Origin of the sequence: Burkholderia humptydooensis (genome assembly GCF_001513745.1) — a bacterium.
Classification (GTDB): domain Bacteria; phylum Pseudomonadota; class Gammaproteobacteria; order Burkholderiales; family Burkholderiaceae; genus Burkholderia; species Burkholderia humptydooensis.
Genome location: NZ_CP013382.1, coordinates 1713600 through 1770516 on the forward strand (window position 1 = coordinate 1713600; position 56917 = coordinate 1770516).

50 protein-coding genes and 3 pseudogenes (1 of these 53 running past the window's edge) are annotated in these 56917 nt (G+C 68.5%); 17 read left to right on the forward strand and 36 right to left on the reverse strand.

The genetic code is table 11. From position 1 onward, the window contains the following. The 3 genes and pseudogenes from AQ610_RS26630 to AQ610_RS26635 all read right to left on the reverse strand — a co-directional run. Positions 1 to 54, reverse strand: the beginning of a protein-coding gene (locus AQ610_RS26630; RefSeq protein WP_231748995.1) for a hypothetical protein. It extends 246 nt beyond the left edge of the window; the window shows 54 of its 300 coding nt (coding positions 1–54); the start codon lies at positions 52 to 54; its stop codon lies off the left edge, out of view. 62 nt (positions 55 to 116) lie between these two features. Then, positions 117 to 398, reverse strand: a pseudogene (locus tag AQ610_RS38545) (response regulator); the annotation flags it as partial. Further along, a complete protein-coding gene (locus AQ610_RS26635; protein ID WP_508601804.1) occupies positions 281 to 1303 on the reverse strand; it encodes a PAS domain-containing protein in 1023 nt (340 codons plus the stop codon). The pseudogene AQ610_RS38545 and the gene AQ610_RS26635, both read right to left, overlap by 118 nt. 58 nt (positions 1304 to 1361) lie before the next feature. On the opposite strand from AQ610_RS26635, the gene AQ610_RS26640 reads away from it, so the two are divergent. Genes AQ610_RS26640 through AQ610_RS26660 form a run of 5 tightly spaced genes read left to right on the forward strand, consistent with a single transcriptional unit; the run spans position 1362 to position 6625 of the window. Continuing rightward, on the forward strand, positions 1362 to 2057 hold the full coding sequence (locus AQ610_RS26640) for a TetR/AcrR family transcriptional regulator (protein WP_043282787.1): 696 nt from the start codon (positions 1362 to 1364) through the stop codon (positions 2055 to 2057). A 10-nt stretch (positions 2058 to 2067) separates the two neighbouring features. Beyond that, the gene (locus tag AQ610_RS26645) at positions 2068 to 3063 is read left to right on the forward strand and encodes an HlyD family secretion protein (RefSeq protein WP_006027514.1); all 996 of its coding nucleotides are present in this window, start codon (positions 2068 to 2070) and stop codon (positions 3061 to 3063) included. Next, a complete protein-coding gene (locus tag AQ610_RS26650; protein WP_006027515.1) occupies positions 3060 to 4004 on the forward strand; it encodes an ABC transporter ATP-binding protein in 945 nt (314 codons plus the stop codon). The genes AQ610_RS26645 and AQ610_RS26650 overlap by 4 nt, the downstream gene beginning before the upstream one ends. Next, entirely contained in the window at positions 4001 to 5137 is a 1137-nt protein-coding gene (locus tag AQ610_RS26655) for an ABC transporter permease (protein WP_009914724.1), read from the forward strand. Before AQ610_RS26650 ends, AQ610_RS26655 begins: the two co-directional genes overlap by 4 nt. Before the next feature lie 27 nt (positions 5138 to 5164). Continuing rightward, on the forward strand, positions 5165 to 6625 hold the full coding sequence (locus AQ610_RS26660) for an efflux transporter outer membrane subunit (protein ID WP_006027517.1): 1461 nt from the start codon (positions 5165 to 5167) through the stop codon (positions 6623 to 6625). A gap of 118 nt (positions 6626 to 6743) precedes the next feature. Here the strand turns inward: AQ610_RS26660 and AQ610_RS32040 are convergent. The 5 genes and pseudogenes from AQ610_RS32040 to AQ610_RS26690 form a co-directional block, all read right to left on the reverse strand. Next, positions 6744 to 7365: pseudogene (locus AQ610_RS32040) on the reverse strand (GNAT family N-acetyltransferase). After that, positions 7320 to 7919, reverse strand: coding sequence for an SDR family NAD(P)-dependent oxidoreductase (locus AQ610_RS37675; protein ID WP_006027520.1), 600 nt, complete (start codon positions 7917 to 7919; stop codon positions 7320 to 7322). The pseudogene AQ610_RS32040 and the gene AQ610_RS37675 overlap by 46 nt, the downstream one beginning before the upstream one ends. A 40-nt stretch (positions 7920 to 7959) precedes the next feature. After that, positions 7960 to 8349 (reverse strand): DUF488 domain-containing protein, encoded by a 390-nt coding sequence (locus AQ610_RS26680; protein ID WP_006027521.1) that lies wholly within the window; start codon positions 8347 to 8349, stop codon positions 7960 to 7962. A gap of 260 nt (positions 8350 to 8609) precedes the next feature. Then, complete coding sequence (locus tag AQ610_RS26685) at positions 8610 to 9812, reverse strand: amino acid aminotransferase (RefSeq protein WP_006027522.1); 1203 nt, start codon at positions 9810 to 9812, stop codon at positions 8610 to 8612. Between the two features lie 31 nt (positions 9813 to 9843). Next, the gene (locus tag AQ610_RS26690; RefSeq protein ID WP_009914722.1) at positions 9844 to 11229 is read right to left on the reverse strand and encodes an amino acid permease; all 1386 of its coding nucleotides are present in this window, start codon (positions 11227 to 11229) and stop codon (positions 9844 to 9846) included. 330 nt (positions 11230 to 11559) lie between these two features. Between AQ610_RS26690 and AQ610_RS26695 the strand changes: the two genes are divergently transcribed. After that, positions 11560 to 12027 (forward strand): Lrp/AsnC family transcriptional regulator, encoded by a 468-nt coding sequence (locus tag AQ610_RS26695; RefSeq protein WP_006027524.1) that lies wholly within the window; start codon positions 11560 to 11562, stop codon positions 12025 to 12027. Between the two features lie 37 nt (positions 12028 to 12064). Here AQ610_RS26695 and trhA read toward each other — a convergent pair whose 3' ends face one another. From trhA to AQ610_RS26755, 13 genes and pseudogenes are all read right to left on the reverse strand, one after another. After that, positions 12065 to 12685, reverse strand: coding sequence for a PAQR family membrane homeostasis protein TrhA (gene trhA, locus AQ610_RS26700; RefSeq protein WP_009914721.1), 621 nt, complete (start codon positions 12683 to 12685; stop codon positions 12065 to 12067). A 261-nt stretch (positions 12686 to 12946) separates the two neighbouring features. Beyond that, positions 12947 to 14044 (reverse strand): branched-chain amino acid ABC transporter substrate-binding protein, encoded by a 1098-nt coding sequence (locus AQ610_RS26705; RefSeq protein WP_045554795.1) that lies wholly within the window; start codon positions 14042 to 14044, stop codon positions 12947 to 12949. Between the two features lie 141 nt (positions 14045 to 14185). Continuing rightward, positions 14186 to 14266 (reverse strand): annotated as a pseudogene (locus AQ610_RS35000) (DUF4442 domain-containing protein); the annotation flags it as partial. A gap of 51 nt (positions 14267 to 14317) precedes the next feature. Next, entirely contained in the window at positions 14318 to 14656 is a 339-nt protein-coding gene (locus AQ610_RS26710; protein WP_009914716.1) for an L-rhamnose mutarotase, read from the reverse strand. A gap of 35 nt (positions 14657 to 14691) precedes the next feature. Beyond that, positions 14692 to 15468: an SDR family oxidoreductase gene (locus tag AQ610_RS26715; protein WP_006027528.1), complete on the reverse strand. Its 777-nt coding sequence runs from the start codon at positions 15466 to 15468 to the stop codon at positions 14692 to 14694. A 104-nt stretch (positions 15469 to 15572) separates the two neighbouring features. Next, complete coding sequence (locus AQ610_RS26720) at positions 15573 to 16415, reverse strand: ureidoglycolate lyase (protein ID WP_006027529.1); 843 nt, start codon at positions 16413 to 16415, stop codon at positions 15573 to 15575. Between the two features lie 70 nt (positions 16416 to 16485). Beyond that, positions 16486 to 17229, reverse strand: coding sequence for an SDR family oxidoreductase (locus tag AQ610_RS26725; protein ID WP_006027530.1), 744 nt, complete (start codon positions 17227 to 17229; stop codon positions 16486 to 16488). A 158-nt stretch (positions 17230 to 17387) separates the two neighbouring features. Beyond that, positions 17388 to 18227: an amidohydrolase family protein gene (locus tag AQ610_RS26730; RefSeq protein WP_006027531.1), complete on the reverse strand. Its 840-nt coding sequence runs from the start codon at positions 18225 to 18227 to the stop codon at positions 17388 to 17390. Between the two features lie 136 nt (positions 18228 to 18363). Continuing rightward, entirely contained in the window at positions 18364 to 19710 is a 1347-nt protein-coding gene (locus AQ610_RS26735) for a UxaA family hydrolase (protein ID WP_009914711.1), read from the reverse strand. 34 nt (positions 19711 to 19744) lie between these two features. Beyond that, positions 19745 to 20065, reverse strand: a complete 321-nt coding sequence (locus AQ610_RS26740; RefSeq protein WP_006027533.1) for a UxaA family hydrolase — start codon at positions 20063 to 20065, stop codon at positions 19745 to 19747. Next, positions 20062 to 21087: an ABC transporter permease gene (locus AQ610_RS26745; protein ID WP_009914709.1), complete on the reverse strand. Its 1026-nt coding sequence runs from the start codon at positions 21085 to 21087 to the stop codon at positions 20062 to 20064. The genes AQ610_RS26740 and AQ610_RS26745 overlap by 4 nt, the downstream gene beginning before the upstream one ends. Continuing rightward, positions 21077 to 22642, reverse strand: coding sequence for a sugar ABC transporter ATP-binding protein (locus AQ610_RS26750; protein ID WP_006027535.1), 1566 nt, complete (start codon positions 22640 to 22642; stop codon positions 21077 to 21079). The genes AQ610_RS26745 and AQ610_RS26750 overlap by 11 nt, the downstream gene beginning before the upstream one ends. After that, positions 22639 to 23652 carry a sugar ABC transporter substrate-binding protein gene (locus AQ610_RS26755; RefSeq protein ID WP_006027536.1) on the reverse strand — a complete coding sequence of 338 codons (1014 nt, stop codon included), beginning with the start codon at positions 23650 to 23652 and terminating at the stop codon, positions 22639 to 22641. The genes AQ610_RS26750 and AQ610_RS26755 overlap by 4 nt, the downstream gene beginning before the upstream one ends. A gap of 178 nt (positions 23653 to 23830) precedes the next feature. Between AQ610_RS26755 and AQ610_RS26760 the strand changes: the two genes are divergently transcribed. Further along, positions 23831 to 24655 carry an IclR family transcriptional regulator gene (locus AQ610_RS26760; RefSeq protein ID WP_006027537.1) on the forward strand — a complete coding sequence of 275 codons (825 nt, stop codon included), beginning with the start codon at positions 23831 to 23833 and terminating at the stop codon, positions 24653 to 24655. Between the two features lie 91 nt (positions 24656 to 24746). On the opposite strand, the gene AQ610_RS37025 is transcribed toward AQ610_RS26760, so the two are convergent. From AQ610_RS37025 to AQ610_RS36505, 3 genes are all read right to left on the reverse strand, one after another. Next, a complete protein-coding gene (locus AQ610_RS37025) occupies positions 24747 to 24908 on the reverse strand; it encodes a hypothetical protein (RefSeq protein ID WP_006027538.1) in 162 nt (53 codons plus the stop codon). Positions 24909 to 25025: 117 nt separating this feature from the next. Next, a complete protein-coding gene (locus AQ610_RS26765) occupies positions 25026 to 28601 on the reverse strand; it encodes a YadA-like family protein (protein WP_009914705.1) in 3576 nt (1191 codons plus the stop codon). A gap of 795 nt (positions 28602 to 29396) precedes the next feature. Next, positions 29397 to 29570 carry a hypothetical protein gene (locus tag AQ610_RS36505; RefSeq protein WP_009914703.1) on the reverse strand — a complete coding sequence of 58 codons (174 nt, stop codon included), beginning with the start codon at positions 29568 to 29570 and terminating at the stop codon, positions 29397 to 29399. Between the two features lie 397 nt (positions 29571 to 29967). Between AQ610_RS36505 and AQ610_RS26770 the strand changes: the two genes are divergently transcribed. Beyond that, entirely contained in the window at positions 29968 to 30801 is an 834-nt protein-coding gene (locus AQ610_RS26770; RefSeq protein ID WP_015604074.1) for a response regulator transcription factor, read from the forward strand. Continuing rightward, positions 30794 to 33187, forward strand: coding sequence for a sensor histidine kinase (locus AQ610_RS26775; protein ID WP_045554794.1), 2394 nt, complete (start codon positions 30794 to 30796; stop codon positions 33185 to 33187). The genes AQ610_RS26770 and AQ610_RS26775 overlap by 8 nt, the downstream gene beginning before the upstream one ends. A gap of 57 nt (positions 33188 to 33244) precedes the next feature. On the opposite strand, the gene AQ610_RS26780 is transcribed toward AQ610_RS26775, so the two are convergent. Next, positions 33245 to 35194, reverse strand: coding sequence for a TonB-dependent siderophore receptor (locus AQ610_RS26780; RefSeq protein ID WP_231748996.1), 1950 nt, complete (start codon positions 35192 to 35194; stop codon positions 33245 to 33247). Between AQ610_RS26780 and AQ610_RS37680 the strand changes: the two genes are divergently transcribed. Further along, positions 35169 to 35609 (forward strand): hypothetical protein, encoded by a 441-nt coding sequence (locus tag AQ610_RS37680; RefSeq protein WP_231748997.1) that lies wholly within the window; start codon positions 35169 to 35171, stop codon positions 35607 to 35609. The genes AQ610_RS26780 and AQ610_RS37680 overlap by 26 nt on opposite strands. Positions 35610 to 36001: 392 nt before the next feature. Continuing rightward, positions 36002 to 36442: a DUF1801 domain-containing protein gene (locus tag AQ610_RS26785; RefSeq protein ID WP_009914701.1), complete on the forward strand. Its 441-nt coding sequence runs from the start codon at positions 36002 to 36004 to the stop codon at positions 36440 to 36442. A 67-nt stretch (positions 36443 to 36509) separates the two neighbouring features. Here the strand turns inward: AQ610_RS26785 and AQ610_RS26790 are convergent, their stop codons facing one another. After that, positions 36510 to 36926: a cupin domain-containing protein gene (locus AQ610_RS26790; protein ID WP_043282789.1), complete on the reverse strand. Its 417-nt coding sequence runs from the start codon at positions 36924 to 36926 to the stop codon at positions 36510 to 36512. Between AQ610_RS26790 and AQ610_RS36510 the strand changes: the two genes are divergently transcribed. Next, positions 36925 to 37068 carry a hypothetical protein gene (locus AQ610_RS36510; protein ID WP_155246052.1) on the forward strand — a complete coding sequence of 48 codons (144 nt, stop codon included), beginning with the start codon at positions 36925 to 36927 and terminating at the stop codon, positions 37066 to 37068. The two genes, AQ610_RS26790 and AQ610_RS36510, sit on opposite strands and share 2 nt — an antisense overlap. 167 nt (positions 37069 to 37235) lie before the next feature. On the opposite strand, the gene AQ610_RS26795 is transcribed toward AQ610_RS36510, so the two are convergent. The 9 genes from AQ610_RS26795 to AQ610_RS26835 all read right to left on the reverse strand — a co-directional run bounded on the left by AQ610_RS26795 (position 37236) and on the right by AQ610_RS26835 (position 48942). Further along, the gene (locus AQ610_RS26795) at positions 37236 to 38171 is read right to left on the reverse strand and encodes an SMP-30/gluconolactonase/LRE family protein (RefSeq protein ID WP_006027545.1); all 936 of its coding nucleotides are present in this window, start codon (positions 38169 to 38171) and stop codon (positions 37236 to 37238) included. 57 nt (positions 38172 to 38228) lie between these two features. Continuing rightward, positions 38229 to 39248: an L-arabinose ABC transporter permease AraH gene (araH, locus tag AQ610_RS26800; RefSeq protein WP_009914699.1), complete on the reverse strand. Its 1020-nt coding sequence runs from the start codon at positions 39246 to 39248 to the stop codon at positions 38229 to 38231. Between the two features lie 35 nt (positions 39249 to 39283). Continuing rightward, positions 39284 to 40834, reverse strand: a complete 1551-nt coding sequence (gene araG, locus AQ610_RS26805) for an L-arabinose ABC transporter ATP-binding protein AraG (protein ID WP_006027547.1) — start codon at positions 40832 to 40834, stop codon at positions 39284 to 39286. Between the two features lie 22 nt (positions 40835 to 40856). Beyond that, positions 40857 to 41861 carry an arabinose ABC transporter substrate-binding protein gene (locus AQ610_RS26810; protein WP_006027548.1) on the reverse strand — a complete coding sequence of 335 codons (1005 nt, stop codon included), beginning with the start codon at positions 41859 to 41861 and terminating at the stop codon, positions 40857 to 40859. A gap of 279 nt (positions 41862 to 42140) precedes the next feature. Continuing rightward, positions 42141 to 43070 carry a Gfo/Idh/MocA family protein gene (locus AQ610_RS26815; RefSeq protein WP_006027549.1) on the reverse strand — a complete coding sequence of 310 codons (930 nt, stop codon included), beginning with the start codon at positions 43068 to 43070 and terminating at the stop codon, positions 42141 to 42143. Between the two features lie 30 nt (positions 43071 to 43100). Beyond that, positions 43101 to 44030 carry a dihydrodipicolinate synthase family protein gene (locus AQ610_RS26820; RefSeq protein WP_006027550.1) on the reverse strand — a complete coding sequence of 310 codons (930 nt, stop codon included), beginning with the start codon at positions 44028 to 44030 and terminating at the stop codon, positions 43101 to 43103. A gap of 47 nt (positions 44031 to 44077) precedes the next feature. Further along, the gene (locus AQ610_RS26825; protein WP_045554793.1) at positions 44078 to 45472 is read right to left on the reverse strand and encodes an MFS transporter; all 1395 of its coding nucleotides are present in this window, start codon (positions 45470 to 45472) and stop codon (positions 44078 to 44080) included. A gap of 116 nt (positions 45473 to 45588) precedes the next feature. Then, entirely contained in the window at positions 45589 to 47175 is a 1587-nt protein-coding gene (locus AQ610_RS26830; protein ID WP_006027552.1) for an aldehyde dehydrogenase (NADP(+)), read from the reverse strand. Positions 47176 to 47190: 15 nt separating this feature from the next. Further along, positions 47191 to 48942, reverse strand: a complete 1752-nt coding sequence (locus AQ610_RS26835) for an IlvD/Edd family dehydratase (RefSeq protein ID WP_009914694.1) — start codon at positions 48940 to 48942, stop codon at positions 47191 to 47193. 107 nt (positions 48943 to 49049) lie between these two features. Between AQ610_RS26835 and AQ610_RS26840 the strand changes: the two genes are divergently transcribed. Then, positions 49050 to 50024 (forward strand): LysR substrate-binding domain-containing protein, encoded by a 975-nt coding sequence (locus AQ610_RS26840; protein WP_006027554.1) that lies wholly within the window; start codon positions 49050 to 49052, stop codon positions 50022 to 50024. A gap of 57 nt (positions 50025 to 50081) precedes the next feature. On the opposite strand, the gene AQ610_RS26845 is transcribed toward AQ610_RS26840, so the two are convergent. Beyond that, positions 50082 to 50303 carry a hypothetical protein gene (locus AQ610_RS26845; protein ID WP_015603889.1) on the reverse strand — a complete coding sequence of 74 codons (222 nt, stop codon included), beginning with the start codon at positions 50301 to 50303 and terminating at the stop codon, positions 50082 to 50084. A 947-nt stretch (positions 50304 to 51250) separates the two neighbouring features. On the opposite strand from AQ610_RS26845, the gene AQ610_RS26850 reads away from it, so the two are divergent. The 4 genes from AQ610_RS26850 to AQ610_RS26865 all read left to right on the forward strand — a co-directional run bounded on the left by AQ610_RS26850 (position 51251) and on the right by AQ610_RS26865 (position 56750). After that, a complete protein-coding gene (locus AQ610_RS26850; RefSeq protein ID WP_006027557.1) occupies positions 51251 to 51895 on the forward strand; it encodes a response regulator in 645 nt (214 codons plus the stop codon). Between the two features lie 330 nt (positions 51896 to 52225). Beyond that, complete coding sequence (locus tag AQ610_RS26855) at positions 52226 to 53206, forward strand: alpha/beta hydrolase (RefSeq protein ID WP_006027558.1); 981 nt, start codon at positions 52226 to 52228, stop codon at positions 53204 to 53206. Positions 53207 to 53451: 245 nt separating this feature from the next. Then, entirely contained in the window at positions 53452 to 55119 is a 1668-nt protein-coding gene (locus AQ610_RS26860) for a phospholipase C (RefSeq protein WP_009917030.1), read from the forward strand. Positions 55120 to 55406: 287 nt separating this feature from the next. After that, the gene (locus tag AQ610_RS26865; protein ID WP_009917031.1) at positions 55407 to 56750 is read left to right on the forward strand and encodes a cytochrome-c peroxidase; all 1344 of its coding nucleotides are present in this window, start codon (positions 55407 to 55409) and stop codon (positions 56748 to 56750) included. Positions 56751 to 56917: the final 167 nt, after the last annotated feature.

Below are 56917 nucleotides of genomic sequence, written 5' to 3' on the forward strand. Positions count from 1 at the left end.
GAGCGCCGTCTTCGTCGCCGCGGTCGGCGTCGCCGGCTGGGCCGGCTCGGCCACGCACCGTTCGCGCCCGATGCGCCGGCCCGCGTCGCGCACACTTCCCCCGCGACGGCGCGCACTCACAGCGCATCGAGAAACTGCTCGAGCGCCGCCTTCATCTTGCGGATCGCCGCGTCCGCCAGCAGCATCACGAGCTTCGCGACGAAGCCGATCTCGCCGAACGCCTTCACCCGGTCGACGGCGCCCGTCTGGACATCGGCCGGCACGACGATCACGAACGCGTTCAGGCCGTCCTCGCGAATGCGCTCGAGCCCCGCGCCCTTGCCGACCGGCTTCGTCGTGAAGAACGGATCGAAGATCCGCTCGAGGTTCTCGGGCGCGATCCCGCAGCCCGCGTCGGCAACCTCGAACCAGATCCGCGCGGCATCGCCCGCGTCGATGCCCGCGCGGATCGTGATCGCGTCTTGCGCACGCGCGCGAGCCCTTCCTTCGATTCGTCGGCGAGCGCCGGCGCGAGCTGCGGCTGCCGCTCGGCGACGAGCCGCCCGACCGCGTGCGCATGCGCGATCAGCACGTCGAGATAGCCGCCGAGCGTATTCACGTTCGACAGCACGAACCCGACCGGATTGTTGATCTCGTGCGCGATGCCGGCCGCGAGCTGGCCGATCGCCGCGAGCTTTCCCGACTGCAGCAGTTGCTGATGCGCGTGCGCGAGCTGGCGATTCAGGTCCGACAGCTCCGCATGGCGCGCGGTCAGCTCGGCGAGCGCATCGGTCAGCCGCTTCTCGCGGTTTTCCAGCGCTTCATGCGCGATGCAGATATCGGTTGCGTCGACGATCGTCACGCCCACCGCGCCGATGCCGCCGCCTCCGTCGTCGAGCGGGACGAAGCTGCAGTTTTGCCGCATCGCGTCGATCGTGCCGGTGATCGGCCGCGAATGGTCGAAGCGGAACAAATACGAACAGACCTGGCCGATCGCGTTCTCGCGCGAACGGCCCGTGTGGTACTGCATGAAGCCGTTCCACGCGAGGATGCGCATGTCGCGGTCGACCGAGAACACGCCGCAATTGAGCCGCTCGACGATCGCTTCGGACATCTGCATGCTGGCGGATTCGGACATGGCGCGGTTCGGTTCATGCGGAATCAGGTGAGAATCGGACGGAAAGCGGCCGGTGCATCGCGCAGGGCCGAAAAACCGCTTCCCACAACCCGGATGACGGCCGCATCGAATGGCCGCCCCATACTGGGAGTCCCTGCCCGCATCGGCGCGGGAGCGCGCGCCCGGCAACGGCCCGGGCGCATTCATTCCACGTTGAATTTCCCCGCCTTGAATTTAACTAACTCATCAATTAATATCCAGCTCCATGAGCACGAAACGTCACCCAGCCAAGCCACGCGGCCGCCGCCCTTCGGTCGAGAATTTCGACGTGCGCGAGCATCTGCTCGACACCGCCACCCGCCTTTTTTCCGAGCGCGGCATCGCGGCGACCACCATCGCCCAGATCGCCGCCGCCGCCGGGGTCACGTCGGCGCTGGTTCATTACTACTTCACCAATCGCGAAATCCTGCTCGATGCGATCGTCGAGGAACGGCTCGCCCCTTCCATCGGCTTCGTCTGGGACGCCGTCACCGGCGATTCGAACGCCGATCCGTTCGTCATGACGAGCGAGCTCGTCAGCCGCCTGTTCGACGTGACGCACCGCATGCCGTGGCTGCCGCCGCTGTGGTTCCGCGAGGTCGTCAACGAAGGCGGCATGTTGCGCGAGCGCATGATCACGCGCATCCCGTTCGACAGCATCAAGCGCTTCGGCGCCCGCGTCGTGCGCGCGCAGCAGACGGGCGCGGTGAACCCCGGGCTCGACGGGCCGCTCCTGTTCAGCTCGATCGTCGCGCTCGCGATGCTGCCCCAGGCGATCGCCAAGTTGCTGCAGAGCGTTCCCGGCTTCCCGGCCATCGAAAGCGAGACATTGCAGCGGCACGTCACGGCGCTCCTGCTGAACGGCCTCACGCCGCCCGGCAAGCGCGCGGCCGCGGCAAGGCCACGCGCCGCGCATCCATGAGGTCCACGCCATGAAGCGTTTCCGCCCGCGTTTGCGCCCGTTTGCGCGCGCGCTCCCGATCGGCGCAGCGTCCGCCGCATCCGCCGCGTGCGTCATGCTCGGCGCGTGCTCGCATCGGGACGAGACGGCCTGGCAAGGGTATGTCGAAGGCGAATTCGTGTATCTCGCCTCGTCGCAGTCCGGCAAGCTGACCCGGCTCGACGTCGCTCGCGGCCAGCACGTCGACGCGAACGCCGTCGTCTTCACGCTCGAATCCGTCGACGAGGCGAATGCGCTGCGGCAGGCGCAGCAGCAACTCGCCGCGGCGAGCGCGCAATTCGCCGATCTCCGGACGGGCAAGCGGGCGCCCGAAGTCGGCGTGACGAGCGCGCAGCTCGCGCAGGCCGTCGCGACGGCTCGCAAGGCCGAATTGCAATCGGCGCGCGACGAAGCGCAGTATCGTGCGGGCGGCATCCCGAAGGGGCAGCTCGACGATTCGCGCGCGGCCGCCGACGCGGCTCGCGCCCAGGTGCGGGAGCTGACCGACGCGGTCGAGGTCGCGAGGCTGCCGGGGCGGCCGCAGCAACTGCTCGCGCAGGCCGCATTCGTCGAAGCGGCGCAGGCGGCGGTCGCGCAGGCGCAATGGAAGCTCGATCAGACGCGCGTCGCCGCGCCCGCCGGCGGGCGCGTGTACGACACGCTCTATCGCGTCGGCGAATGGGTGCAGGCAGGCAGCCCCGTCGTGCAGATGCTGCCGCCGCAGAACGTGAAGGTGCGCTTCTTCGTGCCGCAGGCCGTGGTCGGATCGCTCGCGCCCGGCCGCGCGCTGACGATCCGCTGCGACGGCTGCGCGTCGGACGTGGCGGCCCGCATCACCTACGTGTCGAGCTCGGCCGAATACACGCCGCCCGTCATCTACAGCAACGAAAGCCGCTCGAAGCTCGTGTTCATGGTCGAGGCGCGCCCTTCCGTCGACGATGCGCAGCGCCTGCATCCCGGCCAGCCTGTCTCGGTGACGCTGCGATGAACACGCGCGACGCGACGCTCGCGATCGACGTGCGCAACCTCAACAAGCGCTTCGGCGACAAGCATGTCGTCAACGATGTGTCGCTGCAGGTCGCGCGCGGCGAGATTTTCGGTTTTCTCGGGCCGAACGGCAGCGGCAAGACCACGTCGATCCGCATGATGTGCGGGTTGCTCACGCCCGACTCGGGCAGCGGCACGTGCCTCGGCTACGACATCGTGCGCGAGAGCGCGCAGATCAAGCGCAACGTCGGCTACATGACGCAACGTTTCTCGTACTGGGACGACATGACGGTTCGCGAGAACCTCGATTTCGTCGCGCGCATCTACCGGATGCGCAACCGCAGGGAAAAGATCGAGCGCGCGCTCGAGCACCTCGGGCTGCAAACGCGCGCCGCCCAGTTGACGGGCGCGCTGTCGGGCGGCTGGAAGCAGCGGCTCGCGCTCGCCGCGTGCATGCTCCACGAACCGGAGCTGCTGCTGCTCGACGAGCCGACGGCGGGCGTCGATCCCACCGCACGCCGGGACTTCTGGGAAGAGCTGCACCGGTTGGCCGCGCAAGGCATTTCGGTGCTGGTCAGCACGCACTACATGGACGAAGCGGAGCGCTGCCACAAGCTCGCCTACCTCGCATACGGCAAGCTGCTCGCGCAGGGCAGCGCGCAGGACATCACGGCGTCGCAGGCACTCGTGACGCGGGCGATTCACGGCGAGCGTCTGGCCGAGCTGTCGGAGCGGTTGCGCAAGACGCCCGGCGTCGACCAGACGGTCGTCTTCGGTTCGTCGCTGCACGCGAGCGGGCGCGATCCCGCAGCGCTCGAAACGGCGATCGCGCAGGCGACGGCCGGCCTGCCCGTGCGGGTGGAGCCGATCGAGACCGGGCTCGAAGACGTCGTCATCTACATGATGGGCCGCACCGCCGACAACTACGGGGCGTCATCGTGAGCGAACTCTTTTCCGTGACGCGCTGGTGGGGCATCGTCCTCAAGGAGTTCATCCAGTTGCGGCGAGACCGCATCACGTTCGGCATGATCATCGGCCTGCCCATCGTGCAACTGGCGCTGTTCGGCTTCGCGATCAACACGGACCCGAAGCATCTTCCCACCGCGATCGTCATCAGCGATCAGAGCCCGTTCTCGCGCAGCTTCGTCTCCGCGATGAAGCAGTCCGGCTACTTCGATTTCGTCGCGACGCTGCCGAACGACGACGCCGGCCGGCGCGCGCTCGCGCGGGGCGACGTGCAGTTCGTCGTATCGATCCCCGTCGATTTCTCGCGCCGGCTGCTGCGCGGCGAACGGCCCGCGCTGCTCGTCGAAGCCGACGCCACCGATCCGACCACGACGCAAGCGCCGCTCGCCGCGCTGCCCGGGCTCGTGCAGTCGGTCGCGGACAGGGACATCACGGGGCCGCTCGCGCATCTGAACGGCGGGGCCGCCGCGTTCGACGTGCGGATCCACCGGCTCTACAACCCGGAAGGCATCACGCAGTACAACGTCGTGCCGGGCCTGATGGGCGTGATCCTGACACTGACGATGGTCATGATGACGGGCCTCGCGATGACGCGCGAACGCGAACGCGGCACGATGGAAAATCTGCTCGCGACGCCCGTGCTGCCCATCGAGGTCATCGCGGGCAAGCTCGTCCCGTATATCGCGATCGGGCTCGTGCAGTCGTCGATCATTCTGGCGGCGGCGCGCTACGTCTTTCAGGTGCCGTTCGTCGGCAGCCTCGTCGCGCTCTATGTCACCGCGCTGCTTTTCATCGCGGCGAACCTGACGGTCGGCATCACGCTGTCGTCGATCGCGCAGAACCAGTTGCAGGCGATGCAGCTCACGATCTTCTACTTCATGCCGAGCCTGTTGCTGTCGGGCTTCATGTTCCCGTTCGCGGGCATGCCCGTATGGGCGCAGTGGATCGGCAACCTGCTGCCGCTCACGTACTTCAATCGCCTCGTGCGCGGCATTCTGCTCAAGGGCAACGGCTGGGCGGACCTCTGGCCCTCGGTGTGGCCGATCGCGATCTTCACCGTCGTCGTGATGGCCGTCGCCGTGCGCTTCTACAGGCGCACGCTCGACTAGGGCGTGACATATGGAGGAGGCTCGACGATGAAACCCTGCCTGCCGCTGTTCGCGTTCGCGTTCGCGCTGTGCGGATGCACGGTCGGCCCGGACTTTCGCCCGCCCGCCCCGCCGGACGTCTCGACGTACGCGCGCGAAGCGCTGCCCGTCACGACGCGCGCCGCGAACGCCGCGCAAACGCTCGCCGCCGCCCCGGCCGCGTTGCCCGCATGGTGGACGCGGTTTCGATCCGACGCGCTGAATCGTCTCGTCGACACGGCGCTGCAACGCAGCCCGACGCTCGACGCGGCGCGCGCGAGGCTCGCCGAGGCGCGCGAGGACTACATCGCACAAGCGGGCGCATCGCTGTTTACCGCGATCGACGCCAGGCTCTCGGGCGCGCGCCAGAAAGTCGATCCGGCCGCGTTCGGCATTCCGAACGTGCCGAAGCCCGGGCCGTTCACGCTGCTCAACGCATCGGTGAGCGTGTCGTATGCGCTCGATGCGTTCGGCGGCAATCGGCGCGCGCTCGAAGCGCTGCTCGCGCAGGTCGATTTCCGGGCTTACGAGCTTCAGGCCGCTCGTTTGACGCTCGCCGGCAACGTCGTGTCGACGGCGATCCGGCGCGCATCGCTGCAACGGCAGATCGCGCTGACGCAGCGGCTCATCGACGCACAAGCGCAGCAACTGGCGATCGTCGAAGCGCGCTACGCGGCGGGCGGCGTCGCGCGGCTCGACGTGCGCGCGCAGCGAACGCTGCTCGCGCAGACGCGCGCGTCATTGCCGGCGTTGACGACGCAGCTCGCGCAGGCGGACCACCTGCTTGCGATTCTGCTCGGTGCGGCGCCGTCGAAAGCCGATTTCGGCGACCTCGCGTTCGATGCGCTGCATCTACCCGACACGGTGCCCGTCACGCTTGCGTCGACGCTCGCTCGCGAACGTCCGGACATCCGCGCGTCCGAGGCGCTCCTGCATCAGGCCAGCGCGAACGTGGGCGTCGCGACGGCGAACCTGTATCCGCAATTCGTGATCTCGGCGAGCGCCGGCTCGCAGCGCACGCGCATGGCGGATATCGTCGACGGCATGAACATCTGGAACATCGGCCTGAATCTGACGCAGCCGATCTTTCACGGCGGCGAGCTGCGCGCGAAGCGCCGCGCGGCGCAGGCCGCTTACGACGCCGCATTCGCATCGTACCGGCAGACCGTCCTGCAGGCGCTGCAGCAGGTCGCCGATGCGCTCGATGCGCTGAAGGACGACGCGCAGGCGCTGGATGCGCGCGACGCCGCGGCGCTGGAAGCGCAGGCGAGCGTCGAGATCGCGCAGGCCCGCTATGCGGCGGGCGGCGTCAGCCTGTTCGGCCTGCTCGATGCCCAGCGCCAGGCGTCGCAGACGGCGCTCGACAGGACGCGGGCGCAGGCCGACCGGCTCGCCGATACGGCGGCGCTGTTTCAGGCGCTGGGCGGCATGACGCCCGATTCGCCGGCGGATCGGATACGGAAGCCATAGCATCGGGCGCGGACGCGAACGTGCATCGATGGGTGGTCGCGCGCAGCGCGCCGTGACGCGGCGAGCGCGAGCGGGCAACGAGCGGAAGCGATCGACCGGCTCGCTGCCCGGCCGTCGGCTACGCGCGCCCGTTCCGTTCGGGTGCGGCAGCCGGCGGCCGATCGCTCGGGTGCCGTGGGCCGGCGGCCGGCCGCTCGAAAACCAGTATCGGCTCGCCCTTGTATTCGGCGACGGCGACTTCCCGATAACCGAACTCCGCGGCCAGCCGGATCGAGAAACGATTTTCCGGGCCGATCAGGCAAACGGTGCGCCGAGCCGCCAGATGCGCGTCCGCCCAATCGAGCACCGCATGCAACGCTTCGCGCGCGATGCCCTGCCCCCACGCGGCCGGGGCGAGCGCGCCGCCCAGTTCGGGCGCATCGCCGAGCGCGGGAACGATGTCGCGCTTCGCATCGGCGAAGCCCATTTCACCGATGAAGAATGAAGAGGCCGGTCTCTTTTTCGCGAGCCATCCAGTAGCCGAAGCCCAGCAATTGCCAATGCCCAACGTAGCGCAACAGGCGCAGCCAGCACTCTTCCGCGGCGAACGGTTCGTCGCGTATCAGACGGGTCACGCCGGGATCGGCCCACAGTGCCCGGCTGCCTTCGAAATCTTCGAGGCGATGGCAGGACAGGATCAAGCGCGCCGTCTCGATCACCGGAGCGGATCGGCCAGCGCCGCCATCGACTTGCTGCTGGATGATCCCTTGCACGTTTGAGCCGTTCCGGACTGGCCGGAGGCCGACGCGATTCGATCATGGCCCGACGGCGGTTCGCGCGAACCGACGATCGCACGCGCGGTTTGCGTCGACAGGCAGCGATCGCCGATCGCGTCGAGCGACGGAGCAAGGAATCGGCGCCGCTCCTGCTGCACGGGTTCGATCATGAAATGCGCGCTCCGACGCGAGCGCGCGGCGGCCTCACCGTCGCAGGTTGACAATGTCGAATCGGGCCGCCACGCACGCCACGTCGCAGTCTTCGCAATAGAGTCCGCCGAGCCCGCCGAGACGCGGCGACGTCGCGGCCCCCATACCTGCGTCGCGGCGCCCTGCGCGGGCGTCTTGAAGGTCGGATCGAGCAGCACGCCAGGCTCGTCGCCCCAGCCGAACGCCATCATCTCGTCGCGTGTCAGATGCCGCTGCAGCGGCGTCGCGATCTTGCCGGGATGCAGCGAAAACGCATGCACGCCGTCACGCGCGCCGAACGCATCGAGTTGCACCGCGAACAGCGCGTCGGCCGTCTTCGATTCGCGCACAATCGACCCGCAGCGACGCCTGCGCCGCCCTCGCCTCCCGTCACGACCGGATCGACGCGCCCCGCTCCTCGAGCAGCGCGCGCAGCACGCTGCGGTGGCAGTGCGCCTCGTTCTCGCAATAGCAGCCGATTGCAAAATTCGACGTTGCCGACAACGCGGCGAGCACGTCGAGCACCCTGCTCGCGTCGCCGTGCTTCATCTCCGCGCGGAACTTGCGCGCGAATGCCTTCCATTCGGCGTCGGATTCCGCCGCCTGCGCTTCGGCGACGAGCTCCGGGCTCGGCGACAGCGTCGGCAGCCAGACGTCGTAGTAGTCGCGCGACGCGAACGCTTCCTTCGGCACGCCGCGCGGCGGACGGCGCACGGTGCCGATCCGCACGCCCTCGTCGTCGGCGCGCGGCTCGCCGAGCCGGACGATGCTGATGCTCATGTTGGACTCCCGTTCAGAGTGACCGACGCGCGGCGCGCTTGAGTTGCCGGCGCGCGCGCCGCACACCGCGCGCGGTCCTTGCCGATCCGCGACACCGATGCCGACTCCGCAACCGCATCGCACCGCCGATCGCCTTCGATGCGATCCGATGCGATCAGCCCCCGACGCGCCGCCGCGGGCATCCGGCATCGCACCGCCCCAACCACATACCGCGCGCGCCAAGGCCCAGCTTCCCGCCGCGCCCGACGCGCGCGCAAACGTCAGACGCCGCTCGCGATCACCGCGCCGATCGCTTCCGCGACGACGCCGACGTTCGCCTCGTTCAGCCCGGCGACGCACATCCGGCCCGAGCGCAGCACATAGACGCCGTGCCGCTCGCGCAGGCACTCGACCTGCGCTTCGGTGAGCCCCGTGTACGTGAACATCCCGCGCTGCCTCACATAGCGCGACAGCGCCTCGCCCTGCACGTGCGCGCGCAGGCCGTCGTGGATCGCGCTGCGCATCTTCGCGATGCGCCGGCACATCGCCGCGAGCTCTTCTTCCCATTGCGCGCGCAGCGCGGGCGTCGTCAGCACCTGCGCGACGATCCTCGCGCCGTAGGTCGGCGGATTGCTGTAGTTCGAGCGCACCGCGCCCGCGAGCTGGCCGAGCACGCGCGCGGCCGCCGCCGCGTCCTCGCAGATCACCGACAGCGCGCCGACGCGTTCGCCGTACAACGAGAAGTTCTTCGAGAACGAGTTGGCGACGAACGCCGGCACGCCGCGGCGCGCGAGCTCGCGGATCGCGAACGCGTCGGCCGCGAGACCCGCGCCGAACCCCTGGTACGCCATGTCGACGAACGGCAGCAGCTCGCGCGCCTGCAGCACGTCGATCAGCTTCAGCCACTGCGCGTCGTCGAGGTCGACGCCCGTCGGGTTGTGGCAGCACGCATGCAGCAGCACGACGCTCTTCTTCGGCAGCGCATCGATCGCGGCCAGCATCGCGTCGAACTTCAGGCCGCCCGTCGCCTCGTCGTAGTACGGGTACGTGTTGACCGTGAAGCCCGCGCGCTCGAAGATGAACCGATGGTTCTCCCAGCTCGGATCGCTGATCCACACCTGCGCGCCCGGAAAGTAGCGCTTGATGAAATCCGCGCCGACCTTGAGCGCGCCCGAACCGCCGAGCGTCTGGACCGTCGCGATGCGCCCGGCCGCGCGCGCGTCGCTGTCCTCGCCGAACACGACCGCCTGCACCGCGTCGCGATACGCCGCGAGCCCCGTCATCGGCAGATACGGCTTCGGACCGGATTCGCGCTGCACGATGGCTTCGGCCTCGCGCACGGCGCCCATCACCGGAATCCGGCCGTCGTCGTCGAAATAGATGCCGATGCTCAGGTTGACCTTGCGCGTGCGCGGGTCCTGCTGGAAGTTCTCGTTCAGCGTGAGAATCGGATCGCCGGGGTATGCATCGATATGTTCAAACATGGCGGTTTCTACAGGTGAAGAAAAATCGGGTTCAACGGGCCGACACGCCGTCGCCGAGCGCATAGCCGGCGCCGCGCTGGCGGAACCGGTAGCCGACCGCGAGCACGACGAGCCACACCGGGATCAGGTAGACGGACAGACGCAGATCCGGCGTGCGGAACATGACGACGAGGATGGCCGCCATGAAGACGAGACAGAGATAGTTCGTCAGCGGGTAGCCGAGACTCCTGAAGCGCGTCGTCTCGCCCGCCGCGCGTTTGGCCTGACGAAACCGCAGATGAATCACGCTGATCATTGCCCAGTTGATGATGATCGCCGATACGACGAGCCCCATCAACAGCTCGAACGCCTTGCCCGGCATGAAATAGTTGATCACGACGCACAGCGCGGTCGCGAACGCCGACACGCCGAGCGCGGCGACCGGAATGCCGCGCCGGTTCGCGCGCGCGAGCGCCTGCGGCGCGTTGCCCTGCTGCGCGAGGCCGTACAGCATCCGGCTGTTGCAGTACACGCAACTGTTGTAGACGGACAGCGCGGCCGTCAGCACGACCACGTTCAGCACGTTCGCGGCGGTGTCGCTCGACAGCGCGTGGAAGATCAGCACGAACGGACTGCCGCCCGTCACGACCTTCTGCCACGGATACAGCGACAGCAGCACGCCGAGCGCGCCGATGTAGAAAATCAGGATCCGGTAGATCACCTGGTTCGTCGCGCGCGGGATGCTGTGCGACGGATCGTCCGCCTCCGCGGCCGTGATGCCGACGAGTTCGAGGCCGCCGAACGAGAACATGATGACCGCCATCGCCATCGCGAGGCCGCCGATGCCGTTCGGGAAGAAGCCGCCGTGCCGCCACAGGTTCGCGACGCCGGCATCCGGGCCCGCATGCCCCGACAGCAGCAGGTAGCCGCCGAAGCCGATCATCCCGACGATCGCGGCGACCTTGATGATCGAGAACCAGAACTCGGTCTCGCCGTACGACTTGACGCTCGCGAGGTTGACCGCGTTGATCGCGACGAAGAACACGAGCGCGGAGATCCAGGTCGGCACGCCCGGCCACCAGTACTGGACGTAGATGCCGACCGCGGACAGCTCGGCCATGCTGACGAGCACGTACAGCACCCAGTAGTTCCAGCCGGACAGGAAGCCCGTGAAGTGCCCGCAGTATTTGTTCGCGAAATAGCTGAACGAGCCGGCGACGGGCTCGTCGACGACCATCTCGCCCAATTGCCGCATGATGAAGAACGCGACGACGCCGGCGAGCGCATAGCCGAGCAGCACCGACGGCCCCGCCATCCGGATCGTCTGAGCAATGCCGAGGAAAAGCCCCGTGCCGATCGCGCCGCCGAGCGCGATCAACTGGATGTGGCGATTCTTCAGCCCCCGCTTGAGGCCGTCGTTGTCCTGATCTGAAACCATGTCTTCTCCGTCTCGTCCGCCCTTTTTGGAGGCGGCGCGCCTTCGGGCTGGCCCGGGCGCCGTGTACTTGTTCCGGCCGCCGGCGCGGATGTCGCGGCGGGCGGCCGGGCTGGGGATGTCGAGTTCCTGCGCGGCGTGCATCGTCTTCGCGTGGAGCGGGAAGCACAGCCCTCCGCTCCTGCCTGCACGCTCCGAGTTTTTATTGATCCCGCGCAAAAAATCGGGGCTCAGTTTATCGCCGGCAGGATGAAATGGGGTTTCGTAAGCCCTTCATGCAAACCCTACATTATGAGATAAAATTGCACACGGGAGACAATCAAGGAAACAAAAATGCAAGAACCGCTTCTTGATCGCATCGATCGCCATCTGCTCGAGATCCTGCAGGAAAATGGCCGCATCTCCAATCTGGAGCTTGCCAAGGCCGTCGGGCTGTCGCCCGCGCAGACGCTGCGGCGCCACCGGCGCCTCGAGGAGATCGGCGCAATCAAGCGCTACGAGACCCGGCTCGACGCCGACACGCTCGGCTTCGGCGTGACCGCGTTCGTCCAGGTGACGATGGAACGCGGGCACATCCGCGATCTGTCGACATTCCAGAAGCTCGTCTCCGAGCTCGCGCAAATCCAGGAGTGCTTTTCGGTCACGGGCGACATCGACTACGTGCTGAAGGTCGTCGCCGCGGATCTGAAGGGCCTGTCGACGTTCCTGCTCGACACGCTGATGCGCATCCCCGGCGTGAGCGGCGTGCATTCGAGCGTGTGCCTCGACGAGATCAAGTGCACGAGCGCGATGCCGCTGTAGCGGCGAGAAGTGGCGAGCAAGACTCGCCCGCCGCGCATCATGCGACGTAGCCCGCGACGCTGACGAACTGGCACAGGCTGCCCGCCAGCACGAACAGGTGCCAGATGCCGTGCCCGTGGCGGATGCGCTCGTCGTTGACGAAAAAATAGATGCCGACGCTGTAGATGACGCCGCCCGCCACGAGCCAAGCCGTCCCCGCCGCGGGCAGCGCATGGACCAGCGGGCGGATCGCGACGAGCGCGAGCCAGCCCATCAGCACGTACAGCGCCATCGACACGCTGCGGGTGCGCCGCCCGAGCGTGAGCTCCTGCACGATGCCGAACGCGGCGAGCCCCCAGCTCACGCCGAACAGCGACCATCCCCACGGCCCGCGCAGCGTGACGAGCGTAAACGGCGTGTAGCTGCCCGCGATCAGCAGATAGATTGCCGAGTGATCGCACTTCTGCAGGATGGCTTTCAGGCGCGGGCCGCGCACGCTGTGATAGAGCGTCGAGATCGCGTAGAGCACGCACAGCATCGCACCGTAGACGCTGAAGCTCACCACCTTGTACGCATCGCCGTCGAGCGCGCCCATCGTCACGAGCGTGGCGAGCCCCGCCACCGACAGCACCGCGCCGACGAGATGGGAAATGCTGTTGAAACGCTCACCGACATGCACGACGCTACGCTCCACTTCGACACGGGTTGATCAAGACGAATAGCTCATATGATACCGATCCCACGGCGAAGACGGCGGCCGCTTCGTGGCCCCGGCCACGCTTGCGGGCAATTTATTCGATGCGGCTTGATCGAGCCGAACAAAATCGACCGCCGCGCGAAGGCCCGCGCGGCAATGCGAAACGAAACGGGCGGACGCCGAACCCGGCGCCCGCCCGTTTCATCGCTCGGCGAGCCGGGCGGCAAACGCCGCCCGCCCCGCTTACATCGTCACCTGATCGAGGAAGGTCTTCTTGCCCCCCTTGAAGTCGTACAGCGAAATCACGCCGTGCTTCAGGTCGCCCTTCGAATCGAAGACCGTCGTGCCGATCACGCCCGTGTAGTTCGTCTTCGGCATCGCCGCGAGAATCTTCGCCGGGTCCGTCGAGTTCGCGCGCTTCATCGCGTCGACGATGATGTACACCGCGTCATACGTGAACGGCGCGTCGAAGCGGATCGGCTGGTTGAAGCGCTTCTCGTACTTCGCCTGGAACGCCGCGCCGCCCGGCATCTTCTCGAGCGCCGCGCCCGCCTGCGAGCACACGACGTTGTCGGCCGCATTGCCGGCAAGCGCGGGCAACTGCTCGGTGCATACACCGTCGCCCGAGAAGATCTTCGCGCGCAGGCCGAGCTGCTTCGCCTGCTTCGCGAACGGGCCGCCCGTCGCGTCCATGCCGCCGTACATGATCGCGTCCGGGTTCGTGCCCTTGATCTTCGTCAGGATCGCGCGGAAATCGACCGCCTTGTCGTTCGTCGCGTCGTGCGACAGCACCTTCAGGCCGAGCGCCTTCGCCTTCTTCTCGAACTCGTTCGCGAGGCCCTGGCCGTAGGCCGTCGAATCGTCGACGACGGCGACCGTCCTGATCCCCTTTTGCTTCGCATAGTCGGCGAGCGCCGGGCCTTGCTGCGCGTCGGTCGCGACGACGCGGTAGGTCGTCTTGAAGCCTTGCTGCGTATAGGCCGGATTCGTCGCCGACGGCGAGATCTGCAGGATGCCGGCATCGCTGTAGATCTTCGACGCCGGAATCGACGTCCCCGAGTTCAGGTGGCCGATGACCGCGACGACCTTGCCGTCGACGAGCTTCTGCGCGACCTGCGTCGCGGTGCGCGGGTCGGCCGCGTCGTCCTGCGCGTCGAGCTGGAGCGTGATCTTCTGGCCGCCGATCGTGAAGCCCTTCGCGTTGATTTCCTCGACGGCGAGGCGCGCGCCGTTCTCATTGTCCTTGCCGAGGTGGGCGATGCCACCCGTCAAGGGCTCGGCGCTGCCGATCTTCACGACCTGATCGGCCAGCACATGCGCCGAGGCCGCGGCCATCACCATCGCGGCCGCGCTGATCGGCAACAGTCTGTTGGTTTTCCTTTTCACTGCAGTCTCCTTGTTGGACGGGCGTAGATCATATGATCGGATGATACCCGTTCAAAATTCGTGCAGCGAGTCTCGCGAGGAGTCCGCGCCCGCGGCTCAGGCCTTGACGTTCATCGCGATCCGCGCGGTGAACACCGTCTTGCCTTCCGAATCGGTAATCTCGACCGGCACGAGCTCGCGATCGCGGCGTAGCGGTCGGTTTCGAAGGCGTAGGCTCGACGCGCCGCATCACTGCACCGCAAGATCGAAGATCCGCGTCATCGGCGTCCATTTCATGCCGGCGGGCGTCCACGGCGTCGGCTGCTGGAACGTGCCCATCAGCGCTTCCCACTCGACGATCTTCGCGTCGGCGCGCGCGTCGGCGTCGAAACGCGCCGCGTCGAACCGCGCGTCGTCGGTTTCCATCACCATCGTCATCCGCGTGCCGAGCCGATAGATCTCCATCGCCACGACGCCATGCGCGCGAAGATGCGCGGCGACCTCCGGCCAGATCCGCTCGTGATGCGCTTCGTAGCGCGCGATCGCATCCGGGTCGTCCTTCAGGTCCAAAGCGAGGCAGTAACGCATCGCGCGCTCCGTCGTCGATCGTCGGGGAAGCCGCGTCAGGTCAGCGCGCGATCGAGATGCGTGTAGCCGCCGTCGACGAACAGCCACTGCCCCGTCGTGTGCGACGCGCGCTCGGACAGCAGGAACACCGTCGTCCACGCGATCTCGTCGGCGCTCGTCATCCGCTTGCCGAGCGGGATCTTGCACGCGATCGACTGCAGCTTCGCGTCCGGATCGTCGAACTGCGCGAGCCAGTTCGCGTAGAGCGGCGTCATCACCTCGGCGGGAACCACCGCGTTCACGCGCACGCCGTCGCCCGCGAGCGATGCCGCCCATTCCCGCGTCAACGAAAGCTGCGCGCCCTTCGATGCGCAATAGCCGCTCGTGCCGCCTTGCCCGGTGATCGCGGTCTTCGACGACACGTTGACGATCGCGCCGCGGCTCGCCTTCAGATGCGGCAGGCAATAGTGCGCCATCACGTAGTAGTGGATCAGATTGCTCGCGAGCGACGCGACGAATGCGTCGCGGCCCGCGTCGAGCCCGACGCTGTCGTTGACGCCCGCGTTGTTGACGAGCCCGTCGATCCGGCCAAGCGCCGAGATCGTCTCCTCGACGGCCTCGCGGCAGCGCGCGTCATCGGCGAGTTCGACGCGCACGAAACGCGCGCGCGGCTGCAATGCGAGCATGCGTTCGGCGAACGCCGCGTCGAGCGGGCTGCGGCCGAGCACGACCGGAATCGCGCCTTCCTCGGCCAGCGCGAGCGTGATCGCGCCGCCGATGCCCGAGCCGCCGCCCGTCACGATCACGACCTTGTCTTTCAGGTTCAGGTTCACTTGTCTGCTCCGATGTTTCGACGGGCGCCGCGCCGGATCGCCCGACGGCCAAGCGCAGCGGCCGACGCGCGACGCCCGCCCGGTCTTGCCGCGCCCCGTTCGCGTCAACCCTGCACGACCCGCTGCCGCTGCTCGCCGAGCCCCTCGATGCCGACCCTCATCACCTGCCCCGCGCGCAGATAGACGGGCGGTTTCTGGCCGAGCCCGACGCCGGGCGGCGTGCCGGTGGAGATCACGTCTCCCGGCTGCAGGCTCATGAAGCGGCTCAGGTAACTGATCAGGAACGGCACGCGGAAAATCATCGTCGCGGTCGAGCCATTCTGATAGCGATGGCCGTCGACGTCGAGCCACAGTTTCAGCCGGTGCGGGTCCGGCACTTCGTCGGCCGTCACGAGCCAGGGCCCAAGCGGGCCGAACGTGTCGCATCCCTTGCCCTTGTCCCACGTGCCGCCGCGCTCGAGCTGGTACTCGCGCTCGGACACGTCGTTGACCACGCAATAGCCGGCCACGTGCGCGAGCGCATCCGCTTGCGCGATGTGGCGCCCGCCCGTGCCGATCACGACGCCGAGCTCGACCTCCCAGTCGGTCTTCGTCGAGCCGCGCGGGATCTCGACGTCATCGTCGGGGCCGCAGATCGCGCTCGTCCATTTGCCGAAGACGACGGGCTCGCTCGGCACGTCCATGCCGGATTCGGCCGCGTGGTCCGAGTAGTTGAGCCCGATGCAGATGAACTTGCCGACGCGGCCGACGCATGCGCCGAGCCGCGGCGCGCCTTCGACGAGCGGCAGGCTCCCCGGATCGATCGCGCGCAGCCGCGCGAGCGCGTCGGGGCCAAGCGCGCTGCCCGCGACGTCGTCGATGACGCCGGACAGATCGCGAATGCGCCCCTGCGCGTCGAGCAGGCCGGGTTTTTCGTGGGACTTCGCCCCGTATCGCAACAGTTTCATGAATTCGCCAGGTAGGTGAGTGCCAATGAACGGCGCATGAACGCCGCATGCGGTCGCCGCGCGGCAGGCTTCAGTTCGACCAGCCGCCGTCGATCAGATGAATCGCGCCCGTCGTGAACGACGATTCGTCGGACGCGAGATACGCGACGAGCGCCGCGATCTCCTCCGGCTTGCCGATGCGCCCCATCGGCTGGCGCGCGACGAACGCGGCGCGCACCGCATCGATCGGCTCGCCGCGCGCGTGTGCCTGCGCGGCGATGCGTGCATCGAGCGACGGCGATTCGACAGTGCCCGGGCAGATCGCATTGCAGCGAATCCCGTGCGTGACGAAGTCGGCGGCGACGGCCTTCGTCAGGCCGATCACGGCCGCCTTCGTCGCGCCGTAGACGAACCGGTTCGGCACCCCCTTCACGCTCGACGCGGCGGACGCCATGTTGATGATCGAGCCGCGCTCGCGCGCGAGCATCGCGGGCAGGAATGCGCGGATCGTCCGGTACATCGACTTCACGTTCAGATCGAAGCCGAAGTCCCATTCGTCCTCGGTCGCGTCGAGCACCGAGCCCGCGTGGACGAAGCCCGCGCAGTTGAACAGCACGTCGACAGGGCCGATCGCACCGGCGAGCGCGCTGATCGCCGCGCCGTCGCGCACGTCGAGCACGCGCGCATCGAACGGGCCGTCGCGCAACGCATCGATGCGGATGTCGGTCGCGATCACGCGCGCGCCTTCGCGCGCGAGCCGCTCGGCCGCCGCGCGGCCGATGCCCTGCGCGGCGGCCGTGACGAGCGCCGTCTTGCCTGCCAGTCTTTCTCCCATGTTCAGCTCCCGATGAAGTGATCTCTGCCGGATGTAACATATCTGTCGATGTGTCGTCGCGCTTGCCGGTCGCGCTTGCCGTTCCCGGCCGCGTGGCGCCCGTCGCGAACGGCGCGCGAAGCGCATCGCATGCGTTCCGGGATGCGCGCCGCGCCCGCTCATAGCCGGTAGAACGCCGCGGCGTTCGCGCCGAACACCGCGTCGCACGCGCGTTCGCCGACGCGCGCGGCGGTCAGCGCGCGCGCGCTCGCATGCCAGAGCGCGTAGTCGCCGTTCAGGTCCAGCACCGGCCAGTCGCTGCCCCAGATCATCCGCGCCGCGCCGAACGCGCCGAACAGATGGTCGACGTAAGGAGCGATGGTTTCGCGGCGCCAGCCGTGCGCGGCCTCGGTCGCGAGCCCGGACAGCTTGCAGTGCACGTTCGGCAGCGCGGCGAGCGCCGCGATGCCGTCGGCCCACGGCTGCCACGCGGCGCGGCCCGCGCGGATCGGCGGCTTCGCGCCGTGATCGACGACGATCCGCAGCCGCGGAAAGCGGCGCGCGAACGTCGCGAGCGGCGCGAGATGGCGCGGCGTCACGAGCGCGTCGAACGCGAGGTCGAGCTCGACGAGCGCGTCGATCGCGGGCGCGAGCGCCGGGTTCGCGATCCACGCGGCATCGGGCAAATCCTGCAGCATCGGGCGCACGCCCTTGAACGCAGGATCGCGCGCGAGCGCGGCGAGCGTGTCGCGCGCATCGGGCGCATCGAGCGGCGCCCAGCCGACCACGCCCGCGATCGACGGCTCGCATCGCGCGAGATCGAGCAGATAGCGGGTCTCGTCGACGGTCGGCGCCGCCTGCACGGCGATCGTGCGCGCGACGCCCGCCGCCGCGCGCAACGGCGCGAGATCGGCGGGGCCGAACGGGCGATACAGCAGCGCGAGCGCGGGCGTGAGCCAGCCGTAGTCGCCGCGCGACGGGTCCCAGTAGTGCTGATGGGCGTCGATGATGCCGGTCACGCGCCGCTCCTTCCGGTCGACGGCGTTGCCGCCGCATCCGATGTCGCGCCAACCGCGCCGCCACGCGCAAGCCTCGCCCGTCGTCCGGCGCCGAAGGCTTCCTTCGCCGCCGCCGTCATCCGCCGCGCCGCCGCGCTCATGCCTGCCGCGCCGCGCGCAGCGGCCCCGCGACGGGCAGGCACGCGGGCCCGAGCGGCTCGAACGCCTTGTAGGTCAGGATGAACTCCTGATGGCCGAGCGCCTCGGATTTCGACGTCGCGCCGCTCGCGACCGCGAGCGTCTTCGCGAGAATCTCGCGGCCGACTTCGTCGAGCGTCGCGCGGCCTTCGAGGATGCGGCCCGCGTCGACGTCCATGTCGCCCTCGAGCTTGCGGTATGTCGCCGGATTCGCGCACACCTTGACGACGGGCGCGAGCGCGGAGCCGACCACCGAGCCGCGGCCCGTCGTGAACAGGATCACGTGCGCGCCGCATGCGATCAGCTCGGCGATCTCGGCGTTGTCGCTGATGTTCGGGAATCCGAAGCGCGGCTCGCCGTCCGGCACGACGTCGAGCAGATAGAGGCCCGGCGTCGGCGGCACGTCGCCCGGCTTCACGATGCCGACGATCGGCGACGCGCCGCTCTTCGCATACGCGCCGAGCGATTTCTCCTCCTGCGTCGTGAGTCCGCCGTCCGCGTTGCCGACCGCGAAGCTGCCGTGTCCGAGGATCGAGTAATAGCGCTCGGCCTTCTGCACGCACGCGACGATCTCGCGGCCGAGCTCGGGCCGCGCGGCGCGGTTCTGCATGTGATATTCGCAGCCGACGAGCTCGCCCGTCTCCTCGAACAGGCACGCGGCGCCCTGCTCGACGAGCAGGTCGAACGCGCGGCCGACAGCCGGATTCGCGGTGATGCCGCTCGTGCTGTCCGAGCCGCCGCAGATCGTGCCGACGATCAGCTCGCCGATGCCCATCGGCACCTTCGCCTGCTTCGCGAGCGCCGCTCGCGCATCGCGCACCCAGTCGACGCCCGCGCCGATCGTACTCAGCGTGCCGCCCGCGTCCTGGATCGTCAGCACCTCGGCCGGGCGGCCGCTCGCGCGCACCGCATCGACGAGGTAGCGCTTGTTCATGCTCTCGCAGCCGAGCGATACGAACAGCACCGCGCCGACGTTCGGATGCGTCGCGAGCCGCTCGATCATCTTTTCCGCGTAACCGTTCGGATAGCAGCCGGGAAAGCCGATCAGATGCACGGGCGGCGCGTCGGCCGCGGGCGGCGCGGCGCCGCCGAAGCGCAGCGGCGTGCGGAACTGCGCGACGATCTCCCGCGCGACGTGATGCGCGCACTCGACGAGATACGCGACCGCGACGACGTTGCGGATGCCCTTGCGCCCGTCGCTGCGCGGATAGCCCGCAAGCACCGCGCGGCGCACGCCGTCGGGCGGCACGCGCTCGCCTTCGGCGGAAATCGCCGCGAAACCCGGCGTCGAGACTGTCATGGACATGAATGGTTCACCTGAATAAACGGTTGCGGCCGCGTCAATGCGCGACGAACGCGTGGCCCGCGTCGTGCGTGTACGTCGGCAGGTAGTCGCTCACGAGGTTGTGCGTGTGCAGATGCTCGCCGCGCGCGACGTCGCGAATCACGTGGCCGATCGGCGCGCCGTAGCGCAGCACCTTGTCGTTCGCCGCGAGCGGCGCGCGCGCGAGCTTGTGTCCGATCTCGATCGTCTGCGCGAGCACGACGCGCTCGCCGTCGATCGTCACGCACTGCCCGGCGCAAAGGCGCGTCGCCGCGATCAGGCAGTTGTCGTCGGGCGACAGCAGCAGCAGCCGCGCGTCGGCGGCGCGCGCGCTCACGATTGCCCCTCGCCGCCCGCGACGCGAGCGACCATCAGCGCGCCCAAAATAATCGCGCCGTAGATCGCCTGAATCCAGAACGACGGCACCTGCGCGAGCGTCAGCAGGTTCTGCACGACGCCGAGCAGCAGCACGCCCGTCAGCGCGCCGAGCATCATGCCCTTGCCGCCGTCGAGCGAGATGCCGCCGATCACCGCGGCCGCGAACACCGTGAAGATCATCCCGCTGCCCTGGTTCGCGTTGATCGCGCCGACATAGCCCGTGACGACGAGCCCGCCGATCGACGCGAGCACGCTGCCGAGCACGAACACGCCCCACGTGATCCGCTCGACGCGAATCCCGGCCGCGCGCGCGGCCTCGCCGTTGCCGCCGATCGCGTACAGCGCGCGGCCGAGCCGGTGGTAGCGCAGCATGAACGCCGCGCCGCCGAACACGGCCGCCGCGAGCCACACGGACAGCGGCAGGCCGAACACGATCGTCGTCGCGAGCGCGAAGAACGACGGCGGCATGTCGAACAGCGTGCCGCCCTTCGTCGCGCCGACGAGCATCCCGCGCAGCACGATCAGCATCGCGAGCGTGACGATGAACGCGTTCAGGCGCATCCGCACGACGAGAAAGCCGTTGACGAAGCCGATCAGCGCGCCGATCGCGACGATCGCGGCGAGCCCCGCGGCGGCGGGCCACTGGAAGCCGAAGCCGGCGGACGAGGCCGGCATCACGAGCATCGCGCCGATCGCGGGCGCGATGCCGACCGTCGATTCGAGCGACAGGTCGAACTTGCCCGTCAGCACGATCAGCGATTCGGCGAGCACGACGAGCGCGAGCGCCGCCGACGCGCCGAGCACGCTGATCAGATTCGCCTTCGTGAGAAAGCTCGGGCTCACGAACGCGCCGATCGCGATCAGCAGCATGAGCGCGGGCAACAACGCGAGGTCGCGCAACCGCGCGATCTCGAACGGCTTGCGCGCGACGGCGCGCGCCGGCCCCGGCGGCAGCGCGGAACTCGTCAGGCTAGACTTCATGGGCATCGACTCCTTCGATGGATGCAATCAATTCGTTGTCCTGCCAGCCGGCCGGAAACTCGGCGACGATGCGCCCGCGGAACATCACGAGCACGCGGTCGCAGGTGCGCAGATCGTCGAGCTCGCCCGACGCGACGAGCACCGCCTTGCCGTCGTCGCGCACGCGCCCGACGACGGCGAGCAGCGCCTCCTTCGATTTCACGTCGACGCCCGCGGTCGGATCGATCAGCACGAGCACGCGCGGATCGTTCGCAAGCGCGCGCGCCATCACGACCTTCTGCCGATTGCCGCCCGACAGCCCCGACACCGGCTGCCGCGGCCCCTGCGCGACGATGCCGAGCGCGTCGATCATCCGCGCGCCGAAGGCGTGCTTTTTCGCGGGCGGCGCAAGCCCGAAGCGCCCGAAGCGCCCGAGCGCGCCCGCGATCGTCATCGATGCGTTCTCGGCCACCGATTCGCCGAGCACGAGCCCTTCGCGATGGCGATCCTTCGGCACGCAACCGACGCCGCGCGCGAGCGCGGCGGGGACGTTGCCCGGCGGCAGCGCGTCGCCGTCGATGCGGATCGCGCCCGCGCGCGGCGCGCGCAACCCGGCCACCGCCTCCGCGACGCCCGTGCGGCCGCTGCTCGTCGCGCCGGCCAGCCCGACGACCTCGCCGCGCCGCACGCAAAACGACACATGCGCGTAATCGCCGCCCGCGAGGCCGTCCACTTCGAGCGCGCGCGGCGCATCGGCCGGCAGCGGCGGGCGGCGCGCCGCGTCGGCCACGGCGAGCCCGCCGCGCTCGCCTGTCATCGCCTCGATCAGCGCGTCGCGCGGCAGCGCCGCCACGGGCGCGCTGACGATGCGCCGCGCGTCGCGCAGCACCGTCACCGCCTGGCAGATGTCGTACACCTCCTGCAGGTGATGCGAGATGAACAGGAACGTCACGCCGTCGCGCTGCAGCTCGCGAATCCGCGCGAACAGCCGCTTGATCTCGTCGCCGTCGAGCTGCGCGGTCGGCTCGTCGAGGATGATGAAGCGCGCGCCGTACGACAGCGCCCGCGCGATCTCGACGAGCTGGCGCGCCTCGACCGTCAGGTCGCCCGCGCGCGCGTCCTCGCCGACGTCGATCCGCCAATGGTCGAGCAGCGCGCGCGCGTCGCGCCGCAGCGCGCGCCAGTCGATCGCGCCGCGCTTCGTCGGCTGCCGGTTGATGAACAGGTTCTCGGCGACGGTGAGCTCGCGGATGATCGTCGAGTGCTGATAGACGCACGCGACGCGCGCGCGCCAGCCGTCGCGATCGGCGAGCGGCGGCGCATCCTCGCCGCCGAAACGCACGATGCCCGCGTCCGGCTTGCGCAGCCCGGTGAGAATCGACACGAGCGTCGACTTGCCCGCGCCGTTGCGCCCGACGAGCGCGTGCGACTCGCCCGGCCGCACGCACAGATCGACGTCCGCGAGCGCGGTGTGCGGGCCGAAGCGCTTGGTGACGGCGCGCGCCTCGACGACGGGCGCGCCGCCGCACGCGGCAGCGGCGGCAGTGACATCGGCGGTGGCGGCGGTCGCGTTCATTTGATCGTGTTGCCCCACAGGCTCTTGTCGTCGACGTTCGCCTTCGTCACGAGCGGCGCCGGCAACTGGTCTTCGAGAATGCCCGGCGCGCGCTGCACGATCACGCTGCCGTGATCGGTCGGCCCCGGCCTGAACGTCTGGCCGGCGAGCGCCGCCTTGATGTAGAAGAGCCCGTAGCGCGCGTACAGGTCGGCGGGCTGCGACACGGTGGCGTCGATGTCGCCGCGGCGGATCGCTTCGTATTCCTGCGGGATGCCGTCGTTGCTGACGATCACGACGTGCTTCGCGTCGCCCGCCGGATACAGCATCTGCTTGCGGCGCAGCGTTTGCAGCGTCGGCGACAGATAGACGCCGCCCGCCTGCATGTAGATGCCCTTCACGTCCGGATTCGCGGTCAGCAGGCTGTCGAGCGCGGTCGCGGCGACGTCGCCCTTCCACGCGGCCGGGATCTCGAGCACCTGCAGGTGCGGATAGCCCTTCATGCACGCGCGGAACGCCTCCGAGCGGTCGCGGCCGTTCACCGACGCGAGATCGCCCATGATCTGCACGACCTTGCCCGCCTGCACGTGCTCGCCGAGGTACTTGCAGGCCTTCTCGCCGTATGCGCGGTTGTCGGCGCGCACGACCATCGCGACCTTGCCCTGCGTCGGCGCGACGTCGACCGCGACGACGCTCACCTTGCGCGCGGCCGCCGCGTCGAGCGCGCGGCCGATCGCCGCCGAATCGAGCGGCCCGACGACGATCCCCTTCGCGCCGAGATTCAGCAGGGTGGTCATGTCCGTGATCTGCTGCGCGGGATCGCCGTTCGAATTGACGGGCGCGAGCGCATCGATCTGCATGTCCTTCGCGTAATGCAGCAGATAGTTGTTGTACGACTGCCAGAACGGCGAAGTCAGCAAAGGCAGGTCGAGCCCGACCTTGCCCGTGTCCGCGCCCGCCGGCGCGGCGGCGATCGCGCCCGCCAGCGCGACGCACCCGGCGAGCGCTCGCCCGCGATTGATCCACGTCATGCCTGCCTCCTTTCCTCTGATGTTTGTCGGCCCGGCGTGCGGACCGTTGCCATATGTTCATTGGCGAAATTATTATTTATATACGGACTTTTTGAAGTCAAGGAGACCGTGGCGCAGAATGACTGCGTATTTTCCCTATCCCTGTCCTCACCCCTATCCGACGCACCCGATCGCCAACATGAACGCCAGGAAACCACGACCGGCCGGCCCCGCCGACGAACCGCAGGATCTCGACGATGCGGACCGCTACCGCGCGCCGGCGCTCGACAAGGGGCTCGACATCCTCGAGCTGCTGTCCGAACGCAAGGATGGCTTGACGCGCACGGAGATCACGAAGGAGCTCGGCCGCAACGCGAGCGAGATCTATCGGATGCTCGAGCGGCTCGTCGCGCGCCAGTACGTGATCCGCTCGCCGGGCGGCGACCGTTATTCGCTGAGCCTGAAGCTGTATGCGCTCGCGCACCGGCACCCGCCGATGCACCGGCTGATCGCCGAGGCGCTGCCGCCGATGCAGCGCTTCGCGGACGCGGCCGAGCAGTCGTGCCATCTGTCCGTCTACGATCGGGGCAACCTGCTCGTGATCGCGCAGGTCGACGGGCCCGGCATCTGGGGGATGTCGGTGAAGCTCGGCTCGCGTGTCGGGCTCATCGACACCGCGTCGGGCCACGCGATGCTCGCGTTCCAGTCCGCCGAGCAGCGCGCGCACATGCTCGCCGAGCACACGAAGGTGAAAGGCGAGCAGCCGCTCGCCGCGCGCAATCTCGACGCGCGCCTCGACGCGATCCGCGCGGCCGGACACGTGCAGCAGGACAGCCGCCAGATGTTCGGCGTCACCGACGTCACCTACCCGATCCTCGGCCCGGCGGGCCAGGCGATCGCCGTGCTCACGTGCCCGTACATCCGCCGGATCGACGCGTACGTCGCGCCGCAGCTTGACGAGGTCGTCGCGCTGCTGCACGCGACGGCGGCGCGGTTGTCGATGGTCGGCGAGGCAGCCGTGTGACGATCGCGCCGGCGCGGCCGGGCCGCGGGGCCGCGCGGTCAGTCGGTCAAACCGGCGGCGGATCGCCGAGCCACCTCTCAGGCAGGCAAGGTCAGTCGGAATTCGTGGGGGGCCGCAACGGGTTGGCCAAGCAGCGGTCTGTCAGATAGAAGCGCTGCATGAATGCAGCAGGCGATCGATAATCGAGATGCGCCTGCGTGCGTTGCCGGCTGTGGAAGATCTCGATGTATCCGCGGATCGCGGAAAGCGCCATCGGCAGCGCCGTAAAGCTCGATACGAGGAACCGCGGAGCGACATGCCCTGCCCGGGCATGTCGCTCATCGAACACAAGCCAGGTCCGACCGAATCGTTCCTGACGACGCGGCTTCGCTCAGAACTGATAGCCCGCGCCCACCACCGCGCCGAAGTCCGAACGGCTGTTGCCCGTCACCGATGCCTTCACCACCCACTTGTTGTTTTCGGTCACGTAGCTGTAGCCGGCCGCGAAACCCTGCTGGCCGTGATAGTTCGCCGTCGCGGCCGACACCATCGAACGGCCCGCGCCGGTCGGTTGCGGCAACCCGGCCACCGCCATCGCCGACGCAACGCCGCCGTACATGTCTTTCTTCAGGTCGTTGAACGAGTTGTACACCTGACCGATGCGCTGATCCGTATAAGCCTTCGCATCCGATCTGGCCGACTGGACGTTGTCGTTCAACTGCTGAACGTTGACGGCGTCGGTCGGGGCCGTGCCGGCCGCGACGTTCGTGACCTGGCGTTCGTTGCCCTTCGCGCCGACCGAGAACGAATTGTCGCGATCCGCGACCGAGCCTTGACCGACTGCGACCGAATTCTTGCCGCTCGCCGTCGCCGTCGAGCCGAACGAACCCGCCTCCGCGCGCGCGATCCAGTTCGTGTTCGCATCGGTCGCCGTCGCCCTGACCCTTTCGTTGTCCGCAACGTTCTTCAGCGCGCTGTTCAACTGGCCGACGTTGACGGCATCGTTGTTGTTGACGCCCGCGGCAACGCCCGTCAGAACGCGGTCGCCCGACGTGCCGGAGAAATTCACCGACGTGCCGCCCGTGTCCTTGCCGACCGTGATCGGGCTGCCCGCGTCTTGCTGCTGCACCAGACCGGCCTTGCCGTTCGCAACATCGTCCACCTTGTTTTCGATGTGGGTCACGCGGTTATCGAGATTGTTGATCGCCTGCGTGTTTTGCGAGACTTGCTGATTCGTCGCATACAGTTGCGAACCGTTCACCGCCTGGGTGCTGTCGGCCGACAATTTGCCCGCCGCGACGTTGTTGATCACGACCGGCCCCGAGCCGTTGCCGACGAGCGTCACCGAGTTCAGGCGCGCGCCCGTCGTCGGATCGACATCGTATTGGACGGCGTTTTTCGTGCCTTCCTGCACCGCGCCCGCCACCTTGTCGTTCAACTGCTTCACGTTCACGGCGTCGGTATCCGCGATGCCGGTTGCGACATTTTTCAGTTGTACCGGCGCCGACTTGTCGCCGCCCGCGAACGTGACGGTGTTCAGACGCGTCGAGCCATCGGCGCTGTAATCGTACTGAACAGCGCGCGAAGCCTTGCTGTCCACGCCGCTCAGGTCGCCCTTGAGCGCATTCAACTGCTGGCCGTTCACCGCGTCGGTGCTCGTGTCGGAAATCTCGCCCGGCGCGACGTTCGTGATTTTCTGCGGCGAAGCCGAGCCATGCGAGGCATCGTATGCGCCGAGCGTCGAATTCCACTGCAACGCGTCTTGCTTGAGCGCCGAAATGTCGGTCGTGTTGTTCGCGATGTTCGTCACGTTCTGCGTCACGCGGCCATCGATCGCGGTGACTTGATCGCCGAGTTTCGTCACGTTGCCGCTGATGTTGCTGATGCTCGCTTCGGTCGCGCCGACGCGTTGATTCGTCGCGTACAGTTGCGCGCCGTTCACGGCGTCGGCGCTGGTTGCGTTCAGCGCGCCCGCCGCGACGTTGGTGATCGTCACCGCGCCCGGCTGACCGCCGGCGAGCGTGATCGAATTCAGGCGATCGCCTTGCGCGCCCGTGTCGTACACGACCGCATTCTTCGTCGCGCCGCCGATTTGACCGTTGATCTGGTCTTGCACGCTCTTCAGTTGCGCGCCATTGATCGCATCCGTGCTCGTAGCGGAAATGTCGCCCGCCGCCACGTTCGTGATTTTCTGCGCGGCGCCGCTGCCGTGAGAAGCGTCGTACGCGCCGGCCGACTTCGACCATTGCAGCGCGTCTTGCTGCAACGCGCCGATTTGGGTCGTGTTGTTCGTCACGCGCTGATCGAGGTTGTCGATCTGCGTGGACAGATCGCCCGTCGCTTTCGACAGTTGGCCGACGTTCACGGCGTCCATTGCATCCTTGCCGTCCGCGACGTTTTTCAGCGCGACGGCCTGCGACGCGCCGACACCGCCGAGCGTCACCGATTGCTTGCCCGCGTCGTCGTACTTCACCGACAGCTTGTCGGACGCTTGCAGGTTCGTGATGTCCGTCGCGTTCTGCGCGACCTGTTGATTCGTCGCGTACAGTTGCGAGCCGTTCACGGCATCGCTGCTGTCGGCCGACAGCTTGCCGGCCGCGACATTCGTCACGGTCGTGCCGTTCGCCCCTTGCAGCGTCACCTTGTCGAAACCTTCCGCGCCGTCGTATTTCACGTTGCGCTTGTCGGCGGCCTGCAGATTCGACACGTCGGCTTGCGTGCCGACGAGACTCGTGCTCAGGTTCGTGACGTTCGCATTCGTCTGACTGAGCGATGTGCTCAAATTGGTCACGTTGCCTTGCAGATTCGCGATGTTCGTCACGGCCGACGACAGCGACGATTGAATCGGCGAAATCGCGCCGTCGAGCTGACCGACGTTCACCGCATCGTGCGCGTCCTTGCCGTCCGCGACGCCCTGGATCGTGGTGCCGTTCGCGCCCTTGAGCGTAATCGACGATTTGTCGGCGCCATCGTATTTCACCGAGAGCGCGTCCGACGCCTGCAGATTCGTGATGTTGCTCGTAGCCGTGGAAAGCGACGTATTGATGTTCGCGATCTGGCCGCCGATCGTCGTGCCGAGGTTCGTGACGTTCGTATTCGTCTGGTCGATCTGGCCTTGCAGACCGCTGTTGACGTTCTTCAACTGCTGAACGTTCACGGCGTCCGTATCGGCCGCGCCCGCTGCGACGTTTTTCAGTTGACGCTCGTGAGCGAGCGAGCCGAACGACACGGCGCCGCCGACAGGCGCCGCCGTGCCGCCGAAAACCGGCGTGCCGCCGTTGTTCGCCCCCGCCGCACCCGAGCCGATCGCGATCTGATCGTCTCCGTTCGTCACCGCACCTGCGCCGATTGCGATGGCGCGCTTGCCTGCCGCGCGCGTTTGCGTGGTTGCGTCGTACGTTGCGCCGCCCGACACGCCATCGTTGCCGCCACCGACCGCCGAACCGATCGCGATCGACTGCGAATCCTGCGCGAGCGCCGAATGGCCGAGCGCGATGCTGCGGTCGCCCTTCGCATCCGCGACGTTGCCGAGGGCCATCGAAAAATCGCCGAGCGCCGCCGATTGGCGGCCCACCGCGAGCGACGTATTGCCCGCCGCGACCGCCACCGTGCCGATTGCCGTTGCCGAATTCGCGAGCGACTGCGCGCCGACGCCTACGGCGATCGCGCCGCCGCCGCCGGTGCCCCCCTTGCTGTTCGCGTTCGACTGGTCGCCGATCGCAATGCCGGCCACCCCGGCTTTCGCGTTGGTCCCTGCACTGTAGCTCGAGCTGCTCACCGCGACATAATTTCCGCTCTTCGTTGCGACGCAGAGCGGGTTCGTGCCGTCGATGCATTGACCGCTGAGTGCGTTGTCCGGGTTGCCGCGATCCACGAAGTTGGCTTGAGCGTGGGCGGCTCCCGAGGCGAGAAGACCCGTGCCCGCGAACATCGTCGTGACGATCATCGAAATGTGTTTCTTCTTCATGCTTTCTTCTCCGTTCTACGTAGCGTCTGGTTAATTAAGAACTACTAACTTGCTGAACTGCATGTCGATCACGAGTCCGACAATGGACGAACGCGAATCGCATTCCGCGCACATCGACACTCGCGCCGATGCGCGCGGCCATCGGTCTGAGGGCGTCGATCATTGAGGCACGGGCCGCCAACTCCGGACCGTGCGGCATTTCCGCCGGAAGGTCCGGCCGCCTATCGCCCGGAGGCTTGCCTTTCCGGTAACAAATCCTCTTGAATCAGGTACGCATATGATTTTTCAAAAAATAGCCACGGCATCGAATACATCAGCCGACACGATTTTAAAAATCATAAAATCCGGATATTCAGATCACGGTCGATTTTCATCACCCCATGCGAATCACGCACCTTCCGCCTTCGATATTGAGCAGCCGATAAATAGAGATGAATCAGCGCGCGCCAATCCCTCGGCATCAATCCGATTTCATCAGGCCCCTTTCATTTAAGTTCATTTCCGGACTGCGGCGCCGCCACTTACACCCTTTATCCGCCCGAGTAAGTTCGGCATCTAACTTTCGGGCAGATTATGAAACAGCAACCATCAGGAGCAAAGGCATCATTGTTTATAAATTGTCAAATTCTCATTCATTCCCCTCTCCTTTAAAATCTTTAATACTTAATGTTTTCCAAATAGGAAAAATACTTTTCCAGAGCGGATCGCATGAAATTGATGTCACGCGACATACCGGGCAGAAATCCCGGATACCCCAGAACACTCGACCAGCAGGGAACCAGTGGCGAACGGCCATCACGATGAGCGACACGCTCGACAAGCCTCACCGGCAACGGCGTTTTTGCCTTGCCGCGAAAGCTGAAGATTCGACGCGCCCGTGCCGATGCCGCCCGTATAACCGGTCACGGTCACGCGCGAGAAACGCTTGCGGCATTGCTGATTCGGCGGATAAGCGAGCTTCAAGAACATGCGTGTAGCGCGGTTATTCGGATCGCCAAATCTCTTTTTTGGCGGAAATATTCTTTTCTGGCGCGAACATCATCAACATATTTCAAAAGCGTGCCGAATTCCGGCCGACTGAAATATCAAATAAATTCAAATCGAGCCAAAATCGTCACCGCCAAAATAGAACCGTGATACGGTTCGAGACGTTTCATCGCGGCCGTCCGGTCTTGCGGTGCTTGCCCGCCGCCGCCCCGCTCTCTGCCTGGACAGGCAGCGCGGCAGGACGACTGGGACGGGATACCCCCAAGCGTCAGTTTCGTCAGCTTATAATTTTCTGCGCCGATGTTTTGCCCCAATGGAGCCGGCGGAACGCGGCGCCCGCAGACCAACTAAATCAGACCATTCCGATTCGTTCGCAACCATGTCAGCTCGCTTGCCCAGTTCGACGTCGCTTCGCGCCGCGCCGGTTCTCTCGGACGCGCACCTTCTTGTCGTGGATGACCGGCCGAACGAACTTCAGTTGCTGGTCGAGATCTTGCGCGCCGCGCACTGCCGGATCAGCGTCGCGTTCGATGGCTTGCAGGCGTACCATCGCGCGCAGGCCATTTCGCCCGACCTGATCCTGATGGACGTGCGCATGCCGCACATGGACGGCTTTGCCGCATGCCGGCTGCTCACGTCCACGCCGTCGACCCAAGCCATCCCGATCATCATGCTGACCGCCGCCGGCGACCTCGAGGATCGTATCGAGGGACTCGAGATCGGCGCGATCGACTACATCATCAAGCCGTTCGAGCCCGCCGAGGTGATCGCACGCATCCGGAATCATTTGAAGAAGCCGCCCGGCAGCCGGCCCCCGGAGCACTTGCCCGCCCTTCCCGACCATCCGGACGCCTCCCTGGTGCGCGCCGCGAGCGAAGTCCTGCTGCGCGACCTGCGCAATCCGCCGGCGCTCGAGGCACTCGCCAAACTGGTCGGCACTCACGAAAAGCGGCTGTCCCGGGTGTTCCGCGACAACCTCGGCCAGACAGTGTTCGAATATCTGCGCGACACGCGGTTGCGCACGGCGCAGCGCTTTCTTGCGCAAACATCGATGGGCATTGGAGACATTGCCCAGGAAATCGGCTTTTCCAACGCAGGCAATTTCGCGACCGCCTTTCGCGAGCGCTTCGGCGTCACGCCGTCCGATTGGCGGCGGCTGCACGGCCGCGGCAATGCAACCGGCACCGCCGAAGGCCGGCAACCCGATGCGTAGCCTACGCGGGCCTTGCGGCCGTGCGCGTCACGTCGCGCTGTTGATTCTGCTGGCCGCATGCCTCACGTGGATGACGGCACGCGCTGCGACGGCCGAAAGCCCGGCGCGACTGGACGGCATATCGATCTTCGAGGACCCCACGGCCGCGATGCCGGTCGATCGGGTGCTTGCGCGCCTCTCGAACGCGCAGGGCGGCTTTTTGCCGGCAACGCGAGCGCGGCTCAATCCGGGGTTTTCCCGGTCTGCGTGGTGGCTGCGCGTCACGCTCGTCAATCGCGACAGCGCCGAGCATCCGCTCGTGCTGGCACTGCGCGATGCGCGTATCGACCAGGCGGATTTCTATATCTTCCGGAACGGACGATGGACGCTCGGCGCACGCTTCCCTTCGCATGACGCCGATGCAGGCGGAATGCCGCCGCGGTATCCGACGCTCGACACGACGCTGCTTGCCGGCGAAAGAATTCCCGTCCTGGTGCGAGTCACGTCCCGCAAGACATTGCGGCTGGCGCCGGCGGTGTTCACCCGTGCAGCGTGGCACGCCCACGAGGTGCGCGCCGCCATGTGGAATTTCGGCCTGTTCGGCGGGCTGCTGGCGCTCGTATGGTGCGCGCTGCTGATCGGCTTCTTTTCCCGCAGCACCGCGTTCTATCTGCTCGCCGCCTTATGCCTCGGCACGACGCTGTTCGAGGCGGCATTCCGCGGCTATACGCGGGCGTATTTATGGCCCGATGCGCCCGAGTGGTCGGCGCGCAGCGAAACGCTGTTTGCGTATTTTTCCCTTGCGCTCTTCATCGTGTTCGTCTTGAAGATCGCGAGAGGCGAGAAGGTCGACATGCCGGTGCAGGCCGCGTATGTGGCGATGCTGTGCCTCCAGTGCATCGGAATGGCGGGCGCCGCGCTCGGCGATCTCCTGGTCTTCGCCCGGTTCTGCCTGCAACTGAACATCGCATTCGCCGTCCTGAACGTCTGCACCGCGCTGCTGCTTGCCCGACGCGGCACCCCGACCGGCCGTCTGATGCTGGTCACGATCGGCTTCGCCCTCTTCAACTTCCTGATTCGGGTCGTCGACGGGATGGATGCGATGCCGCCGGCGCTGTCATGGCTCAGATCCGACATTTACCCCAATCCCGTCATCGCGATCATCGGTCTCGCCACGCATCTGATGGTTCTGGCCGCCTGGATCAACCACGTGGGGCGTCAACGCACCGAGGCGAGAAAGCGCCTCGAACACTGGCAGCTCACGGAGCAGGACCGCCTGCGGGACGAAGTCGCGAAGCGCACGGTCGCGCTCAACGAAGCGCTGCATCAGGCGCAAACCAACATGCAGCAGAAAATCGAGACGCTCGGGTATGTCAGCCACGATCTGCGCGCGCCGCTGTCGACGATCAACGGGTATTCGAAGCTCCTGCTGCAAAGCGCAACGTCGAGCCAGTCCCGGCTGATCCAGTCCATCGACCGAAGCATCCGCTATCAGCTCGCGCTGATCGACGAGCTGCTCGCATATACGAAGGCCGAACTCCAGCCGCTCGCCCTTTCCCCCGAGGCCACGGATTTGCCCGGGCTGCTGGACGACATCGGCGGCTACGCCGTCGCGCTCTGCGCGCAGCAGGAAAACCGGTTCGTCTATCAGCCGCTGACGCCGCTGCCCCAAACGCTCGAAATCGACGGAATCCGTCTCCAGCAGGTATTGCTCAACCTGCTTTCCAACGCATCAAAATTCACGCGCAAGGGTGTCGTCACGCTCTCTGCCCATGCGCGCCGGCAAGCCGATGGCTACCGCATCGGCATCGAAATCACCGACACGGGCATCGGGATCGATCTCACGGAACGCGCCGACATCTTCCGCGCCTATCAGCAGGTCCACGTCGTCAACGGCGGCACCGGGCTCGGTCTGTTCATCGCGCAGCGCATCGTGAGGGCCATGAATGGCGAGCTGGCCGTCTCCAGCCAGCCAGGTGTCGGAACGTCGTTCTCATTCGAGATCGCCGCGCCCGCCGTCGGGCACGCGCTCGTCTCTCCGGCGGCGCGTCCGGGGCCGTCGCAGCCGGACGCCGACGCGGAGCATGCCCCCGCTTCACGCGCGCCTCGCCATCCGTGCGCCGAGGCGCTCGACGAACTGGGCCGACTGGCCAGGGATGGCCGCCTCACGGATATCGAGGACTGGATCGGCCGATATGCGCACGATCCCGGCTATGCGGCCTTCTTGCAGGAAGTGCGAGAGCACGTCGACGCGCTGGATTTCCAGCGAATCGAGGCGCGGGTGGATGCGTTGCGACACGCAGGCGAGCCGGGCCCGCCCCCCGCCGCCGAAACGCAGGCCGCCGCGCATGCGCGGCCGGCATCCAGGCGCACGCTGAACCCCGCGGAAGACGGCTGCGCCGGATGAACGGCGTTGCCGCTCGATGCGGCGGCGCATCGCCGGCACGCCCGTCACCGCGGCTCGTCACCAGTTGTATTTCGCGCTGGCGAGGACGGTGCGCTCGTTGCCGAATACGCAGACCGCGGACGATTGGCAACCGCTGACGAAATGCCGGTCGAACACGTTCGTCACGTTCAGCGCGAAACGCCAGGCGCGGGTGTCGTAGTGCAGCGCCGCATCGTACAGCGTGTAGCTCGCGACGTTCAGTGCGTTGTCCGGCGCGCCCGCCGACGCGCTCTGGTAGCGAATGCCGCCGCCGAACCCCAGCCCCGATAGCGGGCCCGCATGCGATGTCCAGTCGCCCCACAGCGACGCCATCTGGCGCGGGAGCGGAACCGCGACCGGCCAGTGGTTCAGCGACGCGTCGTTCGCCTTCACGTTCTTCACATCCTGATAGACATATGACGCGACGATCGACAGTTCCGGCGTGACCTTGCCCACCGCGCTCAGCTCGACGCCTCGCGAGCGCACCTCGCCCGTCTGCACGAACGACGTGCCCGTCGGATCGAGATTCGTCGGCGCGGGCGTCACCACGTTCGTCTCGTCGATCCGGTAGACGGCGGCGCTCAGCATGAGGTTCCTGCCGGGCGCCTGCCAGCGCAGGCCAGCCTCGATCTGCGCGCCGCGCGTCGGCTTCGGCACGCCGCCGCCGAATATCCTGACGCCGATCACCGGATTGAACGACGTCGCGTAGCCGACGTATGGCGACAGCCCGTGGTCGCCCCGGTAGGTCAGCCCGAGGCGGCCCGAGAACGCGCTGACGTCCGCCCTCGACTGCGCGCCCGCCGCGAGATCGTCCTGCCGGAGGCTCACCCGGTCCTCGCGGCCGCCGATCGTGAGCGCCCAGCGGCGCCATTCGATCTGGTCCTGCGCGTATACGCCGAACGTGTTCATCGCCGTGTACTGATCGATGTGGCCCAACGACGTCGGGCCGGAGAAGATCGCCGCCGTGACAGGCGTGTAGACGGGATCGTAAAGATTCAGGCTCGGCGCCAGCGCGAGCCATACGCTGTTGGTCGTCGTCTGCCGGTTGTAGTGCAAGCCGAGCAGCAGCGTGTGTTCGAGCGGCCCCGTGCCGAAGCGCGCCTGCGCGTTGCTGTCGATGTCGAAGCGGCTGTAGTTCAACTGGAACAGCCCCGCGAAGCGCATCATGTCCGTCGTGCTGCCGCGGGCAAGGCCGTTGCCGAAAACCGATGCGTCGTCGAGCGACAGGTGCATCCAGCGCACGCTCTGGCGCAGCGTCCACGTCGAATCGAGTGCGTGCTCGAACTGATAGCCGACGGACCACTGTTTCTTCCGGTAATCGTTGAACGCCGGGTCCCCCATGTAGATGTCCGGCGACAGGCGGCCATTCGGATTCGGCAGCACGGTGCCCCGTGCGGGCAGGAAATTGAACGAGATGTCGCTCTGGTCCCGCAGGCAGGACGCGGAAACCGTCAGCGAAGTGCGGGCATCCGGCCGCCACCGGAACGACGGCGCAAGCGCGATGCGCCGGTCCGCGTTCGGGCCGGTCGACGCGTTGCCGTCGCGCGCGACGCCGACGAGGCGGTACGCATATTCGCCGTCCCCGCCCAGCCTGTCGCCGACGTCGAACATGAACTGCTTGCGCGCATCATTGCCGATCTGCACGCCTGCTTCGCGCACGCGCTCGCCGTCGGCCCGCTTCGCCCGCACGTCGACGATCGCGCCCGGATCGCCCGCGCCGTAAAGCACCGACGCCGGCCCGCGCAGCACGCCGACGCTGTCGATCATGAACGGATCGACGCGCCAGTTCGCGATGGTGGCCGTATTCGGCGCCTGCAATCCGTCGACGAACAACGTGGGCGTGAAGCCGCGCAGCGCCGCATACCAGTCGGTACGGCTGTCGGAGCCGAACGATGCGAAGCCCGGCACGTAGCGCAGCGCCTGGTTGAGATCGGTCGCGCCGGTCATCTCGATCTGCTGCGCCGTGACGACGTTGATCGTCTGGGGCACCTCGGCGATCGGCGTGTCCGTCTTCGTGCCGATCGCCGTGCGCATTCCGACGAGCCCGATCGACGCCGCGTTCGCCTCGCCTTTCACCGCGATCTCCGGCAACGTGACGCCGGGCGCCGCATCGATCCGGCTCGCCGCGCCCATCGCCTGCGCGTCGTTCACGGCTTGCGCCGCCTGCGCGCAGGCATGGCCGGACGCCGCCGCACAAAGCACGCCCCCGGCAACGATCGTGATCGCACGCCGGCCGGCATCCGTTCCCCTCCCCATCGTTCAATGCCCCGTCATGGTGGCGGCCGGTTCGGCCTGCCCGTTGGTCAAAGTGCGGGCCGTCCGGCATCCGCTTCGCTTTTTCGATGATTGCCGCTCGCGCCGGCAGCGCGTCCCGGCCGGTTGCGCCGTGAACGAACGCCGATGATATCGGTTGAAAATTGCACTGCCTTTAAAGCGGTCCGTCGAATGGCCCGCGTCGGCCGCCCGGGCGGGCCGCGAGGACGCGATGCCAAGCGATCAGCGCCCCTTGACGCGAAGGCCGGACGGAATCGCTCCGCGACCGGGAGCCCGACGAATGATGGGAAAGCCGCGCCGTCCGAGACGAAATCGGATGGCCGAATCGGGCCGCCGGCCCAGGCGCGCCCGTTCCGGCCGTTCGGCCGAACGGCCAAAATCGCGCGTAGGCGCCGAAGATCGAGTACTGTGGAAGCCATGCGTCGGGCTTGCGGCGTCCGGATGCGCGAGCGCGTGCGCGCCGATCGCATCGAATCGCCTCGGCATCGATTGCAAAGAACCCGACAGCCTCCGGATGAGCCCATGAAAAACACCGATTCGCCCGAAAACCAGCCGGCCTCCGGGCTGATCGACCGACGGATCGCCGAACTCGGCGACTGGCGCGGCGACACGCTGAGCCGGATGCGCCGGCTGATCCATGAAGCGGACCCGGACGTCGTCGAGGAATGGAAGTGGAGAGGCACGCCCGTCTGGTCGCACGACGGCATCATCTGCACCGGCGAGTCGTACAAGGCGGTCGTCAAGCTGACTTTCGCCAAGGGCGCATCGCTCGACGATCCGGCCGGACTCTTCAATTCGAGCCTCGACGGCAACGTCCGGCGCGCGATCGACATCCGCGAAGGCGAGACGCTTGACGCCAACGCGTTCAAGACGCTCGTGCGCGCCGCGATCGCGGTCAATCAGTCGAACGGCAAGGCGAAGGCGGAGTCGAAGGCAAAGCGCGCGAAGCCGGACGAGAAATGACAAATGACGCAACGCGCGAAACGCGCGGCGGCCGAGCCCGCGCCACGCGCTCCGCTTCGCGCGCCCGTCACCGCAACGCGCCGGCCAGCTTGCGGATCGCCCTGTGGACGAAAAGCACCGGCCCGGCAAGGTGCGGCCGCAGGATCGCGTGCTTGCGCACGTACTTCGGCACGTGCCATTCGGTGCGGCTGCCGGCGTAGAACAACGCGGCGTCGCCGGCGCGCAGCGTGCGGGGCGGGTCGCCGTCCGACGAGACGATCACCTCGCCCTCGATCACGTGAATGGTTTCGTCGCAGTCGAAGTACCAGTTGAAACGCCCCGCGGTGCAATCCCAGACCCACATCGACGTCGTCGAGTCGGGGCTGCACGACCACCGGCCGCTGCGCGCAACGGGCGCTCCTTCGATGATCCATCCGGGATCGATCGGAGAAGGTTGCAATACGACGTCGTCCAGCCGTACGGCCTCGAAAACGGAACGGGACATGGATCTGCCTCTGCTGCTGTTCAATCCGGAAATGACGGGAAACGCGCGGCGGCCGGAAACGGCGGGACCTCCGCCGGACACGCTCTGCGAACGAGCCGAAGCGGCTATTTTGCAAGCTTTGTTTTCGGCGGCGCAAGGATGATATTTGCGATTTGTAATAAATCACACGCTCGCGGAGAGCCGCGCGCCTACGATCGAATCGCGGCGGCGCGCGCACCGCGGACGCCACGCGCATTCCCGCGACGCCCGGAGGACGCACACCGGCCGATGCCCGGCTTGCGCTTCACGCCGGATTTGGCGCAGCCCGCTTCATGCGTTGCGCGCGAGCGCGAACCGCGGCGTCGCGATTCCCGCATGGCGCGTACCGGCGACGAACACGCCGCCCGCGCCCGGATCGCGCGCGAGCGCGCCGCCGTCGAGGCCGACGCGCGCGCTCGTCACGTATAGCCGCCCGTCGCCGTCGAGCGCCACGCAGCTCGGCTGCGGCGTCGGCACCGCGATGCGATCGGTCTCGACGCCTTGCGCGTCGTAGCGCACGACCCGCGCGCCGCCCCACTGCGCGTTCCACACGCCGCCACTTGCATCGACCGTCGAGCCGTCGGGCTCGCCGTCCGCGTCGGCAAGCCGGACGAACGACCGGACGCGATCGACGCCGCCGCCCGGCCGGTAGTCGCACACCTGGATTTCCCGCGTCGGCGAATCGCAGAAATACATCGCCGAGCCGTCCGGAGAAAATGCGATGCCGTTCGCGATCGCGGCGGGCGGCAGCGCAAGCCGCTGCAGGCTCAAATCCGCGTTCAGCCGGTAATAGCCGCCCACCGCGCGCGGCGACGCGCCACCGCCCTCGTCCTTCATCCCGAACACGAAGGCGCCCGCGCGGTCGCAGCGGCCGTCGTTGACGCGCGTCGGCAGCTCGGGCTCGACGTCGACGACCGGCGCGAGCGCCCGCCGGCGCGTGTCGAAGAACGCGATGCGCGACGCAAGGCCGACGAGCAGCACATCGGGATCGTCGGTGAGCGCGAAGCATGCGATGCGCTCGGGCATCTCCCAACTGTCCGTCGCCGCGCCGCCGTACGCGCCGGCCGCGCGCCATCGCCACAGGCGCGCGCCTTCGATGTCGACCCAGTACAGCGCGCGCGTCGCGTCGCACCACGTCGCGCCTTCGCCCAGCGCGTTGCGGCAGTCGACCAGCAGCGTCGCGGCGGCTGCCGCATCCGTTCGCGCCGGTCGATTCGATGATTCCATATCGTCTCCTGATGTCGCGGTGATGCCACGCGGCCGGAGGGCCGCGCGGCAGCAAGGTCAGCCCCGCATCGCGCGCCGCCGACTGCGACGATACTGGTCGAACAGCACCGCGAGCAACAGAATGCCGCCGCGTATCAGATATTGGTAAAACGTCGGCACGTTGAGGAGGCTCATCGCGTCCTGCACCGAGCCCATGATCAGCACGCCGACGAGCACGCCCGAAATCGTCGCGACGCCGCCCGTCAGCGACACGCCGCCCAGCACGCACGCCGAGATCACGCCGAGTTCGAGGCCGACCGACGTCTTCGGGTCGCCCAGGCTCATCCGCGACGCGAGCATCACGCCGGCGAAGCCCGTCACGAGCCCCTGCAGCACGAACACGGTGATCCTGATTCGCATGACGGGCAGGCCGGCGAGCAGCGCCGCCTCGCCGTTGCCGCCGACGGCGAGCACGTTCTTGCCGAACACTGTCTTGCGCAGCAGGAAGCCGAACGCGACGAAGCCGACGATGTTGCTCCAGATCGGATACGAGATGCCGAGGAACGAGCCCGAGCCAAGCGCGAAGAAGCGCTCCTCGGAGATCATCACCGCGTCGCCGTTCGACGTGATGAACGCGAGCCCGCGCACGACCTCCATCATCGCGAGCGTGACGATCAGCGAATTGATCCGCCAGCGCGCGATCAGCACGCCGTTGACGAGCCCGACCGCGCCGCCCGCGAGCACGCCCGCCGCGGCGCCGAGCGCGATGCTGTGCGTCGCCGTGATGAGCGTCGAGGCGACGACGCCCGAGAACGCGACGATCGACGCGACCGACAGGTCGACCTCGCCCAGCGCGAGCACGAACATCATCGTGACCGCAATCGAGCCGATCAGCGTGACCGACAGCAACAGGCCCTGGATGTTGCGGGCCGTCAGGAAGTCCGGCACGGCGATCGCGAGCGCCGCGAACAGCGCGACGAACACGACGACGATGCCGGAGCGGTTGAGGAGATCCCACGCGGCGGCGCGCGGCCGCGTGACGGATGCCGGGGAATCGGCCGGGGAAGAAGTGCCTTGGGGTTGCATGGCTTGACTCATGTCGTTCGCGTTTTCCGGTTTGCGCTGCCGCGCCGCTAGCGCGGCAGCGCGAGCTTGATCAATGCGTCGGGGCTCGCCTGCGCCTTCGCCACGCAGCCGGCGATCCGCCCTTCCTTCATCACGACGATGCGGTCCGACACGCCGATCACCTCGGCCAGATCGCTCGACACGATGAGCACCGTGCGGCCCGCGTCGGCGAGCTCGTAGAACAGGTTGTAGATTTCCGCGCGCGCGCCGACGTCGATGCCGCGCGTCGGCTCGTCCATCAGGAACACGTCGATGCGCTCGGCGAGCCAGCGCGCGAGGATCACCTTCTGCTGGTTGCCGCCCGACAGCGCGCCGATCGGCGTATCGGCGTCGCGCGTCTTGATCGCGAGCCGCGCGATGTAGCGCGCGGCGAGCTCGCGCTCGCGCCGAGCGTCGAGCAGCAAGCGCGCGGGGCTGAAGTGGCGCCGCGCGCTCAGGTTCAGGTTGTCCGCGACCGACGCGATCGCGACGATCCCTTCCTGCTTGCGGTCCTCCGGGCACAGCGCGATGCCGGCGCGCACCGCGTCGCGCGGGCTCGCGAACGACACGCGCCGGCCGTTCAGCTCGACGTGGCCCGCGCTCGGGCGCGCGGCGCCGTACAGCAGCTTCATCAGCTCCGAGCGCCCGGCGCCGACGAGCCCGAAGAAGCCGACGATCTCGCCGCGCCGCGCGCTGAACGACACCGGCTCGGCGAGGCCCGGCCCGCACAGGCCCTTCGCCTCGATCGCCACGTCGCCCGGCTCGCGCGGCCGATAGCCATACACGTCGGCGATCGGGCGGCCGACCATGCAGCCGATCAGCCTGTCGCGATCGAGATCGGCGACCGATTCGAACGTCTCGATGCGGCGGCCGTCGCGAAACACCGTCACGCGGTCGCACAGCGCGTCGACTTCCTCCATCCGGTGCGTGACGTAGATGATCGCGCGGCCGTCCGCGCGCAGCGCGTGAATGATCCGGAACAGGCGCTCGGTCTCGCGCGCGGACAGCGAGCTCGTCGGCTCGTCGAACGCGATCACGCGCGCGTCGCGCATCAGCGCCTTGCCGATCTCGATCATCTGCCGCTGCCCGATCGACAGCAGCTTCACCGGCGTGTTCGGATCGATCCGCTCGCCGAGCCGCTCGAGCCCGGTCGTCGCGCGCGCGACGAGCGCGCGCTCGTCGAGCACGCCCGCACGGTTCGGCAGTTGCCCGAGCATCAGGTTCTCGGCGACCGTCAGCTCGGGCACGAGATGCAGTTCCTGATAGATGATCGCGATGCCCGCCTCGAGCGCCGCGCGCGTCGAGCCGAAGCGCTGCGCGAGCCCGTTCAGCCGCAGCGTGCCCGCCTGCGGCTGGTTCACGCCGGAGAGCACCTTCAGGAGCGTCGACTTGCCCGCGCCGTTCTCGCCCATCAGCCCGTGCACCTCGCCCGCGCGCACCGACAGCGACACCGCGTCGAGCGCGCGCACGCCGGGAAACGTCACGGTGACGCCGTCGAGCTCGAGGCATGCGGCGCGCGGCGCAGGGCCGGCCGCGCCGGCCGCCGGCTCGCCGCGCGTGTGTATCGTCGTGTCAGTCATCGGTTCCTCGTCGACGTGCCGCTCAGATGCCCAGCTCGGCGCGCACCGCCTGCCAGTTCTCGCGCGTCATCAGCTTGCCGCTCGTCTGCGTATCGGCGGGCGGCGCCTTGCCGCTGCGGATCCAGTCGACGAGGTTCTGCGCGCTCTGCTTGCCGTGGTTCGTCGAGCTGACCGCGATCGTGCCGAAGAAGCCCGTCGGCTCCTTCTTCTGGAATTCGGCGAACGCCTCGCCCGCGCCGTTGATGCCGACGCCGATCACGTCCGCCGCCGGAATGTGCAGTTGCTCGGTCGCACGCACCGCGCCCAGCACCGTTTCCTCGTTCAGCGCGAAGATCACCCACTTCTTCACGTTCGGATGCCGCGCGAGCACGGGCGCCGCCGCGCTGAAGCCGCCTTCGTCGTCGGTCGTCTTCTGCGGCGCGTCGAAGATGTTCTCTTTCCTGAAGCCGCTCGCGAGGAGCGCCTGCGTCGCGCCGTCGGTGCGCAGCTTCGCGGTCGGCAGCTCGTAGTTCGTCACGCGCAGCGCGCCGACTTCCTCCGGCTTCCAGCCGCGCCTTTTCATCTCGTCGGCGATCGCCTGGCCCACCTGGTTGCCGATCTTCGTCGCCGACATCCCGAGGTGCGGCACGTTCGCGAGCGGCTTGCCCGACGAATCGACGAGCTGGTCGTCGACGGTCACGAACTTCATGTCGTAGCGCTTCGCGCGCGCGGCGATCGCGGGCCCGAGGCGCACGTCCGGCGCGCAGATCACGAAGCCCTGCGCGCCCTGCGTGCCGAGGTTGTCGATCGCGGCGAGCACCTTCTCGCCGTCCGGCGTGCCGATGTTGACGACCGCGAAGCCGTCCTTTCGGCCGAGCGACGTCGCGGCCTTCTGCTCGTTGATGAACCACGCCTGCTCGGGCATCTTCACGAGGAAGCCGATCTTCAGCGGCGTGTCCGCGCGGGTCGCGGCGGGCATCGCGAGCGGCGCGGCAAGAAGCGCCGCGAACGCGGCGCGCAGGGTCAAGCGGCGAATCGTGCGGGTCATGGTGCGTCTCCTTGTCATGTTGCGTCTCCTTGATGTGGGTCGTTTCCGACTGTCGTGCGTGTTGCCGGCTGCGTGCCGGCTGTATGCCGGCTTGCTGCCGATTCATGGCGGCTCGTCGCGGCGCGTTGCCGTGTTGCGTTGCCGTGTTGCCTTGCCGTGTTGCCTTGCCGTGTTGCCGCGTTTGCCGCATGTCGCCGTGCGTCGCCATACAGCGCGTGCGCGAATCCGGCGCATGCTCCGGCTCCGCGCGCCCGTCCGCCGCCCATGCCCGGCGACGCTTCAGCGGTGAAACGGGTCGGCCGCGATGCGCCGGCCGACCATGAACGCGTCGGCGACGAGCCGCAGCGGCCGATCGTCGACGTCGCTCTCGCGCGCCGCGATCAGCGCATGAAAGCGTGCGTACAGCGACGGGTATTCGCACTCGGGCGGCAGCGCGACGGGCTCGCCCGCGATCGACAGCCGCGCGCCGCCCGCGCCGATCGCGAGCACGCCGCCGTCGGTATCGACCGCGATGTCCCATTGCTCGACCGGGCCGTGCCGCCAGTCGAACTCCGCGCGCACCGGCACGCCCGCCGTGTCGACGCAGTCGAACTCGGCCGCGATCGGGGTGTGCACGTTGGCGGGCACGACGAGCGTCGCCGCGCGCAGCACGAGCTCGCGCGGCAAGATCCGCGTGACGATCGACAGCGCGTTGATGCCCGGATCGAACACGCCGAGCCCGCCCGGCTCCCAGATCCACTGCTGCCCCGGATGCCAGCGCCGCACGTCTTCCTTCCAGCGCACCTGCACCGCGCGGATCGTGCGCGTGGCGAGCCACGCGCGCGCGGGCTCGACCGCGCGCGCATGCCGCGAATGCCAGCTCGCGAAGAGCGTGCGGCCGCGCTCGCGCGCGAGCGCGCGCAGCGCCGCGATTTCGCCGACCGTCGCGCCCGGCGGCTTTTCGAGCATCACGTGCTTGCCGGCGTCGAGCGCGGCGCGCGCCTGCGCGTAGCGCACCTGCGGCGGCGCGGCGAGCGACACCGCGTCGAGCGCCGGCTCGGCGGCGAGCAGCGCGCCGATGTCCGGGTGATTGCGCACGCCGCGAACTTCCGCGTGGCGGCTCGCGCATGCGCGCAGATCGAAGCCCGGCTCAGCCGCGATCGCGGGCAGGTGCTGATCGCGCGCGATCTTGCCGATGCCGACGAGGCCGAGCGTGTAGACGGTATTCATCGCATGACTCCTTGCCGGGTTCGCCGCGCGTCAGCGCGCCCAGCGCAGCACGAGCGGATCGAGCCGGCGCGCGATCTCGATCAGCTCGGCGCGCGAATCCGGATGGATCGGCGGCAGCGGATGCCGCGGCCGCTCGCACGCGATCACGCCGCCCTCGCGCATCAGCGCCTTCGCGGCGACGAGCCCCGTCTGCCGGTTCTCGTGATTGATGAGCGGCAGCCAGCGCTGGTACAGCGCGAACGCGTCGTCGGCGCGCCCGTCGCGATGTGCATCGACGATCGGCCGGATTCCGTCCGGATACGCGCCGCCCGTCATCGCGCCCGTCGCGCCCGCGTTCAGGTCCGCGAGCAGCGTGATCGCCTCCTCGCCGTCCCACGGCCCCTCGATCGCGTCGCCGCCGAGCCGGATCAGCTCGCGCAGCTTGTTCGCCGCGCCCGGCGTCTCGATCTTGAAGTACGACACCTGCTCGATCTCGCGCGCCATCCGCGCGAGAAACGGCGCGGACAGCACGGTGCCGCTCGCGGGCGCGTCCTGGATCATGATCGGGATGTCGAGCGCGTCCGACAGGCGCGCGTAGAACGCGTGGATCTGCGTGTCGGGCACGCGGAACGTCGCGCCGTGATACGGCGGCATCGCCATCACCATCGCCGCGCCCAGCTCCTGCGCGCGGCGGCTGCGCGCCGCGCAGACCCGGGTGCTGTAGTGCGTCGTCGTCACGATCACGGGCACGCGGCCCGCGACGTGCTCGAGAATCGTTCGCGTGAGCACGTCGCGCTCGTCGTCGGCGAGCGCGAACTGCTCGGAGAAGTTCGCGAGGATGCAAAGGCCCTCCGAGCCCGCATCGATCATGAAATCGACCGCGCGCATCTGGCTCGGCAGATCCAGCTCGCCGGTCTCGGTAAACGTCGTCGGCACGACGGGGAAGACGCCGCGGTAGCGCGGCGAGCGGCTCGTATTCATCGGTCGGTTCCTGCGTCAGTGAAAGCGTTCATCGGTCCAGGGCCTGTTCACGTGCGGATGCGCGGTTCGCCGGCGAGCCCGCCCGCATCCGGCTGCGGCGCGCGCAGCGCCGCGCGCACGACGAACGTCATCGGCACCGCGAACGCGAGCGTCGCGGCGAGGAAATACAGGCCCGCGGCGAGGCTGCCCGTCGCGTCCTTGATGAGGCCGATGCCGTATGGGCCAACGTAGCCGCCGAGATTCGCGAGCGAGTTGATCGCCGCGATGCCGACTGCGGCGCTCGTGCCCGTCAGGAATTCGCCGGGCAGCGCCCAGACGACGGCCTGGATCGAATAGATCGAGAACGCGCTCAGACAGATGAACAGGAACTGCAGCGCAGGCGCATGGACGGCCGCGCTCGCGGCGAGCGTGAGCGCGGCCGCCGCCGACACCATGGCGATGTGGCCGTAGCGCTCGCGCTTGCGATCCGAATGGCGCGGCACGACGAGCAGCCCGCCGACCGCGAACAGGTACGGCACCGCGAACAGCAGGCCGGTTGCCGCATCGCCGACGCCGAACGCCTTGATGATCGTCGGCAGCCACAGCGACAGCCCGTAGATGCTGAGCGGAAACGGCAGGAACAGCGCGGCGAGCAGCAGCACGCGCGTATCGCGCAGCGCGGCGAGCGGCCGGTGGTGCGAGTGCGGCCGGTACGCGCGGCGGTCGGCGTCGAGCTCGCGCTCGATCCAGCGGCGATCGGCCGCGTCGAGCCAGCGCGCGTGCGCGGGCGACGCCGGCAACAGCCGCAGCGTCGGCGCGGCGAGCAGCACGGCGGGCAACCCGCTCGCGACGAACAGCGCCTGCCAGTTCGACAGGCCGAGCACGCCGTGCGTCGCGAGCAGCATGCCCGCAAGCGGCCCGGTCACGATGCCGGCGATCGGCTGCGCGAGCACGAGCAGACCGATCACCCGCGCGCGATGACGCATCGGAAACCATTGCGTGAGGAAATAGAGGATGCCCGGATAGAGCCCCGCCTCCGCCGCGCCAAGCAGGAAGCGCAGCACATAGAAGCTCGCCGGCCCTTCGACGAGCGCCATCGCGACCGTGATCGCCCCCCACGTGACGAGAATCCGCGAGAACCACACGCGCGCGCCGAAGCGCTCGAGCGCGAGATTGCTCGGCACCTCGCACAGGAAGTAGCCGATGAAGAAGAGGCCCGCGCCGAGGCCGTACGCGGCGTCGCTCAGGCCCACGGCCGCGTTCATGTACAGCTTCGCGAAGCCGACGACGGTCCGGTCGACATACGCGACCACGTAGATCAGCGCGAGAAACGGCACCAGCTTGCGCGTGAGCAGGCGCACGATGCGCCGCTCGTCGTCGCCCGATGCGGCCGAGGGGGCGTGCCGCGGCGCGGCGTCGGCGCGCGCGCCGCTCGCGTCGGGCAATGCGTGCGCGGAAATCATGCGCTCGGTGGCCATGCTGTCGTCTCCTTATGTCTTCGATGTCGCGATGTCTCGCGCCGGCGTCGCCGCCGGTCTGCGTTGCGCGCTTCGCGTTGCGTTCGTGCGTCCGCGCTCGCCTAGCGCGGCGCGGCGGCTTCCCGCCGGCCGCCGACCCGGCGCGGCACGGCGAGCGGATTGCCGTCGCGCAGCGCGCCGGGCAGCAGCGCGTCGTCAACGTTCTGGTAGCAAATGGGCCGCTGAAAGCGCTCGATCGCGGCGGTGCCGACCGACGTGCTGCGGCCGTCCGAGGTCGCCGGGAACGGTCCGCCGTGAACGATCGCGTCGCACACTTCGACGCCCGTCGGAAAGCCGTTCGCGAGAATGCGGCCCGCGCGGCGCTCGACGATCGGCAGCAGCGTGCGCGCGAGCTCGCGATCGTCGGCGCTCAGGTGCAGCGTCACCGTCAACTGCCCTTCGAGCCGCCGCATCGCATCGCGCATCTCGTCGGCGCTCGCGCATTCGACGAGCACGCTCGACGGGCCGAACACTTCGTCGGCGAGCGTCGCGTCGGCCATCAGGTCGCGCGCCCTCACGCGCAGCAGCGCCGCCTGCGCGCGATCGCCGGCCGCCGCGCCGCGCGCGACGACATCGACGGCCGGATGGCGCGCGAGCCGCGCGACGCCCGCGTCGTACGCGCGCAGGATGCCCGCGCTCAGCATCACGCCCGCCGGCACGTCGCGCAGCGCGCGCGCGGCGGCGTCGACGAACGCGTCGAAGCCCGCGCCCGCGATGCCGAGCGCGAGCCCCGGATTTGTGCAGAACTGCCCGCAGCCGAGCGTGACCGACGCGACGAACTCGCGCGCGAGCGCCTCACCGCGCGCCGCGAGCGCGCCGGGCAGCAGCAGGTTCGGATTCACGCTGCTCATCTCCGCGTAGACCGGAATCGGCACGGGCCGCGCCGCCGCGAGCGCGGCGAGCGCGAGGCCGCCTGCGCGCGAGCCGGTGAAGCCGACCGCGCGGATCGCCGGATGCGCGACGAGCGCGCGGCCGACGTCGTGCCCCGCGTCGGCGAGGAGCGCGAACACGCCGGCCGGCAGCGCGGCCGCGCGCACGGCCGCCTGCACCGCGCGCCCGACGAGCTCGGACGTGCCGGGATGCGCGGGATGCGCCTTCACGACGACCGGGCAGCCGGCCGCGAGCGCCGCCGCCGCATCGCCGCCCGCGACCGAAAACGCGAGCGGGAAATTGCTCGCGCCGAACACCGCGACCGGGCCCACGCCGATGCGCAGGAAGCGCAGATCGCCGCGCGGCGGCTGCCGCTCCGGCAGCGCGGGCTCGATCCGCACGTCGAGCGCGTCGCCGCCGCGCACGAGCGCCGCGAACATCCGCAATTGGTTCGCGGTGCGCGCGCGCTCGCCTTCGAGCCGCGCGCGCGGCAAGCCGGTCTCGGCCATCGCGCGCACGATCAGCGCGTCGCCGAGCGCTTCGATCCGCGCGGCGATGTCGTCGAGCAGATCCGCGCGGCGCGATGCGGCGAGCGCGCGGTACGTGTCGAACGCGGCATCGGCGAGCGCGCATGCCGCATCGACGTCCGCCGGCAGCGCGCCATGAAAGACCGGCTCGGCGATCGCCGCGCCCGTCGCCGCGTCGATCGCGTGAAACGCCTCGCCCCGGCCGCGCCGCGCGCCGCCGTCGATCAGGAGTTCGCCCGTGGGCCCGCTCATCGTCGCGCCTCCCGGTCAGTGCGAATGCCGCGGCACAGCGGCGCCGCGCCGGCCGACCAGGAAGTCGAGGTCGCAGCCCTCGTCCGCCTGCAGCACGTGGTCGACATAAAGACGCGCGTAGCCGCCGCTGCCCGCCTGCCCGGCGGCACCCGGCGCGCTCGCCGGATCGAGGTCCGACAGCCGGCGCGCGAGCTCGTCGTCGCTCACATCGAGCGTGAGCGTGCCCGCTTCGCAATCGAGCGCGATCCAGTCGCCGTTGCGCACCGCCGCGAGCGGGCCGCCCGCCGCCGCCTCCGGCGCGACGTGCAGCACGACCGTGCCGTACGCGGTGCCGCTCATTCGCGCGTCCGAGATCCGCACCATGTCCTTCACGCCCTGGCGCAACAGCTTCGGCGGCAGCCCCATGTTGCCGACCTCGGCCATGCCCGGATAGCCGCGCGGCCCGCAGTTCTTCAGCACGAGCACCGAGCTCGCGTCGACGTCGAGCGCCTCGTCGTCGATCGTCGCCTTGTAGTGCTCGAAGTTCTCGAACACCACCGCGCGGCCGCGATGCCTGAGCAACTCCGGGCTCGCCGCGGACGGCTTGAGCACCGCGCCGCGCGGCGCGAGATTGCCGCGCAGGACCCGGATGCCGCCGTCTGCGATCAGCGGCCGCGCGAGCGGACGGATCACTTCGTCGTCGTGGTTCGGCGCGTCGCGCACGTTCTCCCACAGCGACTTGCCGTTGACGGTCAGCGCGCCCGGATGCGGCAGCAGGTTCGCCTCGCCCAGCCGGCGCAGCACGGCGGGCAGCCCGCCCGCGTAATAGAACTCCTCCATCAGGAACCGGCCCGACGGCATCAGATCGACGATCGTCGGCGTATCGCGGCCGATGCGCATCCAGTCCTCGAGTTCGAGCGGCACGCCGAGCCGCCCGGCGATCGCCTTCAGATGGATCACCGCGTTCGTCGAGCCGCCGATCGCCGCGTTCGCGCGGATCGCGTTCTCGAACGCCGCGCGCGTCAGGATCGTCGACAGCGCGAGCCCTTCGTGCGCCATCTCGACGATGCGCGCGCCCGACAGGTGCGCGAGCACGTAGCGGCGCGCATCGACGGCCGGGATCGCCGCGTTGTGCGGCAGCGCGACGCCGAGCGCTTCGGCCAGGCACGCCATCGTCGACGCGGTGCCCATCGTGTTGCAGGTGCCCGCCGAGCGCGACATGCCGGCCTCCGCCGACAGGAAGCGGTGCAGGTCGATCTCGCCCGCCTTCAGCGCCTCGTGCAGTTGCCACACGGCGGTGCCGGAGCCAATGTTCTTGCCGTCGAGCTTGCCGTTGAGCATCGGGCCGCCGGACACGACGATCGCCGGCACGTCGCAGCTCGCCGCGCCCATCAGCAGCGCGGGGGTCGTCTTGTCGCAGCCGGCGAGCAGCACGACCGCGTCGATCGGGTTGCCGCGAATCGCCTCCTCGACGTCCATCGAGGCGAGATTGCGCGTGAGCATCGCGGACGGCCGCAGGTTCGATTCGCCGTTCGAGAACACCGGAAACTCGACCGGAAAGCCGCCCGCCTCGTAGACGCCGCGCTTCACGTGCTCGGCGAGCTTGCGAAAGTGCGCGTTGCACGGCGTGAGCTCCGACCAGGTATTGCAGATGCCGACGATCGGCCGGCCGTCGAATTCGTGATCGGGAATACCCTGATTCTTCATCCAGCTCCGGTACATGAAGCCGTTCTTGTCATGGGTGCCGAACCATTGGGCCGAGCGCAGCTTGGGTTTGGATGCCGACATCGTCACGTCCTGTATGGCGGAATATTCGGCGCAGTCTAGGGAGAATTTTGATAACCTACTAATGACGTTTTGGCGCTTTCAGATATCTTTTAAATATTGATATAAAAATGCCGACAACACTTCCAACAACGCTCGACACGCATCCCCGGGCGATCCGAAGCCGACTGAAGACGCGCCAGTTGCTGCTGATCGTCGCGCTCGCCGACGAGGGCAACATCCACCGCGCGGCGGCGGCGCTGAACATGACGCAGCCGGCCGCGTCGAAGCTGCTGCGCGAACTGGAGGACACGATCGGCGCGATGCTGTTCGAGCGGATGCCGCGCGGCATGCGGCCGACGCTGTATGGCGACGCCCTGATCCGCCACGCGCGCGCGGCGCTCGGCAGCCTCGACCAGGCGCAGGACGAGCTGGCCGCGCTGAAGGCCGGACGCCTCGGGCACGTTGCGATCGGCGCGATCACGTCCCCGGGCCTGCGGCTGCTGCCGCCCGCCGTCGCGGCGGTCAAGGCGACGCACGCGAACGTCCGGATCTCGGTCGAGATCGACACGAGCAACGTGCTGCTCGAACGCCTCGCGCAGGACAAGCTCGACGTCGTCGTGGGCCGCCTGTCGGCTGAGCACGACAAGCTGCGGCTGCGCTACGCGCCGCTGACGGGCGAGCCGGTGGCGGCCGTCGTGCGGGCCGGGCATCCGCTCCTCGAACGCGCGCCGCTGACACTGGCCGACGTGCAGCGCGCCGCGTGGGTCGTGCCGCCCGCGGGCAGCGTGCTGCGCCATCGCTTCGAGCTGATGTTCCAGCGCGCGAGCCTCACGCCGCCCGCGAACGTCGTCGAGACCGCCGCGCTCCTGTTCGTCACGCGCGTGCTCGAGCGCAGCGACATGATCGCGGTGCTCGCAGAGGACGTCGCGCGCTACTACGCGACGCACGGCATCGTCGCGATGCTGCCGCTCGAGATGGATTGCCGGATGGACGATTTCGGGATCATCACGCGCACGGACAAGGTGTATGCGCCCGCGGCGAGCGTGACGATCGATGCGATTCGCGACGCCGCGCGCGAGATCTATGGGGTGGCGGCGGCTTGATGACGCAGGGGCCCGACGGTCCGCGGGATCGAGCGAGCGGGCCGGGTGCCGCGGCGCTCAGATTCGCTGCACCGCGGCCGCCTTCGCACACGCGATCCGCTCGACCAGTTCGCGGCCGAGCGGCGTCAGGAGCGCGCCCGGCACGATCGACCGTCCCCCGCCCATCGCCGTCGCGAGCCCCATCTCGACGAGCGAAACGAATTCCGGATCGCCCATGTCGACATCCTCGGGCGAACGCGCGATACACAACAACGTCGAGAGTTCATGCGGCGTCAACATGATCATGTCTCCGTCATCGAGCGCCGCGTGCCTGCGCCGGCCGCGTCGCTCACGCTGGGTCCGTGTTCGAAACTGCGCTCCCTCGCACTGTGCCGGCACAGGCCGCGAAAGAATATCGGCAATTACGAGATAAGCGCATGGCCGCGATTCGTCGGCTTGCAGGATTTTGCCGATTCCGCAGCGGATTCGATTTTCGATTGCCGTTTTCGCGGGCATGGCGCGGCGATTCGCCGGCTGCGCCTGCGTTTGCGCGGCTCGCACGCGCATCGGAAAAACGTTTTCCTCGTTTCGAATTGCGCGGCGCAATCGAACAGCCGCGCTGCCGGCGCTCGCCGACTTTCGACGCAACGAAGCTTCGCGCGGACACGTCGCAACACCGCGCATCGAAATCGTCATCGGCGGGCGTCGTCCGCCCGGTCACGCAGACTAATCGACACGGTCCCGACATCGTGCGGCAAGCCTGTCGTCCGACGGTATGAGCAATTCGCCGGGCCGCGCCGCGAAACGCCATCCGCGATTTCACCCATACGATTGCGCGCGCAACCATCAGGATCACGTAAGCAAGGTGGCATAAGATTGAAACGTGGCACTCGGCTCGAGCGCCGCACCGCACGTCCGCCATTCGGCGGACGACGAAACCGACGACGTGAACGACACATCCGCGCGAACGCGTCGCGCCGCATCCGCCGGATATCGTCGGCGCCGCGCAGCTCGCACGAAGCCGCAGCCTCGACGCCTTTCAAGCCGTAGCGACTTGTCGCAACGCGCGCGCCGGGTTCGGAGAAACCCGCCGACGCCCGACGCGACGCAACGGTCCGGGGAACGAGCGTCCGGAGTTCGGCCGGATCGCCGCATGCGTTCGCGCGCCGCCGCGACGCGGCGCGGCGCGAGCGCTGATCGCCGATACGCGATGGCCATAAGCAGGTGCGCGCTACGAGGCTTCGCCGATGATCAGGCTGTTGATGGTGGACCGTCACGCGATGTTGCGCGACGGCTTGCGACACATACTCGAAAAATCCGGCGAGTTCGAAATCGACGGCGAGGCAGGCGACGCCCCGTCCGCGTTCGAGCTCGTCAAGCAGGGCCGCACCGGAATCGCGCTACTCGATCAAACCACGCTCGGCCACGATTGCGCGAACCTGATCCATCGCATCCGCCGCACGGCGCCGTCCACGCGCGTCCTCGTGATGGCCGCGCGCGCAAGCCAGCGGCACGCGGCCGAGGCATTCCAGGCCGGCGCGTCCGGCTACCTGACGAAGCAAAGCGGTTGCGACGAGCTGATCGCCGCGCTGCGCAAGATCGCGGCAGGCGGCGTGTACGTCAGCATGGACGTCGCCGAACAGCTCGCGGAAAATCTGCATGCGCCGTCGGACGCGGACGCGCCGCCGCACGAGCGGCTGTCGAAGCGCGAATTCGAGGTATTCCTTCATCTCGCGGCGGGCGACACGCCCGCCGAGATCGCGCAAGCGCTCGGGATCAGCGCGAAGACCGTGCGGATCTACAAGGCGCACGTGCTCGACAAGTTGGCATTGCCGAACGAATCGGCGCTCGTGCGGTACGCGGTCGCGCATCGGATCGGCGATCCGCCGTGATCGGCGCCGCGCCGCAGATCGCGCCGCGGGCCACGTGTCCGGTCGCGCCGCGCCCATTTCCGCGCCCATTTGCCGGCTGCGGCGAAGGCGCGTCATGCGATGCCGCGCCGCGCATCCGGTAACATGGGCGCGTCCGCGCCCGGCGTCCCGATGCGCACGAGCCGTCGCGAAATCGCGGTGGCCCGACGGCCGCGTGGACCGGCCGTGCAACGAACGCGCCGCGAGAGACTCGCCCCCCCGCCCTCGGCAAACCCGCGCACGCGCTTTCCCCTACGATGCCGACGCCGCGAAAGCGGCGTCGTCTTCCGATTCCGATCCGGAGCCTTCGACATGGACTTCACCCGACGCAGCCTGCTCGGCGCCGCGCTCGCCGGCGCGCTCGACACGATCGCGCCGGCCGCGCACGCGCAGACCGCCATGCACGGCGCGCCGCAGCCGGGCGACGCGCCCCGCGCTGTTCCCGATGAAACGATTGCGCTGTGGCCGGGCCCCGCGCCCGACCCGGTCGCGACGGGCGCAGGCGACGGCGAGCGGACCGGCAGGCACGGCAGCGTGTCGCGCGTCGCCCGGCCGCGGCTCGACGTCTACCGGCCCGCGCACGGCAATGGCGGCGCGGCGCTCGTGATCGCGGGCGGCGGCTACGATCACATCGAGCTCGGCAACGAGAGCACGCCGATGTGCGCGTGGCTGAAGTCGCTCGGCGTGACCGCGTTCGAGCTCGTGTACCGGCTACCCGGGCAAGGCTGGTCGCGGCTCGCGCCGCTGCAGGACGGCCAGCGCGCGATGCGCGTGATCCGCGCGCGCGCGAAGCGCGACGGCATCGATCCCGCGCGGATCGCGATCGTCGGCTTTTCCGCGGGCGGACATCTCGCCGGGATGACGGCCGTCGAACCCAACGCGCGGCGCTACGCGAGCGTCGACGACGCCGATCGCGAATCCGCGCGCCCCGATCTCGCCGCGCTGCTCTATCCGGTGCTCACGCTGATGCCGCCGTTCGATCGCATGCGCACGCGGCTGCACGCCGTCGGCGCGCATCCGGCTCAGGCTGACAGCGAAGCGCTGTCGGTGAACCTGCACGTGAGCGCACGCACGCCGCCGACGTTTCTCGCGCACGCGTTCGACGATCCAATCGCGCCGATCGACAACAGCCTGCTGATGGCGAGCGCGCTGCGCGCGGCGCAGGCGAGCGTCGAGCTGCACGCGTTCCAGGCGGGCGGCCACGGCTGGGGAATGGGCAAGCCCGGCAGCGCCGTGCGCGCATGGCCCGCGCTTTTCGAGCAGTGGGCGCGGCTGAACCGGCTGCTGCCGTGACGCAATCGCGCGCGGCGCGCGCCCTACGATCGTCTTTCCGCCCGTAACGCCGCCGATACCCGCCTGTAACCCTGCCGAAGGCGCAGCGCCTCCATAACTTCATACCGAACTGATCCAATGCTGCCGTTTCGTTTCCGGCGCGCGGCGCGTCCCCGACGCCCGCTCTTGCCGCGCAGCCGGCTCCCGTCGCGCGATCCTCCGCGGATCGCCGTCAATCGAGCGATCTTTCATTGGAGTCCTGCCTGATGTTTCGTCGAGCCTTGATCGCCACCGCGTGCGCCGGATCGGCCATCGCCCTCTACGCGTGCGGCGGCACCGACAGCAGCACGCCCGTCACGTCGCAAAACGCGTTGCAGACCGCGACGCCGATCAAGCACCTCGTCGTGATCTACGGCGAGAACGTATCGTTCGACCACTACTTCGGCACCTATCCGAACGCCGCGAACCCGCCGGGCGAGCCGGCGTTCAGCGCCGCGTCGGGCACGCCGCCGATCAACGGCCTGTCGGGCCTGCTGCTCACCGCGAACCCGAACGCGACGAATCCCGCGAACGGCGCGGGCGCGGCCAATCCGTTCCGCCTCGACCGCACGCAGGCCGCGACGGCCGACCAGAACCACGCGTACACGGCCGAAGAGCAGGCGTACGACAACGGCCTCGCGGACCTCTTCCCGAAATACACGGGCAAGGGTTCGAGCGGCGGCGCGGGCGCGTTCGGCACGACGGGCCAGGTGATGGGCTACTTCGACGGCAACACGGTGACCGCGCTGTGGAACTACGCGCAGCGCTTCGCGATGAGCGACAACGCGTACACGTCGACCTACGGCCCGTCGACGCCGGGCGCGCTCAACGTGATCGCCGGCCAGACCGACGGGATGCAGATCGTGAAGACGTCGAAGGCCGTGTCGACGCTCGCGAAGACCTCGTACTACGTCAATGACGGCCAGGGCGGCCTCACGATGATCAACGACGTCGACCCGGGCTACGACGTGTGCTCGAGCCCGACCGATCAGGCGATGATGTCCGGCAAGAACATCGGCGATCTGCTGAACGCGCGCAACATCACGTGGGGCGGCTTCATGGGCGGCTTCAACCTGTCGACGGCGAACGCGAACGGCACGACGGGCTGCAAGCGCAGCACGATCGCGACCGCGGTGAACGCGGCGACGGCCGACTACATCCCGCACCACAACTGGTTCCAGTACTACGCGTCGACCGCGAACCCGCAGCACACGCGCCCGAGCGCGATCGCGGCGATCGGCTCGAGCGTCGAGACGGACGGCAAGACGCCCGAGCCCGCGAACCACCAGTACGACTCGGACGACTTCTTCGCGGCCGTGAAGGCGGGCAACTTCCCGTCGGTCAGCTTCCTGAAGGCGCCCGCCGCGCAGGACGCGCACGCCGGCTACTCGGACCCGCTCGACGAGCAGCAGTTCGTGACGAAGATCATCAACTTCCTGCAGCAGCAGCCCGACTGGGCGAACACCGCGGTGATCGTCACGTACGACGACTCGGACGGCTGGTACGACCATGCGTACACGTCGCCGACGCGCGCGTCGTTCGACGCGGTCGATCAACTGAACGGCGACAGCGTGTGCGGCGCCGGCGCCGCGACGACGGGCGTCGCCGGCGCGCCCGTCAACGGCCGCTGCGGCCCGGGCACGCGGATTCCGTTCGTCGTCGTGTCGCCGTGGGCAAAGCAGAACTACGTGAGCCACACGCTGATCGACCAGGCGTCGGTCGTGCGCTTCATCGAGGACAACTGGCTCGGCGGCCAGCGGATCGGCGGCGGCTCGTTCGATGCGACGGCGGGCGACATGCGCGATCTGTTCGACTTCTCGGGCGCGGTGAACAAGACGCCGCTGTACCTCGACCCGACGCTCGGCACGAAGCTCGCGACGGCGCCTTCGATCTGACGTCCTCGTCACGCACGCGGCGCGCCGCGCTGCCGCGCGACGCGCATTGCGCAATGCGCAACCGGCCGGCTGTCGTTCCGGCGGGCCACGCCGGATTTTTCTTTTGCACGATCACGACCGAACGCTCCAGCATGGCCGAACCGCTTTCCGCGCAATCCGCTGCGCCTTCCCGCTCCGACGATTCCGCCCGGCCTCCTCGCCCCGCCCGATTCGACGCGTGCGCATCGGCGGCGCCTTCCGCCCCCTTGCCCCATGCGCCCCATGCGCGCCGCCGCCGCGCGCACGCGATGCGCCACGTGCTGTCGGCCGCCGCGTTCGGCGTGCTCGGTCTCGCCGCATTCGCGCTCGCGTTTCCCGAGCACGCGCCGAGCGCGGTCGGCGCGATCGTCGAAGACCTGACGGGCGCGAATCCGCATCCGGTCGTGCTGCGCCGCCCGGCCGCCGAACCGTTGAGCGCGGTCGCGCAGCTCGGCCGGGCGCTGTTCTTCGATCCGTCGCTGTCCGCGTCGGGCCGACAGTCGTGCGCGTCGTGCCATAGTCCCGACCATGCATACGGCCCGCCGAACGATCTCGACGTGCAACTGGGCGGCGCCGCGCTGACGCGGCCCGGCTACCGGCCGCCGCCGTCGCTGATGTATCTGTACCGCCAGCCGAACTTCAGCATCGGCCCCGACTCGTCGGAGAACGACGATGCGGCGAGCGTCGCGCAACAGGCCGCGTCGGCGGCGGGCGTCGTGCGCGCGCAGAAGACGGCGGGCGCGGACGCCGCGCCGCAACTCGTGCCGCAAGGCGGGATGTTCTGGGACGGCCGCGCGGATACGCTGCAGCAGCAGGCGTTCGGCCCGCTGATGAATCCGGTCGAAATGGCGAACGCGAGCACCGACGACGTCGCGCACAAGCTCGCGAACGCGCGGTACGCGCCGCAGTTCCGGCAGTTGTTCGGCCCGCGTATCTTCGACGACGCGCGTCTTGCGGTGTCCGAAGCAATGTTCGCGATCGCGCGCTACCAGGTGGAGGACCCGTCGTTCCATCCGTATTCGAGCAAGTACGACCGCTGGCTCGAAGGCGACGCGCGGCTCACGCAGGCCGAGCTGCGCGGGCTGCGGCTCTTCGACGATCCGGCGAAGGCGAATTGCGCGGGCTGCCATCTGTCGAAGCCGGGCGCGGACGGCCTGCCGCCGATGTTCACCGATTTCCAGTACGAAGCGCTCGGCGTGCCGCGCAACCGCGCGCTCGCGCAGAACCGCAATCCGGCGTTCCACGATCTCGGCGTCTGCGGGCCGTTCCGCGACGACCTGAAAACGCAGACGCAATACTGCGGGATGTTCGCGACGCCGTCGCTGCGCAACGTCGCGACGCGCCGCGTGTTCTTCCACAACGGCGTCTATCACTCGCTCGATCGGGTGCTCGCGTTCTACAACCTGCGCAGCGTCGATCCGGGCAGGATCTATCCGCGCGACGCGAGCGGCCAAGTGCAGCAATACGACGACATCCCTAGCGCATATCGCGCGAACGTCGACGTCGCCGACGCGCCGTTCGACCGCAAGCCGGGCGACGCGCCCGCGATGACCGGGCAGGACATGCGCGACATCGTCGCATTCCTGAACACGCTGACCGACGAGAAGCGCTGAGCTTCGCGATTCCGGGCTCGCTCGCCCCCGTTACTATCTTCATGCCCCGATAATCGGGGCTTTGGCCAGCCAGGCCCGGCATGATTCCCGCCCCCAGTCGCAGTCATGATCCGGGGGGTGTTGTCACCGGGCCCGGTGGGTGGCTGGTGATCGCTGATAGGGGTTTG

What these genes read in the sequence shown, in the direction of transcription:
- AQ610_RS26785 (WP_009914701.1), top strand. Translation starts at nt 36,002, where the DNA reads ATGAAAAACACCGATTCGCCCGAAAACCAGCCGGCCTCCGGGCTGATC.
- AQ610_RS26770 (WP_015604074.1), top strand. Translation starts at nt 29,968, where the DNA reads ATGTCAGCTCGCTTGCCCAGTTCGACGTCGCTTCGCGCCGCGCCGGTT.
- araG (WP_006027547.1), bottom strand. Translation starts at nt 40,834, where the DNA reads ATGACTGACACGACGATACACACGCGCGGCGAGCCGGCGGCCGGCGCG.
- AQ610_RS26775 (WP_045554794.1), top strand. Translation starts at nt 30,794, where the DNA reads ATGCGTAGCCTACGCGGGCCTTGCGGCCGTGCGCGTCACGTCGCGCTG.
- AQ610_RS26840 (WP_006027554.1), top strand. Translation starts at nt 49,050, where the DNA reads ATGCCGACAACACTTCCAACAACGCTCGACACGCATCCCCGGGCGATC.
- AQ610_RS26695 (WP_006027524.1), top strand. Translation starts at nt 11,560, where the DNA reads ATGCAAGAACCGCTTCTTGATCGCATCGATCGCCATCTGCTCGAGATC.
- AQ610_RS36505 (WP_009914703.1), bottom strand. Translation starts at nt 29,570, where the DNA reads ATGTTCTTGAAGCTCGCTTATCCGCCGAATCAGCAATGCCGCAAGCGT.
- AQ610_RS26855 (WP_006027558.1), top strand. Translation starts at nt 52,226, where the DNA reads ATGGACTTCACCCGACGCAGCCTGCTCGGCGCCGCGCTCGCCGGCGCG.
- AQ610_RS26725 (WP_006027530.1), bottom strand. Translation starts at nt 17,229, where the DNA reads ATGGGAGAAAGACTGGCAGGCAAGACGGCGCTCGTCACGGCCGCCGCG.
- AQ610_RS26710 (WP_009914716.1), bottom strand. Translation starts at nt 14,656, where the DNA reads ATGCGTTACTGCCTCGCTTTGGACCTGAAGGACGACCCGGATGCGATC.
- AQ610_RS26825 (WP_045554793.1), bottom strand. Translation starts at nt 45,472, where the DNA reads ATGATTTCCGCGCACGCATTGCCCGACGCGAGCGGCGCGCGCGCCGAC.
- AQ610_RS26765 (WP_009914705.1), bottom strand. Translation starts at nt 28,601, where the DNA reads ATGAAGAAGAAACACATTTCGATGATCGTCACGACGATGTTCGCGGGC.
- AQ610_RS26850 (WP_006027557.1), top strand. Translation starts at nt 51,251, where the DNA reads ATGATCAGGCTGTTGATGGTGGACCGTCACGCGATGTTGCGCGACGGC.
- AQ610_RS37025 (WP_006027538.1), bottom strand. Translation starts at nt 24,908, where the DNA reads ATGGCGCTTTCCGCGATCCGCGGATACATCGAGATCTTCCACAGCCGG.
- AQ610_RS26690 (WP_009914722.1), bottom strand. Translation starts at nt 11,229, where the DNA reads ATGGTTTCAGATCAGGACAACGACGGCCTCAAGCGGGGGCTGAAGAAT.
- AQ610_RS36510 (WP_155246052.1), top strand. Translation starts at nt 36,925, where the DNA reads ATGGATCTGCCTCTGCTGCTGTTCAATCCGGAAATGACGGGAAACGCG.
- AQ610_RS26835 (WP_009914694.1), bottom strand. Translation starts at nt 48,942, where the DNA reads ATGTCGGCATCCAAACCCAAGCTGCGCTCGGCCCAATGGTTCGGCACC.
- AQ610_RS26705 (WP_045554795.1), bottom strand. Translation starts at nt 14,044, where the DNA reads ATGGTGATGGCCGCGGCCTCGGCGCATGTGCTGGCCGATCAGGTCGTG.
- AQ610_RS26820 (WP_006027550.1), bottom strand. Translation starts at nt 44,030, where the DNA reads ATGAATACGAGCCGCTCGCCGCGCTACCGCGGCGTCTTCCCCGTCGTG.
- AQ610_RS26660 (WP_006027517.1), top strand. Translation starts at nt 5,165, where the DNA reads ATGAAACCCTGCCTGCCGCTGTTCGCGTTCGCGTTCGCGCTGTGCGGA.
- AQ610_RS26865 (WP_009917031.1), top strand. Translation starts at nt 55,407, where the DNA reads ATGCGCCACGTGCTGTCGGCCGCCGCGTTCGGCGTGCTCGGTCTCGCC.
- AQ610_RS26680 (WP_006027521.1), bottom strand. Translation starts at nt 8,349, where the DNA reads ATGAGCATCAGCATCGTCCGGCTCGGCGAGCCGCGCGCCGACGACGAG.
- AQ610_RS26645 (WP_006027514.1), top strand. Translation starts at nt 2,068, where the DNA reads ATGAAGCGTTTCCGCCCGCGTTTGCGCCCGTTTGCGCGCGCGCTCCCG.
- AQ610_RS26685 (WP_006027522.1), bottom strand. Translation starts at nt 9,812, where the DNA reads ATGTTTGAACATATCGATGCATACCCCGGCGATCCGATTCTCACGCTG.
- araH (WP_009914699.1), bottom strand. Translation starts at nt 39,248, where the DNA reads ATGAGTCAAGCCATGCAACCCCAAGGCACTTCTTCCCCGGCCGATTCC.
- AQ610_RS26845 (WP_015603889.1), bottom strand. Translation starts at nt 50,303, where the DNA reads ATGTTGACGCCGCATGAACTCTCGACGTTGTTGTGTATCGCGCGTTCG.
- AQ610_RS26635 (WP_508601804.1), bottom strand. Translation starts at nt 1,303, where the DNA reads ATGAATGCGCCCGGGCCGTTGCCGGGCGCGCGCTCCCGCGCCGATGCG.
- AQ610_RS26755 (WP_006027536.1), bottom strand. Translation starts at nt 23,652, where the DNA reads ATGACGTGGATCAATCGCGGGCGAGCGCTCGCCGGGTGCGTCGCGCTG.
- AQ610_RS26860 (WP_009917030.1), top strand. Translation starts at nt 53,452, where the DNA reads ATGTTTCGTCGAGCCTTGATCGCCACCGCGTGCGCCGGATCGGCCATC.
- AQ610_RS26750 (WP_006027535.1), bottom strand. Translation starts at nt 22,642, where the DNA reads ATGAACGCGACCGCCGCCACCGCCGATGTCACTGCCGCCGCTGCCGCG.
- AQ610_RS26745 (WP_009914709.1), bottom strand. Translation starts at nt 21,087, where the DNA reads ATGAAGTCTAGCCTGACGAGTTCCGCGCTGCCGCCGGGGCCGGCGCGC.
- AQ610_RS26830 (WP_006027552.1), bottom strand. Translation starts at nt 47,175, where the DNA reads ATGAGCGGGCCCACGGGCGAACTCCTGATCGACGGCGGCGCGCGGCGC.
- AQ610_RS26640 (WP_043282787.1), top strand. Translation starts at nt 1,362, where the DNA reads ATGAGCACGAAACGTCACCCAGCCAAGCCACGCGGCCGCCGCCCTTCG.
- AQ610_RS26795 (WP_006027545.1), bottom strand. Translation starts at nt 38,171, where the DNA reads ATGGAATCATCGAATCGACCGGCGCGAACGGATGCGGCAGCCGCCGCG.
- AQ610_RS26735 (WP_009914711.1), bottom strand. Translation starts at nt 19,710, where the DNA reads ATGTCCATGACAGTCTCGACGCCGGGTTTCGCGGCGATTTCCGCCGAA.
- AQ610_RS26720 (WP_006027529.1), bottom strand. Translation starts at nt 16,415, where the DNA reads ATGAAACTGTTGCGATACGGGGCGAAGTCCCACGAAAAACCCGGCCTG.
- AQ610_RS26650 (WP_006027515.1), top strand. Translation starts at nt 3,060, where the DNA reads ATGAACACGCGCGACGCGACGCTCGCGATCGACGTGCGCAACCTCAAC.
- AQ610_RS26810 (WP_006027548.1), bottom strand. Translation starts at nt 41,861, where the DNA reads ATGACCCGCACGATTCGCCGCTTGACCCTGCGCGCCGCGTTCGCGGCG.
- AQ610_RS26760 (WP_006027537.1), top strand. Translation starts at nt 23,831, where the DNA reads ATGAACGCCAGGAAACCACGACCGGCCGGCCCCGCCGACGAACCGCAG.
- AQ610_RS26815 (WP_006027549.1), bottom strand. Translation starts at nt 43,070, where the DNA reads ATGAATACCGTCTACACGCTCGGCCTCGTCGGCATCGGCAAGATCGCG.
- AQ610_RS26790 (WP_043282789.1), bottom strand. Translation starts at nt 36,926, where the DNA reads ATGTCCCGTTCCGTTTTCGAGGCCGTACGGCTGGACGACGTCGTATTG.